The sequence below is a fragment of the Granulicella aggregans genome (genome assembly GCF_025685565.1).
GTDB classification, from domain to species: domain Bacteria; phylum Acidobacteriota; class Terriglobia; order Terriglobales; family Acidobacteriaceae; genus Edaphobacter; species Edaphobacter aggregans_B.
On the sequence record NZ_JAGSYE010000002.1, the window covers coordinates 1,153,432 to 1,211,102 of the forward strand.

At 56.5% G+C, this 57,671-nt stretch carries 52 protein-coding genes and 1 tRNA gene (2 of these 53 only partly in view); 17 read left to right on the forward strand and 36 right to left on the reverse strand.

The features are described from left to right. The 14 genes from OHL18_RS14270 to atpD form a co-directional block, all read right to left on the reverse strand. Positions 1 to 2,108: the 5' portion of an HAD-IC family P-type ATPase gene (locus OHL18_RS14270; protein WP_317890495.1), read on the reverse strand. The gene continues 265 nt to the left of window position 1, outside the view; 2,108 of the gene's 2,373 nt are visible here — the first part of the coding sequence; its start codon is at positions 2,106 to 2,108; its stop codon lies off the left edge, out of view. Positions 2,109 to 2,167: 59 nt separating this feature from the next. Beyond that, the gene (gene glgX, locus OHL18_RS14275; RefSeq protein ID WP_263375518.1) at positions 2,168 to 4,246 is read right to left on the reverse strand and encodes a glycogen debranching protein GlgX; all 2,079 of its coding nucleotides are present in this window, start codon (positions 4,244 to 4,246) and stop codon (positions 2,168 to 2,170) included. Continuing rightward, positions 4,243 to 6,783, reverse strand: a complete 2,541-nt coding sequence (gene glgP / locus OHL18_RS14280; RefSeq protein WP_263375519.1) for an alpha-glucan family phosphorylase — start codon at positions 6,781 to 6,783, stop codon at positions 4,243 to 4,245. Before glgP ends, glgX begins: the two co-directional genes overlap by 4 nt. Then, positions 6,780 to 8,465 (reverse strand): phosphoglucomutase (alpha-D-glucose-1,6-bisphosphate-dependent), encoded by a 1,686-nt coding sequence (gene pgm / locus OHL18_RS14285; RefSeq protein WP_263375520.1) that lies wholly within the window; start codon positions 8,463 to 8,465, stop codon positions 6,780 to 6,782. Before pgm ends, glgP begins: the two co-directional genes overlap by 4 nt. 43 nt (positions 8,466 to 8,508) lie before the next feature. Next, complete coding sequence (locus OHL18_RS14290) at positions 8,509 to 9,378, reverse strand: ADP-polyphosphate phosphotransferase (protein ID WP_263375521.1); 870 nt, start codon at positions 9,376 to 9,378, stop codon at positions 8,509 to 8,511. Positions 9,379 to 9,547: 169 nt separating this feature from the next. Then, positions 9,548 to 10,453 carry a F0F1 ATP synthase subunit gamma gene (locus OHL18_RS14295; protein ID WP_263375522.1) on the reverse strand — a complete coding sequence of 302 codons (906 nt, stop codon included), beginning with the start codon at positions 10,451 to 10,453 and terminating at the stop codon, positions 9,548 to 9,550. Further along, positions 10,450 to 12,015 carry an alternate F1F0 ATPase, F1 subunit alpha gene (locus OHL18_RS14300; RefSeq protein ID WP_317890496.1) on the reverse strand — a complete coding sequence of 522 codons (1,566 nt, stop codon included), beginning with the start codon at positions 12,013 to 12,015 and terminating at the stop codon, positions 10,450 to 10,452. Before OHL18_RS14300 ends, OHL18_RS14295 begins: the two co-directional genes overlap by 4 nt. After that, complete coding sequence (locus OHL18_RS14305) at positions 12,012 to 12,812, reverse strand: F0F1 ATP synthase subunit B family protein (RefSeq protein WP_263375523.1); 801 nt, start codon at positions 12,810 to 12,812, stop codon at positions 12,012 to 12,014. The genes OHL18_RS14300 and OHL18_RS14305 overlap by 4 nt, the downstream gene beginning before the upstream one ends. Before the next feature lie 3 nt (positions 12,813 to 12,815). Further along, positions 12,816 to 13,100, reverse strand: a complete 285-nt coding sequence (locus OHL18_RS14310; RefSeq protein WP_263375524.1) for a F0F1 ATP synthase subunit C — start codon at positions 13,098 to 13,100, stop codon at positions 12,816 to 12,818. Between the two features lie 22 nt (positions 13,101 to 13,122). Beyond that, the gene (locus OHL18_RS14315) at positions 13,123 to 13,830 is read right to left on the reverse strand and encodes a F0F1 ATP synthase subunit A (RefSeq protein WP_263375525.1); all 708 of its coding nucleotides are present in this window, start codon (positions 13,828 to 13,830) and stop codon (positions 13,123 to 13,125) included. Continuing rightward, a complete protein-coding gene (locus OHL18_RS14320; protein WP_263375526.1) occupies positions 13,827 to 14,135 on the reverse strand; it encodes an N-ATPase subunit AtpR in 309 nt (102 codons plus the stop codon). The genes OHL18_RS14315 and OHL18_RS14320 overlap by 4 nt, the downstream gene beginning before the upstream one ends. After that, a complete protein-coding gene (locus OHL18_RS14325) occupies positions 14,128 to 14,442 on the reverse strand; it encodes an AtpZ/AtpI family protein (RefSeq protein ID WP_263375527.1) in 315 nt (104 codons plus the stop codon). The genes OHL18_RS14320 and OHL18_RS14325 overlap by 8 nt, the downstream gene beginning before the upstream one ends. Continuing rightward, positions 14,432 to 14,824 (reverse strand): F0F1 ATP synthase subunit epsilon, encoded by a 393-nt coding sequence (locus OHL18_RS14330; protein ID WP_263375528.1) that lies wholly within the window; start codon positions 14,822 to 14,824, stop codon positions 14,432 to 14,434. Before OHL18_RS14330 ends, OHL18_RS14325 begins: the two co-directional genes overlap by 11 nt. Next, positions 14,814 to 16,283, reverse strand: a complete 1,470-nt coding sequence (gene atpD, locus OHL18_RS14335) for a F0F1 ATP synthase subunit beta (protein ID WP_263375529.1) — start codon at positions 16,281 to 16,283, stop codon at positions 14,814 to 14,816. Before atpD ends, OHL18_RS14330 begins: the two co-directional genes overlap by 11 nt. A gap of 460 nt (positions 16,284 to 16,743) precedes the next feature. Here atpD and OHL18_RS14340 point away from each other — a divergent pair, with 460 nt between their 5' ends. Next, positions 16,744 to 17,100, forward strand: coding sequence for a hypothetical protein (locus OHL18_RS14340; protein WP_263375530.1), 357 nt, complete (start codon positions 16,744 to 16,746; stop codon positions 17,098 to 17,100). Positions 17,101 to 17,147: 47 nt separating this feature from the next. Here OHL18_RS14340 and OHL18_RS14345 read toward each other — a convergent pair whose 3' ends face one another. From OHL18_RS14345 to OHL18_RS14365, 6 genes are all read right to left on the reverse strand, one after another. Next, on the reverse strand, positions 17,148 to 17,378 hold the full coding sequence (locus tag OHL18_RS14345) for a hypothetical protein (protein ID WP_263375531.1): 231 nt from the start codon (positions 17,376 to 17,378) through the stop codon (positions 17,148 to 17,150). 80 nt (positions 17,379 to 17,458) lie between these two features. Then, positions 17,459 to 18,511 carry an aldo/keto reductase gene (locus OHL18_RS14350; protein WP_263375532.1) on the reverse strand — a complete coding sequence of 351 codons (1,053 nt, stop codon included), beginning with the start codon at positions 18,509 to 18,511 and terminating at the stop codon, positions 17,459 to 17,461. A 35-nt stretch (positions 18,512 to 18,546) separates the two neighbouring features. Next, a complete protein-coding gene (locus tag OHL18_RS14355) occupies positions 18,547 to 19,356 on the reverse strand; it encodes a L,D-transpeptidase family protein (RefSeq protein ID WP_263375533.1) in 810 nt (269 codons plus the stop codon). Further along, positions 19,239 to 19,997, reverse strand: coding sequence for a L,D-transpeptidase scaffold domain-containing protein (locus OHL18_RS23335; protein ID WP_396274632.1), 759 nt, complete (start codon positions 19,995 to 19,997; stop codon positions 19,239 to 19,241). The genes OHL18_RS14355 and OHL18_RS23335 overlap by 118 nt, the downstream gene beginning before the upstream one ends. Positions 19,998 to 20,390: 393 nt before the next feature. Continuing rightward, positions 20,391 to 21,041 carry a BON domain-containing protein gene (locus OHL18_RS14360; protein WP_263375534.1) on the reverse strand — a complete coding sequence of 217 codons (651 nt, stop codon included), beginning with the start codon at positions 21,039 to 21,041 and terminating at the stop codon, positions 20,391 to 20,393. 173 nt (positions 21,042 to 21,214) lie between these two features. Continuing rightward, positions 21,215 to 21,778 (reverse strand): hypothetical protein, encoded by a 564-nt coding sequence (locus tag OHL18_RS14365; protein ID WP_263375535.1) that lies wholly within the window; start codon positions 21,776 to 21,778, stop codon positions 21,215 to 21,217. A 534-nt stretch (positions 21,779 to 22,312) separates the two neighbouring features. Here OHL18_RS14365 and OHL18_RS14370 point away from each other — a divergent pair. Genes OHL18_RS14370 through tcuB form a run of 3 tightly spaced genes read left to right on the forward strand, consistent with a single transcriptional unit; the run spans position 22,313 to position 26,264 of the window. Next, a complete protein-coding gene (locus OHL18_RS14370) occupies positions 22,313 to 23,668 on the forward strand; it encodes an MFS transporter (RefSeq protein ID WP_263375536.1) in 1,356 nt (451 codons plus the stop codon). Positions 23,669 to 23,719: 51 nt separating this feature from the next. Next, positions 23,720 to 25,165: an FAD-dependent tricarballylate dehydrogenase TcuA gene (gene tcuA / locus OHL18_RS14375; RefSeq protein WP_263375537.1), complete on the forward strand. Its 1,446-nt coding sequence runs from the start codon at positions 23,720 to 23,722 to the stop codon at positions 25,163 to 25,165. Beyond that, positions 25,152 to 26,264: a tricarballylate utilization 4Fe-4S protein TcuB gene (gene tcuB, locus OHL18_RS14380; protein WP_263375538.1), complete on the forward strand. Its 1,113-nt coding sequence runs from the start codon at positions 25,152 to 25,154 to the stop codon at positions 26,262 to 26,264. Before tcuA ends, tcuB begins: the two co-directional genes overlap by 14 nt. Positions 26,265 to 26,368: 104 nt before the next feature. On the opposite strand, the gene OHL18_RS14385 is transcribed toward tcuB, so the two are convergent. Continuing rightward, positions 26,369 to 27,781 (reverse strand): MmgE/PrpD family protein, encoded by a 1,413-nt coding sequence (locus OHL18_RS14385; protein ID WP_263375539.1) that lies wholly within the window; start codon positions 27,779 to 27,781, stop codon positions 26,369 to 26,371. 87 nt (positions 27,782 to 27,868) lie between these two features. Next, positions 27,869 to 29,113: a carbohydrate porin gene (locus OHL18_RS14390; RefSeq protein ID WP_263375540.1), complete on the reverse strand. Its 1,245-nt coding sequence runs from the start codon at positions 29,111 to 29,113 to the stop codon at positions 27,869 to 27,871. A 390-nt stretch (positions 29,114 to 29,503) separates the two neighbouring features. Between OHL18_RS14390 and OHL18_RS14395 the strand changes: the two genes are divergently transcribed. The 4 genes from OHL18_RS14395 to OHL18_RS14410 all read left to right on the forward strand — a co-directional run bounded on the left by OHL18_RS14395 (position 29,504) and on the right by OHL18_RS14410 (position 34,861). Beyond that, on the forward strand, positions 29,504 to 30,262 hold the full coding sequence (locus OHL18_RS14395) for a PRC-barrel domain-containing protein (RefSeq protein ID WP_263375541.1): 759 nt from the start codon (positions 29,504 to 29,506) through the stop codon (positions 30,260 to 30,262). 156 nt (positions 30,263 to 30,418) lie between these two features. Beyond that, positions 30,419 to 30,631, forward strand: coding sequence for an alcohol dehydrogenase catalytic domain-containing protein (locus OHL18_RS14400; protein WP_263375764.1), 213 nt, complete (start codon positions 30,419 to 30,421; stop codon positions 30,629 to 30,631). A 268-nt stretch (positions 30,632 to 30,899) separates the two neighbouring features. Further along, entirely contained in the window at positions 30,900 to 32,309 is a 1,410-nt protein-coding gene (locus OHL18_RS14405; protein ID WP_263375542.1) for a 3' terminal RNA ribose 2'-O-methyltransferase Hen1, read from the forward strand. Further along, entirely contained in the window at positions 32,306 to 34,861 is a 2,556-nt protein-coding gene (locus tag OHL18_RS14410; protein ID WP_263375543.1) for a polynucleotide kinase-phosphatase, read from the forward strand. The genes OHL18_RS14405 and OHL18_RS14410 overlap by 4 nt, the downstream gene beginning before the upstream one ends. A gap of 70 nt (positions 34,862 to 34,931) precedes the next feature. Here the strand turns inward: OHL18_RS14410 and OHL18_RS14415 are convergent, their stop codons facing one another. Next, positions 34,932 to 35,981, reverse strand: a complete 1,050-nt coding sequence (locus tag OHL18_RS14415; RefSeq protein ID WP_263375544.1) for a Fic family protein — start codon at positions 35,979 to 35,981, stop codon at positions 34,932 to 34,934. 459 nt (positions 35,982 to 36,440) lie between these two features. On the opposite strand from OHL18_RS14415, the gene OHL18_RS14420 reads away from it, so the two are divergent. Beyond that, positions 36,441 to 36,755, forward strand: coding sequence for a hypothetical protein (locus OHL18_RS14420; RefSeq protein WP_263375545.1), 315 nt, complete (start codon positions 36,441 to 36,443; stop codon positions 36,753 to 36,755). A 133-nt stretch (positions 36,756 to 36,888) separates the two neighbouring features. On the opposite strand, the gene OHL18_RS14425 is transcribed toward OHL18_RS14420, so the two are convergent. Continuing rightward, positions 36,889 to 37,320, reverse strand: a complete 432-nt coding sequence (locus OHL18_RS14425; protein ID WP_263375546.1) for a hypothetical protein — start codon at positions 37,318 to 37,320, stop codon at positions 36,889 to 36,891. A gap of 232 nt (positions 37,321 to 37,552) precedes the next feature. Between OHL18_RS14425 and OHL18_RS14430 the strand changes: the two genes are divergently transcribed. Then, positions 37,553 to 37,894: a hypothetical protein gene (locus tag OHL18_RS14430; RefSeq protein WP_263375547.1), complete on the forward strand. Its 342-nt coding sequence runs from the start codon at positions 37,553 to 37,555 to the stop codon at positions 37,892 to 37,894. A gap of 942 nt (positions 37,895 to 38,836) precedes the next feature. Here OHL18_RS14430 and OHL18_RS14435 read toward each other — a convergent pair. Together OHL18_RS14435 and OHL18_RS14440 are read right to left on the reverse strand one after the other, a co-directional pair. Then, positions 38,837 to 39,688, reverse strand: coding sequence for a hypothetical protein (locus OHL18_RS14435; protein WP_263375548.1), 852 nt, complete (start codon positions 39,686 to 39,688; stop codon positions 38,837 to 38,839). Positions 39,689 to 40,599: 911 nt separating this feature from the next. Then, positions 40,600 to 43,728 (reverse strand): metallophosphoesterase, encoded by a 3,129-nt coding sequence (locus tag OHL18_RS14440; protein WP_263375549.1) that lies wholly within the window; start codon positions 43,726 to 43,728, stop codon positions 40,600 to 40,602. 411 nt (positions 43,729 to 44,139) lie between these two features. On the opposite strand from OHL18_RS14440, the gene OHL18_RS14445 reads away from it, so the two are divergent. Then, entirely contained in the window at positions 44,140 to 44,265 is a 126-nt protein-coding gene (locus OHL18_RS14445) for a hypothetical protein (RefSeq protein WP_263375550.1), read from the forward strand. A 127-nt stretch (positions 44,266 to 44,392) separates the two neighbouring features. Here OHL18_RS14445 and OHL18_RS14450 read toward each other — a convergent pair whose 3' ends face one another. Next, positions 44,393 to 45,205 carry a hypothetical protein gene (locus OHL18_RS14450; protein WP_263375551.1) on the reverse strand — a complete coding sequence of 271 codons (813 nt, stop codon included), beginning with the start codon at positions 45,203 to 45,205 and terminating at the stop codon, positions 44,393 to 44,395. 403 nt (positions 45,206 to 45,608) lie between these two features. After that, on the reverse strand, positions 45,609 to 45,812 hold the full coding sequence (locus OHL18_RS14455; RefSeq protein ID WP_263375552.1) for a helix-turn-helix domain-containing protein: 204 nt from the start codon (positions 45,810 to 45,812) through the stop codon (positions 45,609 to 45,611). A gap of 270 nt (positions 45,813 to 46,082) precedes the next feature. On the opposite strand from OHL18_RS14455, the gene OHL18_RS14460 reads away from it, so the two are divergent. Both OHL18_RS14460 and OHL18_RS14465 read left to right on the forward strand, forming a co-directional pair. Next, entirely contained in the window at positions 46,083 to 46,829 is a 747-nt protein-coding gene (locus OHL18_RS14460) for a hypothetical protein (RefSeq protein ID WP_263375553.1), read from the forward strand. A gap of 2 nt (positions 46,830 to 46,831) precedes the next feature. Continuing rightward, positions 46,832 to 48,025, forward strand: a complete 1,194-nt coding sequence (locus OHL18_RS14465; RefSeq protein WP_263375554.1) for a tyrosine-type recombinase/integrase — start codon at positions 46,832 to 46,834, stop codon at positions 48,023 to 48,025. Positions 48,026 to 48,035: 10 nt separating this feature from the next. On the opposite strand, the gene OHL18_RS14470 is transcribed toward OHL18_RS14465, so the two are convergent. From OHL18_RS14470 to OHL18_RS14480, 3 genes are all read right to left on the reverse strand, one after another. Then, a tRNA-Asn gene (locus OHL18_RS14470) sits at positions 48,036 to 48,110 on the reverse strand. A gap of 92 nt (positions 48,111 to 48,202) precedes the next feature. Then, positions 48,203 to 49,015, reverse strand: a complete 813-nt coding sequence (locus OHL18_RS14475; protein WP_263375555.1) for a CAP domain-containing protein — start codon at positions 49,013 to 49,015, stop codon at positions 48,203 to 48,205. A 56-nt stretch (positions 49,016 to 49,071) separates the two neighbouring features. Further along, positions 49,072 to 50,355 carry a glycosyltransferase WbuB gene (locus OHL18_RS14480; protein ID WP_263375556.1) on the reverse strand — a complete coding sequence of 428 codons (1,284 nt, stop codon included), beginning with the start codon at positions 50,353 to 50,355 and terminating at the stop codon, positions 49,072 to 49,074. A 273-nt stretch (positions 50,356 to 50,628) separates the two neighbouring features. Between OHL18_RS14480 and OHL18_RS14485 the strand changes: the two genes are divergently transcribed. From OHL18_RS14485 to OHL18_RS14495, 3 genes are all read left to right on the forward strand, one after another. Next, a complete protein-coding gene (locus OHL18_RS14485; RefSeq protein ID WP_263375765.1) occupies positions 50,629 to 51,438 on the forward strand; it encodes an ABC transporter permease in 810 nt (269 codons plus the stop codon). 139 nt (positions 51,439 to 51,577) lie between these two features. Further along, positions 51,578 to 52,066 (forward strand): hypothetical protein, encoded by a 489-nt coding sequence (locus OHL18_RS14490; RefSeq protein ID WP_263375557.1) that lies wholly within the window; start codon positions 51,578 to 51,580, stop codon positions 52,064 to 52,066. Further along, complete coding sequence (locus OHL18_RS14495) at positions 52,059 to 52,550, forward strand: metallophosphoesterase family protein (protein ID WP_263375558.1); 492 nt, start codon at positions 52,059 to 52,061, stop codon at positions 52,548 to 52,550. Before OHL18_RS14490 ends, OHL18_RS14495 begins: the two co-directional genes overlap by 8 nt. A gap of 107 nt (positions 52,551 to 52,657) precedes the next feature. Here the strand turns inward: OHL18_RS14495 and OHL18_RS14500 are convergent, their stop codons facing one another. After that, complete coding sequence (locus OHL18_RS14500; RefSeq protein WP_263375559.1) at positions 52,658 to 53,602, reverse strand: ABC transporter permease; 945 nt, start codon at positions 53,600 to 53,602, stop codon at positions 52,658 to 52,660. Beyond that, positions 53,599 to 54,987, reverse strand: coding sequence for a hemolysin family protein (locus OHL18_RS14505; protein WP_263375560.1), 1,389 nt, complete (start codon positions 54,985 to 54,987; stop codon positions 53,599 to 53,601). Before OHL18_RS14505 ends, OHL18_RS14500 begins: the two co-directional genes overlap by 4 nt. 331 nt (positions 54,988 to 55,318) lie before the next feature. Between OHL18_RS14505 and arr the strand changes: the two genes are divergently transcribed. Continuing rightward, positions 55,319 to 55,732 (forward strand): NAD(+)--rifampin ADP-ribosyltransferase, encoded by a 414-nt coding sequence (gene arr / locus OHL18_RS14510; RefSeq protein WP_263375561.1) that lies wholly within the window; start codon positions 55,319 to 55,321, stop codon positions 55,730 to 55,732. Between the two features lie 83 nt (positions 55,733 to 55,815). On the opposite strand, the gene trxA is transcribed toward arr, so the two are convergent. The 3 genes from trxA to thrC form a co-directional block, all read right to left on the reverse strand. Next, a complete protein-coding gene (trxA, locus tag OHL18_RS14515) occupies positions 55,816 to 56,148 on the reverse strand; it encodes a thioredoxin (RefSeq protein ID WP_263375562.1) in 333 nt (110 codons plus the stop codon). A gap of 323 nt (positions 56,149 to 56,471) precedes the next feature. After that, complete coding sequence (gene thrB, locus OHL18_RS14520) at positions 56,472 to 57,413, reverse strand: homoserine kinase (RefSeq protein WP_263375563.1); 942 nt, start codon at positions 57,411 to 57,413, stop codon at positions 56,472 to 56,474. Next, on the reverse strand, positions 57,410 to 57,671 hold the 3' portion of the coding sequence (gene thrC, locus OHL18_RS14525) for a threonine synthase (RefSeq protein ID WP_317890498.1). Its footprint extends 1,037 nt past the window's final position; only the last 262 of its 1,299 coding nucleotides appear in the window; the start codon falls outside the window, past its right edge; the stop codon is at positions 57,410 to 57,412. Before thrC ends, thrB begins: the two co-directional genes overlap by 4 nt.

Consider the following 57,671-nt stretch of genomic DNA (forward strand, 5'->3'; position numbering starts at 1 on the left):
GCTAGCGTCCTAAGAGATTCAATTCCGAGTCGCAACTGAAACTTTCCGATCGCTACGACCCCAACGCAGAAGGCGAGAAGGCATAGTCCAAGCAGTACCGCCGCACCCGTGATCTTTCCCACATGCCAAGAGTTTGGCATGGCCGATGGACGCACTCTGTCGGTCGTCAGGGACATAGCGAGGAAGTCTCCCGTGATCATCACTATGACCATGAGCAGAGGCGTGAGTACGGCATGGCCTGTCATGATCAAGCCGATTGCCAGCAAAAGAACCTGAACGATCTTTTTGATGACGGAGTTGAGCGTATAGGTAAGGATGCGCTGGAAGGTGACTCTGCCCTCTTTGACGGCGGCGACAATTCCGCCAAGACCAGCCTCCGTCAGCACTACTCCTGCTGCCGATTTGGCGACATCGGTCGCGGTCGAGACAGCGATGCCGATCTGAGCCTGACGGAGTGCGGGTGCGTCATTCGCACCATCGCCGCACATTCCTATCGTGTGGCCGCCTTTCTGAAAGTCCTTGAGCAGGGTGAACTTCCCTTCGGGGAGTATGCCCGCAAATACCGCAAAATCAGTCGGCTTCACTGCGTCTGGAATCGCCCCCGGGGGACAGACTGGGCCTTCGAGACCAACTTCATGAGCAACGATCATTGCCGTCTGCGGGGCGTCGCCTGTCACCATGACCGTGCGGACACCGAGATCCTTCAGTTGCGCGATCAAATTACGTGAGTCGGACCTCGGGGGATCGCTGAGCGCGATGAAGCCGACGATCTTTATCGAGCCGTTCGTACCTACAGCGACTGCCAGAACTCTGAATCCTTCTTTCTCCAGATCGTCTGCGATTCCTACCGCAGCGGGAGTTGCGGAGGTGAGGCTCGATACGACGCTGAACGCACCTTTGATGATCCGCTGCTGGTTTCCTTTTACATCAACAGCCTCCGCCTCTGAGATCTTCGTGGCTGGATCAAATGGGATGAAGTTCGTCAGTTTGGGCGCATCGGTGATCGCTTTAGCACCGGCGGCCGACCTGATCGCTTTGTCGACCGAATCTTGACCGCCATCGGAACTGGCCAGGGCCGCCAGGCCAAGGACATGCGCCTCGTCGAATCCTTCCATCGGTCTTACGCTGCTTACAGAGAGCTGATTGGCGGTGAGCGTTCCTGTCTTATCGCAGCAGAGTGTATCGATGGTTGCGGCCTCGTCCACTGCCGACAGCCGAGTTGGAAGGACCCCTAGCTTCGCCAGCGAGCGGGCACCGATGGCTGCCGCAAGTGTGAAGGTTGCGGGTAAAGCTACGGGAATCGCGGCTAGCACGGAGGTCAGAAGTAGAGGAACAATCTCACTCCCAGGCATCGCATGGAAGTAAGCGTATGTGCCAATGAGGAGGATGACGGCAGCATTGAAGTAAGCGAGGTTCCGAACAATTTGGAGGACTGCCCTCTGCTGTGAGCTCACAACATGGGCAGTGCGCACGAGTTCGGCGGTGCGACCGAATTTTGTGCGGTCGCCTGTGGCCGTCACCTGTGCGGTCGCCTCCCCTCGACGCACGAGCGCACCTGCATACGTATCGAACCCTGCCCCGGCTTCAACCGGCAGTGATTCTCCCGTGACCATGGATTGGTCGAGCTGCAACGACCCGTCCAGCAAATGCACATCAGCCGCCACGACGCCGCCAAGAGACAGCTTGATCAGATCACCGCACACAACCTGGACGGCCGGGATTGTCTTCCACACTCCATCACGACGCACCGAAGCGTTCAATGCAAGTCGATGCTTGAGCGCGGCGAGCGTGGCCTGAGCGCGGCCCTCCTGGAAGTAAGCAAGCGCTGCATTAAATATCAGAAGCCCCGCAATGACTGCCGCTTCAAGGTACTTGTGGAGTACAGTCTGCAGAACGATGGCCAGTTCAAGCAGCCACGGAACGGGTGCCCAGAAATTGGCCAGCACATCCCGCAGCGGGTGCGCGGATATGTCTGGCATGGCGTTCGGACCATCTTTCTGTAGTCGATTAGAGGCTTCCTCCCCTCTCAAACCGGCAGGCATGGAGTTTGTCTGCGGATCGCCGGGGGGCGCAGATATTGAGCTTGGATTGGTCGTGTTTGCACGCATGAAACTCCTTGCCGTTCACTTATTAGGAGCCATCGCTCGGCGAATTCGAGCGATCCCAATTATTCCGACTCGCCGACGGCCGATGCGAAATGAAGCATGACGATCGAATGCGGATTGACTATATAGGTACGACCCTCAACCTCCGAGCCGTTCGCTGCTTCAGCGATATCATGCGGAGATGGAAGAGAGGTGTCAATCAGGCGAATCCATCGCGATGACGTTGCTGAGAGTGGCGGAAGCTCGAACTCCAAATTCTTCTCATAAGAACTCACGGCGATATAGCACTCGTTATTGAGCGCATGGTTATGAAACTCGACGGCGATGGAATGTGAGTCCGGACCCCAGTCCGGCTTGTCGAGCATAGTTCCGTGCCACCTAATGTGCGCGTTGCTAAGGTAGTCCTCGAGGGGGATGACGTTGCCAACAGTGGCTTGCTCGAATTGCAGACGAAGGCGAATCAACTGCTGGACGAACCGAAAGATCTCGGCATTGCTCTTGCACAAGTCCCAGTCGAACCAGCCAACTCTGTTGTCGAGACAATACCCATTATTGTTGCCCTGTTGCGTGCGTCTCACCTCATCCCCCATCAGTAGCATTGGAGTGCCGACTGAGAGCAGTGTCAGCGCAAAGAAGTTCTTGATCTGCCGGATACGGAGCTGTTCCACCATGGGATCTGTCGAGGGTCCTTCAACACCACAGTTCCAGCTAAGATTCGCGTTGGTTCCGTCGCTATTCTGGCTCTTGTTTCCGTCATTATGCTTTGAGTTGAAGGAGACCAGATCATTCAGCGTGAAGCCATCGTGGCAAGTGATGAAGTTGATACTTTGACCGGTAGGGCGATGGCCTCTCTTATAGATGTCTGGGCTGCCGATGATTCGTTGGTGAAGATTCCAGGCCGTATTTTGGTCGCTCTTCAAGAAGCTTCGGACGTCGTCGCGATAGACCCCGTTCCACTCTTTCCACTTGTCTTGTCCGAAGCTGCCAACCTGGTAGAGTCCACCGGAGTCCCAGGCTTCAGCAATGAGCTTCGTGCCGGCCAGCACGGGTTCGGAGTCAATCTCCCAGATAATCGGAGCATTGAGCATAGGGGCTCCAGAATCACTTCGAGAGAAAATAGAAGCAAGATCGAAACGGAACCCGTCCACATGCATCTCGGAGACCCAGTACCTGAGACTGTCGAGGATAAGCCTCTTGACTACGGAGTGGTTCGACTTGAGAGTATTCCCCGTTCCGGTGAAGTCTGCGTAGTGTGCGCGGTCGTCTTCAAGGATGTAGTAAAAATTATTCTCCAGACCCCGAAAACAGAGTGTTGGGCCATGCTCGTCTCCTTCAGCAGTGTGGTTGTACACAACATCAAGTAGGACCTCGATTCCAGCAACATGTAGCGCTTTCACCATCGTACGGAACTCATCGATACATGCGACTGGATCCTCGGTGTTCGTACTGTACGCGAGGTGTGGAGCGAAGAACGAGACAGGATCGTAGCCCCAATAGTTGGTCAACCCGGAAGGTGCATCTGAAACATCGAATTGGAAGACGGGCAGAAGCTCGACAGCCGTAATCCCAAGAGACTGGAGATAGGGAATCTTCTCCACTACGCCCAGATAGGTTCCGCGCACGGCGGCCGATACGCCGGACGATGGATCGCGTGTAAAGCCAGCAACGTGCATCTCATAGATAACTGTGCTCCGGAAGCGACGATTAATTGGCTTATCGTCTCCCCAATCAAATAAAGAAAGATCTGCGACTACACTCTTCATCGAAGTCGCGGCATTGTCACCGGGGATGCAGGCTGCAGCGCGGCTGTAATTGCGGCCGACTGAAACGCCTTTGCCGTAGGGGTCGATCAATACCTTCTGCGCATCGAAACGTTGTCCTGCCACTGGATCGAGGGGACCGTCTGCGCGATAGCCGTATAGTTGTCCCGGCTTGATCCCCGGCAGAAAGATGTGCCAGTAGTGAGAGGTGCGATTGAGCACCGGGTCGAGGGTGACGGTGCGCGCGGCAGCATCATCGTCAGCGTGGTCGAACAGGACTAATTGCATCCCGCATGCGCTTGCAGAGAAGATGCTGAAGTTTGTTCCATCGGGACATACGGTCGCGCCCAAGGGATAGGGCCTGCCAGTCGCAGCGCTCATCGCTGCCAAAGGATCTGCCCGGCTTCAAGGGGGACGGAAGCACCAGAGCGCATTGGAACAACTCGAGCCGTATAGTCGGTGGCCGGACGCTTGGCCGGGCAACACATGGAATAGAGCTCGTTACCGGACATGGCGGTCGAAGACTTGGATGGAAACAGAATCTCTGGTGTGGTGCCGGTTTCTGCGATGGGACCGGCATACACCTCGACGGTGAATTGGTCCGGATGGAGCAGGCCGGCAATGACTTCTATTTGGAAACGATGTTGGCCATCCTTGGTTTCAACTTCAACTTTGCCAAAACGAAGGGTGTCCCATCCTCGTGTAAGGCCCTGCTGCCATTGCATCACTTCGATGCCGAGCTTGCCGTCGTTAGCGGCACGATCCCTATAGCCGGCAGCGGCCGGCAGATAGCGATCATTCGTATATTGACGGATTGCCCGGCTTGCGGAAAACTCAGGCGTAAGGGTTGCCATACTCTCGCGAACGCGCTCAAGCCATTTTGACGGCATCACTTGGCCGTCCCGCGTATAGAACTCGGGCACGACCTGTTGCTCCAGCAGCACATAGAGGCTCTCAACTTCCTGCGCATCCCAGGCCGCATCCTCGCCGTGCTCCTTTCCATCCCCGATAGCCCACCCGACCTTCGGCGTATAAGCTTCCGCCCACCAGCCGTCCAGTTCGGAGATGTTGAGTCCACCATTCGCCAGCACCTTCATACCGCTGGTCCCGCATGCCTCCCACGGCCTGCGCGGCGTGTTGATCCAAAGGTCCATGCCTTGCACCAGCTCCTGTGCCATCTGCATGTCGTAGTCGCTGAGGAAGACCACATGCCCGCGAACCTCGGGGCGCTTGATGAAGTCGTTCCATTGCTTGATCAACGCCTGTCCCGGCTCATCCTCGGGATGCGCCTTGCCAGCGAGAACCAACTGCACCGGATGTCGCGCATCGGTGAGCAGACGGATGAGCCGCTCGGGATCATGCAGAAGAAGATCGGGACGCTTGTACGTAGCGAAGCGGCGAGCGAATCCAACTGTGAGCGTCTCCTCGCGGAAGATGTCGGCAACGTTCAAATGAGAGCCGCCCTCAGCAGAGAGTTGTCGCGCATAGCGATCGCGTACCTGCTTCAGCATCGCCCTGCGAGCTTCGGTGCGCATCTGCCACAACTCGTTGTCGGTCAAGCAACGGACATCGTCCGCAAGCGGACGGTCACCCCGCCAGCGTCCCGCGCCGCACACCTTTGTCCAAAGAGCATCAGCTTCGGCTGAATCCCACGTAGGCACGTGAATCCCGTTGGTCACGGAACCAATGGGCACCTCGATTTGTGGCCATCTTGGAAAGAGTGGCTGAAAGATCTGCCTGCTTACTTCTCCGTGAAGCTTGCTGACACCGTTCACCTGGCCGCTGCCACGGAGCGCGAGGTAAGCCATATTGAGCGGCTCAGAATCATCTTCGGGATTCTGCCTTCCAAGAGCAAGAAGACTCTCCATGGGGATTGCGAGTTCGTCCTTCGCGTAGTGCTCCAGGTGCTTCCGGCAGAGGTCCGGAGCAAAGCGATCAAAGCCAGCCGGCACGGCGGTATGGGTGGTAAACATGTTCCCAGCCCGGGTGATGGTCAACGCGAGCTCAAAGGAGACATGATGGTCGGCCATGTAGTAGCGAGCGCGCTCCAGCACTGCGAATGCCGCATGCCCCTCGTTCAGATGGCAGACTTCTGGATTTAGACCGATCTCTCGCAGCAATCGCCAACCTCCAATCCCCAAAACGATCTCCTGCTTCAGCCGCATCTCAGCATCGCCGCCATAGAGTTCGCTCGTGATGCCGCGATGTGCTGCCGTGTTCGCGAAATCGTTCGCGTCCAGAAGGTAAAGCCGGGTTCTGCCGACGAGCACCTCCCAGCAGCGCAGCCAGATTCTCGCACCTGTAAGATGAACTTGAATGCGCAGCCACTCGCCGTTCGGCCGACGCACCGGCTGGATGGGCAGTTGACCCGGATCATTGACCGGATAGAGAGCGCGTTGATTGCCTTCAGAATCGAAGTCCTGTCGAAAGTATCCCTGGCCCCATAACAGGCCGACCCCGACCACCGGAACGCCGAGGTCGCTCGCCGCCTTCATCTGGTCGCCCGCTACATTTCCCAGCCCGCCAGAATAGATTGGCAATGCTTCGGTCAGCATAAACTCCATGCTGAAATATGCAATCGTTGAGAGCGCTGCTCCGGGATGCGTCTTCTGGAACCACGCATCAGCGGAAAAGAACTTGCGCTTGTGCTGCAACAAAGCGGAGAGGAGGTCTTGAAAATCAACCGTCGCGAGCAGTGTCTTGACTCTGTCATGGGAGACGGTCTGGAGAATGACCCAGGGGTTCTGAGTCGCCTCCCACAGATAGCTGTCCAGCGCCTCCCAGAGCTTGTCCGCCATGTGATTCCATGACCAATGCAGGTTCAGTGCCAATTCTTTCAAGGCATCGATTCCCAATGCCGGCGCTGGCTTTACTTCTGGAACGTCCTTGTCCGGCCTGGTCGATTTGGGATCGCTCACTTTGTCTCCTGAAGTTGCGGCGTCTTGAGTGCAGGCATCGCCGCTGTAAACGCCTGGTTTGCGACGGTCTGAGCTTCAGCCTCGATCAGGGCCAGACGTTCCTCCCCGCTAAAGCTCTCGGCATAGATCTTGTAGATCGCTTCAGTGCCGGATGGCCTTGCGGCGAACCACCCGTTTGCGGCAGCCACCTTGATCCCGCCAATGGTAATACCGTCACCAGGAGCCTTGGTGATGATCGTGATTGGCTTTTCACCTGCAAGATCGGTCGTGTGAATATCGCTTGCAGTGATCCGCTCCAGCGCGATCTTCTGTTGGTCAGTAGCATTGGCCTGAGACCGCCGATAGAGCGATTCTCCTAGTTCGCGAGCCAGTTCCGCATAGAGCTCGCCAGGATCTCTTTTAGATACCGCCGTTATCTCCGCTGCCAGCAGAGCGGCGATGATTCCATCCTTGTCCGTGGTCCAGACAGAGCCATCCCTGCGTACAAAAGAAGAGCCAGCGCTCTCTTCCCCTGCAAATCCGAGACGGCCATGAAGCAACCCTTCGACGAAATACTTGAAGCCGACAGGTACTTCGTAGACCTTTCGACCTTGCCGCGCTGCGACACGATCGATGATACTGCTGCTGACCACCGTCTTGCCCACTGCCATTTCCTTTGTCCACCGCGGACGATGCGCGAAGAGGTAGTCGACACATACCGCCAGATAGTGATTGGGCGGTAACAATCCGATACTACGGGCTACGATTCCATGGCGGTCGTGATCTGTATCGCATGCAACGGTGAGATCGAATTTATCCTTCAACGCAATCAGAGGTCGCATTGCGTACTCGGACGACGGGTCCATGCGAATTCTGCCGTCCCAATCAAGCGTCATGAATCGGAAGGTTGGGTCGACTGTCTCATTCACAACCTGCAAATTCAGACCATACCGCTTCGCGACCGGCTCCCAGTAATGCACGCCGGCACCACCGAGAGGATCTACACCAATGCTGATCCCCGATGCCCGGATCGCATCCATATCGACGACGTTGTGCAGGTCTTCCACATACGGAGTCAGAAAATCATGGCGATGCGTCGTGGATGCAACCAGTGCTTTCTCGAGCGAAGTCCGATTGACACCTTTGAGCTGCTTGGCGAGAAATTCGTTCGCCTTCTTCTCAATCCACGTCGTAATCCTCTCTTCTGCCGGGCCGCCGTGAGGCGGGTTGTACTTGAAGCCGCCGGTCTCGGGAGGATTGTGCGAAGGCGTGATCACAATGCCATCCGCGAAGCCGGAACTCCGCCCGCGATTGTAAGTCAGGATGGTATGTGAGATCACCGGGGTAGGGGTATATTCCTCCCGCCCCGCCAGCATCACGTCGATCCCATTGGCAGCTAGGACCTCAAGCGCGCTATCGACGGCCGGGCGCGACAACGCGTGCGTGTCGATACCGAGGAAGAGTGGCCCATCAATCTTGTGCTGCTTGCGGTAGAGACAAATTGCCTGCGTAATCGCAAGGATGTGCCATTCATTGAAGGTCTTCGCGAATGACGAACCTCGGTGTCCGGACGTACCAAAGATGACGCACTGCGCGGGATTCTCTGCATCGGGTCGGTCCTCGTAATAAGCCGCGATCAACTTCGGCACATCGACAAGATCGCTGGCAATTGCCGGTTTCCCGGCTCTGGGATCGATCTTCATTGGATGATTCATTTCTAGACCGACGACTCGACTGGTCCTGCCGCTACTTCAATAGGAGCTTGCGGATTGCCTCTAGTTCGGCTTTCCGCTTTGCTGTGGTGTTCGGATAAGACATCTTCAAATCCTTAATGGCATCCATTACGATTCTGGAGACAATCAAGCGGGCATTCTCTTTGTCGTCAGCTGGCACGACAAACCAAGGCGAGATCTGGGTGCTCGTCGCATTCAGGCACTCCTCAAACGCATCGGCATATTGCTTCCAATACTTTCTCTCGTGAATATCCGCAAGACTTAACTTCCAATTCTTGTCAGGCTCGTCGATCCGCTCTAAGAAGCGCTTACGCTGCTCCTCCTCCGAAAGGTGGAGGAAAATCTTCACGACGTGCGTACCATTGCAGTGCAGGTGGGTCTCGAAGTGTTCGATCGAACGGTATCGCTCGTCCCAGACAGTCTTCTCGTCGAGCAGTTCCTCTGATAACCCTTCGTTCCTGAGAATCTCAGGATGCACACGGACGACCAAGACCTCTTCATAGTAAGAGCGGTTGAAGATACCGATTCGTCCACGCTCCGGAAGCCTGCACGTCGTGCGCCAAAGGAAATCGTGTTCCAGTTCCTCCGCACTTGGCTGCTTGAAACTATAGACTTCGCAACCTTCCGGATTGATCCCCGACATCACGTGCCGAATCGCACCATCCTTGCCCGCCGCATCGATGCCCTGAAAGATGAGCAGCAGCGCGTAGCGATGCGAAGCGTAGTGCAATTGCTGAAGTGAACTTAGTTCTTGGACGTGGCTTTCGAGCGTCCTCCGATACTGCTTCTTTGACTTGCAGTACGGTTTGATCGCGGTCGGCCTGTCCTTGAGCTTGAACTCTTTGCCGGGATGAACTCGGAAGTCGTTTGATTGAATCTTCACATCTCTCCTTTCCGGACGCGCATGCCTAAACTGCATGAGAGGATGCGCCTGACGCGAGTATCTCCCTCACCAGCGATCCATTCTGTCCTCATTTGCTCGTGGCAGATGGTAACCGGCAACACCTGCAGTCTGATTGATCAGATTCTCTTGGTGAACACTAGCTGCTGCTTCAGCCCGACCGCTTGGATTTCTTCTTGGTGAGCGCCTCAAACCCGGCGATCACGTCGAAGAGCTCCTCATCGATGCCTTCCTGCCGGAGTCGGTGAAACTTGCGATTGAGATCGTCAAGCATGCCATCGATGTTCTTTTCGGCACGTTGCATCGACGCCAAGCGACTTGCATTTTCGCTTGCCAGGGACTCCGCGCAGGCCTGAAATAACAGCACAAACAAGTAGTCCTGAATAAATGCCGTTAGCGCTGACGGTATGTCGTCAATTACCTGCGGAGGTATCTTTGTCGGCCATGGCGTTGCTCTTAACGTCTTTTGCCATGATTCATCTAGAGGAAGCAGACGTTTGCTGACAGGCTCATACGAGGAGCTCAGCTTCGGATGGTTGTGGAAGACCTGAATCTCCCATACCTCACCTCGCTCACGGGCCGATTGAATCTCGAGGAGAATCTGCCCGACGAGTGGTGTGATCGCATCGAGAGAACCTGGCACTTCCATTTCTTTGATCGGACTCTGAGTGCTATCTGCCAGCAATGCTTTCAGGCGCTCGCCGACCGCCCAGATCTGAGTCACTTTCCCTGGGAGGGCTCGCAACGACTGCAGACTGAACTCCACGATCACTTCATTGAAGCTTCCGACAAGACCCTGATCCGAACCGAAGATCACAGCACCGATCTGCTGTGCACGCCGCGGCTTGATTTCACCGGCGGATGGGTTCTGTGCCTCTCCGTGCAGGCACGCGATCATTCCAAGTTCGATTGTCTTCAGATAGTCGTCAAGAGCTTCGTCCGCCCTCTCGTATTGCCCGATGCTCGAAGCGGCGAGAGCCTTCATCGCCCGCACGACCCCGCCAAGGTTCCGCGCTCCATTGATCTTTCGGCCCAGTTGTTCGGTGGAACCGCTCATGCGCCACCCTTCGGCGGCGGCCCTGCGTCTTTCTTAGGCTGCAAGCTGAAAAGCGCCGCTGTCGCCAGGTCAATGATGGCCTTATGGTCACCATCGCTCAGCTTGTCCTCGGACAGAAGTCGCGTGGCAATATCTTTCGGTAAAGTTGAGAGTGCCTTCTGAAGAGCGACTTCTCCGTCCGGTACCTTGTCTAGAGGCACCTGATCGAACAGGCCAGCCTGCAGGGCAATCAGAACGACGATCTGCTCAGCAACAGGAACGGGCTTCGATTCCGGCTGCTTCAGGCAAGCTCGTATTCGCTGACCATGATCGATGGTCTTGCGTGTCGCTTCGTCGAGGTGGGTGCCAAATTTTGCGAAGGTCTCAAGCTCTTCGAACTGCGAGTAGGCAAGTTTCAGATCCTTCGCAACGGCCCGGTAAGCGGGCTTTTGCGCCTGGCTGCCCACTCGCGAGACAGACTGCGCGACGTCCACGGCAGGAAGCACGCCGAGTTCGAACAGCGTAGGAGACAGGTACACCTGTCCATCGGTAATCGAAATCAGGTTGGTTGGGATGTAAGCGGAGATGTCTTGCGCGTCGGTCTCGATGATCGGAAGAGCGGTCAACGAGCCGCCGCCGAGCTCCTTGATCAAATGGGTGGATCGCTCCAGCATGCGGGAATGGATATAGAAGATGTCGCCGGGGTAAGCCTCTCGACCGGGCGGCCTGCGAAGGAGCAGTGAGAGTTCGCGGTAAGCTTGTGCGTGCTGTGTGAGATCGTCATAGACGATCAATACGTCGCGACCTTGCTCCATGAAGTACTCAGCGATACTGGTCGCCGCGTAGGGAGTAACGTAAACCAACCCCGGAGCGTCGTTGCCTTCCGCCACTATGACGACCGTGTACTCCATCGCGCCTTTCTCCTGTAGATTGGCGACGACCTTGGCTACGGAGGACGCTCGCTGCCCAATGGCGCAATAGACGCAGATCACATTCTGCCCGCGCTGATTGAGAATGGTGTCAATCGCAATCGCGGTCTTGCCCGTCTGACGGTCCCCCAGAATGAGTTCTCGCTGGCCTCGACCGATTGGAATCATTGCATCCACGACCTTCAATCCCGTTTGAAGGGGAACGCTGACCGCTGCGCGGTCCATGATCGCCGGCGCTGGCCGTTCCACTGGTAAGCGGTGCTCGGTGATCACTGGGGGCTTCCCATCAATGGGCCTGCCCAACGCATCGATGACACGGCCCAGCAAGGTAGTGCCCACGCCAATGTCCATCACACGCCCGGTTCGCCGCACTTCGTCGCCGACATGAAGGTCCTGATATTCGCAGAGCAGGATGAGACCGACCTCATCTTCATCCACATTGAAGGCCATTCCCAGGCGATCGCCGGAGAATCTTACCAACTCCTCATTGCCAAGATTCGGCAGACCGGAGATCGTAGCCATCCCGGTAGAAAGACTGGTTATGATCCCAATCTCCTCTGTTTGCAGCTTTGGGGCGTAGCTGGCGCACGCATCCCGGAGTCCGTCGAACGCGCTATCGACCGCCGTCATCAAAGCTCCGGCTGGCTCGCTCATTTGGCCTCGGCGGCGGGTGCAGCTGCAGGCTCGGGCTTCGTCTCTTGCGTTACCATCGCGGCAACACTTTGATCGAACGAATCGAGGTAACTAGAGATGCTCCATGACAGTTTCTGCCCCGGCGCGGTGAGTTCGATTCCACTGACCGCGTTCGCATCCGTTTCATAACGAACTCGAATCACTGCGGAGAAGGTCTCATTCAGCGCGTTCTGGATCGCGGTCTTCTGCTCATCGGGAAGAGTGAACGCGCTGCGGAGAGGAGAAGCCTCGGGTGAAGATTTGAGCGCGGCACCCATCTCATATTTATCCTTGGCATTCATCTCCCCCAATCGGCGAGTGAAGACTTCTCCGATCCGCTCCTCCAACGTGACCGAGGCGAGATCGGTCAAAGTCTTTCTGGTGATCGCGAATACCTGGTCCTGCGCCATCCGTCTGATTGCGGCGGCTTGGTGTGCCTGGTCGTCTTTGAGCGCGGCGGCTTCAGAGGCGCGGAGGCCATCGGCCTGCTTTTGTGCTGCGTCGATAATACGATCGTGCTCTGTCTTGGCGTCCGCCTCGGCCTTGGCCTTCATCGCATCTCGTTGCTCATCGAAGCTCTTGTTCTTCGCTTCAAAATCTGCCTGCTGCTTCTGAGCACTCGCCACCTTCGCTTCGGCGTCAGCCAATTTTGACGCGATACCCTTTTCGCGAGTGTCGATCGCATTCAAGATCGGTTTATATAGGAAGTGCTTTAACAGCCAGACAAGGATCAGGAAGTTGACCATCTGGGCGATAACGGTGAACCAGTCGATGAGCATAGGTCATTTACCCGCGACAGCGTGAGCGATGATGTACTTCCAGAATGGGTTCGCGAAGATCAGGATCATAGAAACGACAAAGCAGTAGATTGCCAGGGATTCAATCATCGCCAACCCCACAAAGAGCGTTCTCGTGATGGTGGCCGAAGCGTCCGGCTGCTGCGCAAGAGAAGTCAGGGCCGTCGCGACTGACTTTCCTTCACCCAGCGCTGGGGCGAGACAGCCGATACCAATGGTCATACCGGCTGTAACAATCGATGCAATTGCAATTGCGGTTGTGCTGTCCATAAAACTCCTCGATAACTCTTTCTCAGGATGCTGCTTTCGGTGAAGGTACGGGGACGCTTTGCGGCTTTGGAACCAACGTGGCAGCCGCAATGTAAACGCCGGCGAGAATCGTGAAAATATAGGCCTGAACCATTCCCGTGAGCAGTCCCAACGCGGTCATGACGATGGGAAAAAGGAAAGGCGTGATCGTTAGCAGGATGCCGACGATCATGACGCCGCTCATCATGTTGCCGAATAGACGCACCGCTAAAGCCAGAGTGCGCGATAGCTCGCTGATGATATTGAACGGCAGCATGATGATGGTCGGCTGTGTATACGTCTTCAAATAGCCGCCGACTCCCTGTTCCCTTATGCCATAGAGCGGCACTGCGATGAAGACACAAAGCGCCAGCGCCGCAGTGGTTGAGAGAGACTCCGTCGGTGGTTTGTAACCGGGAATGATAATGCAGAGCGCGCACGTTGCTACGAAGAGGAACAGGGTTCCAAGGAAGGCCAGGTACCTTCGCGGCTCGGCCAGACCAACATCTTTGATCTGTGCTTCCAGCGTCGTGATGATGATCTCGAGCGCGCCCTGCCATCGAGAGATCTTTCCCTCCGTAACAAGTCGGCGCGTGAGGAGGGTCGCACCGAGCGCCATCACCAACATCATGGCCCATGTCGTCACGATGGTTTGGTTTAGTTTGAGAAATCCATGCTGCCAAAAGATCAACTGATCGGAGGTGAGATTCATTGCACCTCTCCAGAAGCTACGAGCGCTTGCGCTGGTGGCAAAAAAGTCACGCCTCTTGTAACGAGCAAGCGGGCAAGAATAAATCCGACGAGGCCGCCAGCCAGATTGCGCCAGTCACCGCCGCTCAGAAAGTAGAAACCGCCCAGGACCACCAGCGTTCGAAGAAGCATGCTGCCGAGAAAGATCACGGCCGGTTGCGCGGAAGCCACTCCTCTTCGCACCGTCCACCACAATCCGATGAAAAAGACTGCTCCTAGAGCAAGACCGCCCAGCGTGGCACCCCCAACCTTCAATACTTCACTCATGCTTATCCTCCTCGCTCATAACCGCGTCTTGTTGCGCAACCCAGTGCCAAGCGTTGAAGCAGCCAAGGATCAGGCCGACGAAGAGGAACGTAAGCGTCCAGGAGAACTTTTGCGGATGCCGCGCATCCAGCCAGACGCCGAGCACCGCCCCCAATACTGTCGGGACTGCGACGGACCAGCCGATGAGTCCGGTCATGCCCAGACCGAACCAGACACCCTGGTCTCCCGCGCGCAACGCGCGCTGCTTTCTCGCTGCATTCGCACCGATGCGGGCGGCAAAGGCATCTTCTTCGGGCTTATCGCTCATGCGAGAACCCCGCAAGCCTGCCAGCGAATGTGCTCTCCATCTTCATCAGAGCCTCGCGAACCTTCCTCTCTTGCTCATTGAGGGCCAGGAACTGCCGCTTGACCGCATCGTGTAGTTGACCCAGGTCGCTGCCTTGGACGGCGCGACGTACTGAGACCAATACCTTCGCGCCGGTCTTGACCAGTACACCTTTGTCGACCGCCAGATAGGCTGGCGCGCTATTGCTCTCCTGATAGGTCAGGATGCCCGGCGCAAGTGCTGCAACGCAGTCACGCCTGTGCGGAAGGATGCCGAAAGACCCCTTGCTCGTTTCGGCAACGATGCGTTCCACATCGTCCTTATCAAAGAAGACTCCAGAAGGCAGAAGAACCTTAAGCTGCATGAGCGGCCTCCGCAGATATACGTGGCGGCACGGAGGCAGGATTCGCCTTCGTCTCCTGTTTGGCCTTCGGCGCTGTCTTCTTCGCTTCGCCAATAGCCCCGATCATGTACAGCGCACTCTCTGGGACATCCTTGAACTCATCCCGCAAAATACGTTCACACCCGTCAAGTGCATCTTCAAGGCTCACCTGCTTCCCCTTCAGACCGCTAAACTGCTCGGTTGCGAAGAAGGGTTGAGTAAGGAATCGTTCGAGCCGGCGCGCTCTTCCGACCGTGAGCCGATCAGCCGGAGAGAGCTGATCCAGCCCCAGCATGGCCACAATGTCCTTCAGGGCCTCATACTCAGCAAGCGTCTTGCGAATCTGTTGGGCAACTCCGTAGTGCCGCTCGCCTGCGATGGCGGCGGTTGCCATCGCAGAGTTCGACTGAAGCAGATCGATCGCGGGATAGAGGCCTTCGCTCGCTCGTTTTCGTGAAAGCACAAGCGATGCCGATAGATGTCCGAAGACGTGCTCCGCCGCCGGATCGGTAAGGTCGTCCGCAGGCACATACACGGCTTGAATGGATGTGATCGCGCCTGCACGCGTGTTAGCGATGCGCTCTTCCAATCCAGACAACTCCGTACCCATGGTGGACTGATATCCCAGCCGCGATGGCATCTGTCCGAGCAAGCCCGAGACCTCCATGCCTGCTTGAATAAAACGGAAGATGTTGTCGACCAGAAAGAGCACGTCGCGGTGCTCGTCGTCTCTGAAGTATTCGGCCATGGTCAGGGCCGCCTGACCCACACGAAAACGGGCACCGGGCGGCTCATTCATCTGGCCGTAGACCATCACCGTGTCTTTTAGGACACCGGCATCCTTCATGCCGCTGTAGAGCTCTTCTCCTTCTCGACAGCGTTCCCCTATACCACAGAAGATACTCATGCCTTTCTGGTGTCCAATCATGTTGTGGATCATCTCTGTCAACAGCACCGTCTTACCGACGCCAGCGCCTCCGAAGAGACCCGCCTTGCCTCCGCGCTCAAGGGGCACCAACACATCGATCGCCTTGATTCCCGTCTGGAATATCTCAGACTTTGTTAGGCGGTCCGACATGGGCGGTGGTGCACGGTGCACAGTGCGCCAGTTCGTATCCACTGGCTCTGCCTGGCGGTCGATAGCGTGACCAAAGACATCGAACATGCGCGAGATGATTGTCTTGCCTACAGGTGCTCGCAAAGGTGTGCCCGTATCTCTGACTAGCATTCCACGAGCAAGCCCCTGGGTCACAGTGAGCGCAATCCCTCGCACGCGACGCTCATCAAGTTGCTCCATTACTTCAATCACTATGGATTCATTCGTGCCACAGCGCAGAATCGAGAACACAGAGGGCAATCGTCCAAGAAAAAGAACATCTACAACACTGCCCCTTATGGAAATAACGGAACCTGTGTGAGGAATTGCGTGTTCGTCTGACATCGCTCCTCCAAAGTGGCGCGTAAGGCAGCGCTCAGGCCAGCCACATGCCGCATCGAGACCGCTGATCCCAACCGTATCTCCAGTAACAGCAGAGAAGCTGTTCCCTTTTGCTCAACTGTAACTTTTGCGGCATTCTGACTCGCCAGAGTCTTGGCCTCCAGACACACCGTGACCGGATCTCATTGATGATCCCGACGGCGCGCCGTGTGCGGCTTTCAGTCCCTTAGTCTCTGAGCAACAGTGCTCAGCTCCGGCACAAACAACGGCAGATATTAAGTCTTAGCAACTAGGAGAACTATGGCTCACATAAAGATTTTGACCCTCTCGGCTCTCTGCGTCAGTTTGATCGCTCCTCTGACGGCAGCGCCCGCCCAGATTGCCATTGGCATTGGCGTGGAACCTGGATGCCCCTACGGATACTACGACTACTCTCCCTACGATTGCTCCCCATACGGCTACTATGGACCTGATTGGTTCAATGGCGGTTTATTCATTGGAGCAGGGCCGTGGTTCCATGGCCACCGGGGCTTCTACGGTCACGTCGATAATCGCTTCGATCCGCGGCACGGATATGCTGGCCCTATGCCTGGCCACGGGGATCGGCCTTTCAATCATTTCCAACCCAACGAAGCACGCGATGGACAAGGGCATGTCGGCGAGGCCGGCCATAGCGGCGCTGGCGAACATCGAGCTGGCTCTCAGGGACGCGGCGGTGGCAATCACGGCGGTGGCAATCATGGCGGCGGTCACGGCCATTAGCCATTTCGGCCCCCTTCCTCTACAGAAAGCAATGAGAAGAGAGGCTGGCATCGACTGAGTCGATGCCAGCCTCTCAATCCGGCTGCTCGTTAGCATACGGCCCAATCATTTCCCCGGTGGCGGGAGTAAATTCGCATCGGCCAAACGCTCTCGGTCTTTGTGGATGCGTTCAGCAAGGGCATCTTCCTCATAGACGAGTTTGATCCGCCGAGTTGCGTCGCCAAACCCCAGATGAGTTGGCTGTGCCTCGATTGCTTCTTGCTCAAATTGAGTTCTTGCGAGTTCGGAGCGATCTTTCTCAAGCTGAACTAGTAGTGGGTCTATCCTGCTTGCCATATCTATCCTCATTTCTCTCATGCATTGCCAACTTGCGAATCTGAACCACCTAACGGGCTGTCCGCGTAGAAACGTGTAGCTCAGCCCCAGCTCTGAACTTCTGTACCTCCGAAGATGCCACGCTTTACTTCCGGTCGTGCCATCAGGTACGGACTTACCAGCTCCGGCGCTGTTCCCTCGCTAAGTGTTTTGAGCTGCTCCTTAGTCAAAGTGAATTCAAGAGAGGCAATGTTGTCATGCAACTGCTCAAGCTTGCTGGCTCCAAGGATCAGTGACGTAACTCCTGGTTGAGCTGATGCCCAGGCAAGCGCCACCTTGGCCGTCGGAACGCCCGCGTCGTCACTCACCTTACGCAGTACATCGAGCACCCGCCAGTTCTTCTCCTTGAACTTCTGAAACGATGGCAGGTTCAGATCAAGTCTGCCTCCGTCCGAATGCACATTGCCGTCGCTGTCTCGACTATATTTTCCAGCCAAAAAACCGGCGGCAAGAGGACTCCAGGGGGTGATTCCCAGGCTAAATTCGCGTGCCATTGAGATGTACTCGTACTCGATGGCGCGCTCGGTAAGCGAGTACTCCATCTGCAAAGCGATGGGGCCAGGGACACCTTGAACGCGTGCCATGGCGGCCATCCCTGCGGCGTACCACGCGGGAACATCTGACAACCCGAAGTAGCGAATCTTGCCGGAGCGAACGAGGTCACCCATCGACTGCAGGACCTCCTCCATTGGAGTTACCTGGTCCCAGACGTGCATCCAGAAGAGATCAACGTAGTCCGTCTTGAGGCGACGCAGCGAGCCCTCAAGAGCGCGATGGAGATTCTTTCGGCCGTTGCCCCCCGCATTGGGATTGCCCGGCTCAGCATTGAAGGAGAATTTGGTGGCTAGAACCAGCTTGTCACGAAGGTTCCGGGCAGCGATGTACCCGCCCGTCAGTTCTTCGCTTCTGCCCTTGGCGTAGACATCGGCGGTGTCGATGAAGTTTCCACCAGCATCGACGTAAGCATTGAAGATTGCTTCGGAGACATCATCGGGCGATCCCCAACGCGGTGTACCAAACGTCATTGCGCCAAGGGCAAGAGGACTGACTACAAGACCGGAGCGTCCGAGAGTGCGAAAGTTTGTCAATGTCATAGTCATTCAGATGCGCTACGCCCCTGTGAAGGCTTCTACAAAGACCCTTTAGAGTTCCTGCCTTCCACTTGATTGTTGATCCCTACAGAGAGGGCGGCGGCATCGTCCACAGTCTCTGCATGACTCTTCTTGCTGGCCGCCTGCAGAAGTGCCGATAGGCTCTTGTCTTCGCTGTAAATGTCGGGGAGGAAGTACACAATGTTGTCTTCGCCCGCGAATGCCGTTGCATACACAATCAAGACTGGAATGGGGTTCACGAGGGATACCGTGGTTGTTTGCTCCCCATGCATTGCAGCTTCGACCTTCTCTTTGGACCAACCACCATTCCGCTGTAGAGCCCAAACAGCCAAGGCAGCAGGATCTTCCAGTCGAATGCATCCGTGACTGAAGTCACGACGGGTCTTTTCGAAGAGTTTCGGCAGCGGCGTGCCGTGAAGGTAGATGTCGTATCGATTCGGAAGGGAGAACTTGATCAGGCCAAGCGCATTGCGGTCGCCAGGCCGCTGCCGAATACGGAAGCCCTTTCCGGGGATACTCACTTTCTCGTAGTCATGCTTGGCCAGATAATTCGAATCGCGACGCATGGCTGGCTCCACCTCGCGGTGCTGGATGTCCTGAGGAATGTTCCAATAGAGCCGGAAGATGATGGAGGAGATCTGATTCTGAAAGACTGGCGTCTGGCGATGGTACGCTCCACCAACGATCACCTCCATCGCGAGCACAACCTTCAGGTTAGAGTCATAAGCGCGAAGTTTGAATTCGGGGATGTTGACAACGACTGGGGGTTCAGCGAACGCCTGCGAAATCCATCGCCAACGTTCCAACGTGAGCTGCAACTGAGCCACTCGGTCCCCGATCGACACAGACAATTGCCGGTAGGTTCGGCAGTGAGAACGCCATCAGGGTTCAGTCCATGCCGATGTTGGAACGATTTGACTGCGGTGGCAGTACTCTCGTCATAGATCAAAGATGATCCGATGATCTCGCTCTGCCTCAGGTCCCCATCCGGCACTAAGACAGCGCGTAGAGCAACTAATGCGGCATAGGAATCGCCGACGTTCACCGCCTTGCCGACCGGCTGCAGAATGATCTCAGGTTTGGATAGCATAGGTATGTAGTGCTGTAGCGCTAGCCTGGTCCGCTGATAGCCGGGCGACGGTGGCTCGAGCCAATCGAACTCTGACATAGGTGATTGGGACTGGGATACGTGCCATACAAACTTCTCAGGGTCGAATCCTTCGCAGTTTGCCAACAGATCGGCGTGCGCTTCGTGCGGATTGATCCGACCGCAATGCAAGTCCATCGTCAACCTTATGGTAGCCACGCTGACCGCAAGCTCGAAAGCAGCGGCTCGACGCAACGCCGTCGGCGAGTCGACATCTCCAGCTTCGATGGGAGCCACAAGCACGGTGTAGTCTCTAGCGTCAAGACCTCTCAGGGACACTGTCTTCAAGATCTCGAGCATTCCGCTTCCAGCAGGAGTGATCTTGCCCTAATGAACCCAGGCTGGCATGAAGCCACACGCTTCATAGAACTGCTCGGCGAGCACAGCACTTGGATGCGTAAGCAGAGGTGCCATTTCAGAGATCGACTGGCCGAGACGGCGATCAAGCGAAGCTGGCGACGAAATCGAGTCAGGTGAGTGCGGGCAGTAATCCTTCACGCTCTCTGCGCGCGAAGCTATGCAGCAAATGCAGCTGAACACTAATGCGAAAACAATGGATCTGATCGCCATTCGTTCCTTAGGGTCGGTGTAGACGCAACTTAGGCGCGCTGTAGGTTTCCTTCTGAGAGAACGACAGCACATAGGAGGTCTTAGCATTCAAGAAGTCTATCGCTGCGGGAACGAGGCTTGGCACCACGTCCCCGCAGCAACTATTCAACTGCCAATCTCTATGAGATTTGATACGCTGGAGACTCCAGGAGCGTCGTAGGCTGCATGCTCCGCGTCCTGAAGCTCGCTCCATGAGTGCACACGACCGCGTAGCGTGACTTTAGTCCCGTTTGTCTCAACCTTGATGCTGTTTGCGCTCAACTGAGCGTCGCGCTTGATAGCATCCTCGATCTTCACCTTTACGCCGACTGCGCTGACCTTCGGAGTAAGCTGGATCTCGTTGATGACAGCTTTGACTCCCCGAAGCGAACGGACAACACGCTCAGACTCAGCCTTCTGGAACTGCCACTCGACTGTTCCCGACAGTGTGAGCCAACCGTCTGCAACCTTCACCTTCACAGACTCGGGTACTTGAAGGTTCCACTCAAGATGGTCGCTCGCTGCGGCGGCGATTTGCTCGTCCGCACGTTCGTTTTCGAATGGGAGGTCGACCTTGATCTCGCTTGCGATTGCAGTGACGTTGCAGGCGCGAAGTGCCGCCTGCTCGGCAGCCCACTTCTGATAGAAGCTATCGACGTGGCCATCCAGCTCTACCACTCCGTTGTTGATCGACACGCCGATCTTGTCTGCATTCACACTTGGTTCCCAGCTCAGTTCCTGTTCGACATCATGCTTCAACGCTGCTGCTGTTTTCATGGTGGGTCTCCTGACCTTACAGAGAGGAGCATGACAGCGCCGAGACACTCTTGGTTGAGTCGTACTGCACAGAGAAAGGGACTCGACGATGAACAACTCGAATATAACTCTGTCAGCTAGAACTCTTCGGGCGAAGGGACACTACCGAGTCAAGCCGCTAGCGCGCCAAATGTCTAGAATTCGCGTCGATCGGGTGATTCGTCACCCGGACGTTCTCGATCAAACGGGACTTTCGAAGGCAGATGGCTCGGATCGCTTTCAGGGGGGATCCTTCTCGGTTGTTGTCCCTCGATCTCTCTAGGTGATCCCACATCTCCCTCCAGAAGCCATTTAGCGCTTCCATATCTTGCTCTGACATGGTCAGAAAGTTGAACCAACGCGTCCAGGAGCGCCTCGGGACGGCAGTGTTCATCGACCGCGACATCGTAAAGCTCGTCTTCGATATCCAGACCTGCATTATCAAAGATCATGATCCGCGCCACTGGCCAACGAGTTCTCACGCCTCGCGCCAGTGAGGCGAGAGTAGCTTTGCCAAAGCTCTGACTTAAGATTGCGACATTTACTTCGAGGTCCGGTGTCTGGGGAACCGGCTGATCTTCGTTCGAGACTGCCAGATAGCAATCGGCGGCAGCGAGAAATAGTGTTCTAGCGGCTAGTATGCCCGGATGTGGTTCGACGATTAACACCCCCGATGGAAGAGGCGCATAAGGTTTCGTTGACACCTGCTGAAGCTGCATAAGTTCTCCTTGCCCTAAGCGAACTATGAGGCGCTCCATCCCTGTTATTGCTCGTGTCTAATTCTTTCGATTCCGATCTTGCTCACCTCGAAGTCGAAATTGAGCAAACATCTTTACCTGAGGAGTCTGCTCGCCCATCCTTTCGTGCGCTGTGCTCAATTGCACACCCGGCAATCTCCCTATGACGCCCAGTGGGCACCGAATCGGACCTAGACAAGAGGCTCACGCACAATAAGCCAGGAACGTTCTATCCCCAGCAACCCCGACCAAGGATGTCACTCGCACCTATTCATCCGGATTCTTGCGATCGCTTAGGGCTTCAACGCCACTAGAAGTCTTGTCTCCCAGGACACCGTGCAATTCGTGAGCAATTGAACACAGAAGGCAACATCTCTAACTGCTAGCTTTGGGCATAGTGAAGTCCTGTTCCCGTCTCTCGGCGAATATCTACATAAACAGGACTTGTCGACATTCAAAATAACCGTTTTTGGCGATTTCGAATCCACGCCCAATCAGCGCTAATGGAGGTGTATCTTGGCAACGACCGCGGTAGAGCAACATCAGGCGACCAGACATTCGGCTGCTGCTCGCCTCGACCGCCTTCCGATCGGGTCGTTCCAGAAGCGCATCATGTGGCTCGTCGCGTATGTCTACTTCTTCGAATTAGGCGACCTCAACAACTTCGGCTTTGTCGCTCCTGAACTTCGCGTGCAATGGAAGCTTTCCATCGCAACCATCGGCCTCGTCACCTCCTCGGGATTCATTGGGATGTTCGTCGGCGCAATCAGCGGCGGCTGGATCTCCGACAAGATTGGGCGAAAGAAGGCGCTGCTTCTCACTACTGTCTGGTTCTCTATCTTTTCGCTGCTCAACGCCGGCGCCTGGAACCTCACCGGCCTGCTGGCAACCCGCTTCCTGACCGGCATTGGATTGTCGTCGATGACAGTCGTCGCGATCACCTACATTACCGAGATGTTTCCGTCGAAGAAACGTGGAGCCTACCAAGCGTGGGTCATGGTCATCGGACTTTTCGGCATTCCTTTGTCCGCGCTCGTTGCAGGGGAGTTGATCCCTCGCGCAAGTTACGGATGGAGATTCGTCTTCGCCTTTGGCGGCCTCGCCCTACTCATGCCTCTGTTCTCCGGACTCCTTGAAGAGTCGCCTCGTTGGTACGAGGCCCAGGGGCACAACGATAAAGCCGACGCAGTCCTCGACCGAATCGAAGCGCGCTCTAAGAAGGACTCTAGGGCGGAGCTCCCATCGCTCGGATCCGACCCTGCAGCTGCGGCAAAACCTGAGAAGTTCAGCGATCTCTTCTCTAAGACCTATCGCGCGCGTAGCCTCATGTTCATCGGTCTCTTCGTCTTCCAGACTCTGGGCTTGTTCGGCTTCATGGCCTGGGTTCCCACGCTGCTCGCAACACGGGGATTTCCTGTCTCCAAGTCGCTGCTGTTTACCTGCCTCATGTACTTCGGAGCTCCCGTCGGAGCTCTGATCGCCGTGGCCGTCTCCGATCGCTGGGAACGTAAGTATCTCATCGCGATCTTCGCGGTCGTCATCGGCACCTTCGGCGTGGGATATGGCCTGAGCACAGGGATAGTCCCCATCGTCGTCCTTGGCTTCTGCGTCGCCATGTTCATCCAGACGTTTGCCCCAATCCTCTATGCCTACTTGCCGGAGTGCTACCCCACTGCGATTCGCAACTCAGGCTCTGGCATCGCCTATGGTGCCGGGCGTCTCGCCAACGGATTCGGCCCCATGCTGATTGCCCTCCTCTTTACCCACTACGGATACAAGAGCGTCTTCGTCTACATCGCCGCAATGTGGGTGCTCGTCGCCATCATTGTCACCATCTTCGGACCCAAGACCAAGGATCTATCCCTCGCGTAGATGCAACACCCCAGCCACCGCTTCATCAACCTATCTTTGGAGAAAACGTTCATGGACGATCTATCGGGCTTCGACGTCTTAGTTGTCGGCGGCGGCAACGCCGGACTCGCCGCCGCGTTGAGCGCACGAGAAGGCGGCGCAAAGGTCCTTCTGCTCGAAAGCGCTCCGCAATGGTTCCGTGCTGGAAACAGCCGCCACACCAGAGACCTCCGGTGTATGCACGACGCGCCCACCAAAGTCATGTCCGGCGCTTACACGGAAGATGAGTTCTACAAAGATGTTCTGAGTGTCACGCAGGGCAAGACGAACGAGCATCTCGCTCGCATGACGATCCGTGCTTCCACCGAATGCACCGAATGGATGGGTTCCTACGGGGTCCGTTTCCAGAAGGCCCTTGGCGGAACCCTCCAGCTCGGCCGCACAAACGCCTTCTTTCTCGGCGGCGGCAAGGCAATGATGAACGCCTACTACGACGCCGCCTACCGCGTCGGCGTTCGCGTCGTCTACAACGCCGAAGTCGTCGCCCTGAGAGTAGTCGATGGAGAGTTCCAAAGCTTGACCGCCCTTATCGACGGCAAGTCAACTACCGTCGTCGCCACGGCCGTAGTCGTATCTTCCGGCGGCTTCGAATCGAATCTCGAATGGCTCAAAGAAGCCTGGGGACCGATGGCGGACAACTTCCTCATTCGCGGCACTCCCTATAACAAAGGTAAAGTCCTCAAGTGTCTTCTCGACCTCGGCATGGAATCGATCAGCGATGCCAGGGAAGGCCATATGGTCGCAATCGACGGCCGCTCGCCCAAGTTCGATGGCGGGATCGTGACCCGTCTCGACTGCGTCTCGCTCGGCATCGTCGTCAACAATAAGGGCGAGCGCTTCTACGACGAAGGTGAAGACTTTTGGCCGAAGCGCTATGCCATCTGGGGGCGTCTCGTCGCCGAGCAACCCGACCAGGTCGGCTACTGCTTCATCGACTCGAAGGCAATGGGGAAATTCATGCCTACTCTCTTCCCACCCTTCAAAGCAGAGACCATCGGCGAACTGGCTCAGGCCCTCAAGCTCCCGGCCGAACAGGTGGTGGAAACCATCAAAGCCTACAACGACGCAGTTCAGCCCGGCACTTTCGACCACGAAACCCTTGACGACTGTAAGACGACGGGTCTGAAACCAGCAAAGACTCACTGGGCTCTCAAGATCGATCAACCTCCCTTCTACGCATACCCATTACGTCCTGGCATCACGTTCACCTATCTAGGGCTGATGGTCAACGACCGCGCCACGGTCTTGATGAAGGGTGGCACGCGCTCAAAGAACATCTTCGCCGCCGGTGAAATCATGGCGGGAAACGTTCTCGGCATGGGCTATGCGGCGGGCATCGGCGTCACCATCGGAACCGTATTTGGACGGATCGCCGGCCGCGAGGCAGCCATGCAAGCTCTGAATCCCCAAGCCGCTTCACTCGCAACTCCCGAGGTAGCCATCCATGCTGTCCGCTGAGCTTCTCGAAGAGGGCCAACACCTGATGGCGGTATGCAACTCCTGCCGCTATTGCGAAGGCTTCTGTGCCGTCTGGCAGTCCATGGAGACGCGCACCGTCTTCGAGGAAAAGGATCTCAACTATCTCTCCAACCTCTGCCATAACTGCAGTGAGTGCTACTACTCATGCCAGTATTCGCCACCGCACGAGTTCGCCATCAACCCTCCCAAGACCTTCGCGAAGCTGCGTGTCTACACCTACGAGCTTTATGCCTGGCCTGGACCGATGGCAAAGGCATTCCATAGGAATGGCCTCAAGGTAACGCTCCTCACCGTGCTGATCCTCGTTGCCGTGATGACCTCCGCCAGCTTCCTCCTTGGCGGCCAGCTATTCATGACCGTCCACGACGGCAACTTCTACAAGATCGTTCCTCACTCGGTCATGTCGATCGCCTTTGCCGTCGTGGGCTCTTTCTCCGCGCTAGCTCTGCTCATCGGCTTCCTCAGGTTCTGGCGCAACGTCGGCGAGTCCTACTCAACCCTCGCCAGTCCCGGTGCGCTCGCCACAACGGCGAAGGACATCTTCACTCTCGTTAACCTTGACAACGGCGGCGATGGCTGTAGCTACCCGCAGGAGAACAGCTCAGAGTCCTTGAAATGGTTTCATCACGCAACCTTCTATGGCTTCCTGTCCTGCTTGATCGCAACCACCCTCGGGGCCTTCGACTACTTCGCCCTCGGTCAGCATGGGCCACCAGCTTTCACCAGCCTGCCGGTGATCTTCGGCACAGTTGGGGGAGTCGGACTCATCGTTGGCCCAATTGGGCTTTGGATCATGATGCAACGCCGTAACGAAGAGATCGTCGACAAGAGTCAGAACGGCATGGACCTCTCCTTCATCGTTCTTCTCGTAGCCATCAGCATCACCGGCCTACTCTTGCTGGTCCTGCGTCAAAGTGCCGCTATGGGCAGCCTGGTGCTGATCCACCTATCTTTCGTCATGACACTCTTCCTCACCATGCCGTATGGTCGCTTTGTCCATGGGATCTATCGCTCTGGAGCCCTGCTGAAGTGGTCGCTCGAGCGGTCGCGCCAAGCGAAGTCAAAAGCATCTGCTTAATAGATTCACCCGCACACGTTACACCCATGACAAAGAGCGAAATCCAGTCCACTGGATTTCGCTCTTCGCTTTGCACCTACCATCGTTCCGCGCACAGTTCTTGACTAGGCGTGTGCCAGGCGCCCCACGAAGGACTCGTTCAGGACTGCTACAAGATGCTTGATGCCGTTCAATTCCAGATGCGCGACAGCGTCCACAATCGCCGCACACTGCAGTTCGCTTGCATGTTGCGATGCGATGCCGTTGAACTTCGCAACCACCGTCTCCCATGACATGCGCCGGGTGTAGAACCCTTCGTAGTCATGCTTCTCCATGGCGAGCTTCTTACCACTATTGAGCTCAATCTCCAGTCGGCACGGCATCTCCGCTGGGAACCTTGCGCTCATGCCCCTGTCTGAAACCACCGTCACCTTCTGCATCAGCTCCTGAACGTCCTGCTTCAGAATTCGCTGCGCGTCGTACTGTGCCGGCGTGACGGCACCATCAAGAAGAGCGACTGCAATCATATAGGGCAGGCTGTGATCGGCCTCTTCCTTCGTCTTCACATGCTGCTTGTTCCCATCGTTACCGCCGCCAATAATGTTGAAAGCTACATCGAAGATCGCAAGTCTAATGCTCTTGATATCCGTTGGCTTCAACTTCTCACGCGTCCGAAGATCCAGCGTTGCCTCCATCGCTGTCTGCGCATGAAACTCCGCGTTGTACTTCTTGATGTTAGTCTTCAACACCATCTCCAGATCTTCTTTAGACCAATCGATCTCGAACTTTCCCGTGATTGCATCCATCAACCCGCCCTTGCCCTCAAACACCTCCATCGGCCCAGTGATCCCGCGCATTGCGAGAAACGCCGCATCCGTCGCTCCGTACGCCATATTCGGATAGGCAAGCCCCTTCCAGTTCGACAGGTTTCCGGAACGAGTGACCCGCAATCCTTCATACGAAGCTCCGCTGATCGCCACCGCGTTCGCCACGCCAGCCGCATCAAGCCCAAGCGCCTTCGCCACTCCCGACGCAACCGCGTAAGCGCCTTGTACCGTATGGTCGAAGCCCTTCGGACGCGCCGGAGCTACCTCGGAGAGACGACACTGTACCTGGTACGCCACAGCAAGCGCGCTAATAAAATCCTTGCCAGTTTTTTCCGAATACTCGGTTGCCGCAAGGACGGACATTACGTTATCAGCCGGATGGCAGGTTTCATGCTTCGCAATGAACGAGTCCATAAAGTCCAGGTACCGCTCAAGTGTCGAGTTATAGAACGCAGCTAGTACAGGCGACGTTTTACCCCCGCCAATGAGACTTGTAAGCGGATTGCCGCCGAAGTCTTCAAGATGCGCATGAAGGGCCTTCAGCGGAGTCGCCTCCATGGCTCCAATCGCACAACCAATCGCATCGAGCGTGTGGATCTTCAGCTGTTGAACCGCTTCTGCAGAGATGTCTTCGTAGCGTGCTTTGACGACAAAGGCGGCAAGCTGTTGCGCCATCGTCTCTGGTACTTGCTGAGTGTTTGCTGCTAGCATGGAAAACTCCCCGGTAGCTCTGGTTGTGAAGCATCGATAGGCACTGGCTCGAAAAGCCAGCGTGAAGATCTCCTGCACAGCGGCATCTTAGAACTCAACGCGCGCTCTGAAACCCGCGACAAAAGCCCGCTGCGGGCCCCCGCCTACGTTGGCGAAGTATTGAAAGGTAGGCTGCAGCAGAATCATCGGCCGCAGATTGAACAGCATGTTGCCTTCAATACCCTGCTCCGCCTTGTACGGCGTTGCTCCATACGGCAGAAAAAGCGGGTTCAACTTGTTCCGTACATAGCCCACGGCAAGAGTGTTGTGAATTGGCAGCGTGAGCGGTTCGTTAAAGCGCAGGCCAGTCGTCAACTCACGGTTGTCGCTGTTCACATTGGTCGGACTCCAATCGTAGGCAGCCGTGACATCCAGTCCCTTCCCTTCCGTCGGATCACGTCGCCAAACCGCCTGGTTAGCCATCCAGTACATCAGGTAGTTGCCGGACCGAAGCGTTCCGGTCGACGTCGTGAACCTTCCCGGATTGAAGGAGGCTCCAAACTTGTACATCCCGGAGTACCCCCTCCGAGTCGACACATCATCCGCGGGCCGCATGGCCAGCGTCTTCTTTCCGGGCGTGTATCCAATCTCTGACACACTGATCGGTGCACCCCGAAACTGAGGGACGAAACCCGTCGTGTTGTGGAAGAACGCAAGCCGGTCACCGTCGAGCACCATCGACGCTACATAGACGTTATGCATCGGCGCAGCTGTAAGTTCCAATGCCGATGTCGAACCTGGACTGCCCGTCTCGAAGGTCGTGCTCAAATTGCTCAACGCATATCCCATCGGTTCGAAGATGAACGATGTTCCATAATGTTGATCGCCATAAAAGTCCTGCCCGGCAAACTGGCCAATGCGCATCGCGACGCGATCATGCCGCCACTGCTTCTCCATCCACCACGAGTCCAGCCGGAAGAGGTTGAAGCTCGACATACCGCTTGGGCTCGTTTCTGTTCCAAGGTAAGTTCCAAGGTTGCCGCCGCCCTGCCACAGAGCCGTAGCATGGAAGGAGAATCCAGGCTGATGAATCAGCGCTCCAAGGTCGATGTCAACCGTCCCGCGCCCCCTATTCCAGCTTGCGAGACGATCGCTCTTGTCGCTCTTCACGTTCCAGAGCGAGTCGCTGATGTATTCAAAATCGAAGTCGACTCCTCGCTCCTTCAGGGTCCTCCGTGCTCCACCCCAATCACCCGTCAGACGACCGCTGAGGCCCAGCGGCGAATCGTGTGCGTCCGGGCCGCTAAGCGTTCTGCCGTCCGGTGCCTGCGCTGAGAGGAAAGGTGAAAACACGATACAGCCACATCCCAGCAGGACGAAGCATCGGAACATTCGACTGTACATAGACAACCCCTCATCGGCCTGGCAAGGCTGACGCCATGAACAGAATTGCACCGACAGGTAGCAAGGTCTGCGCCCTTGTGCTCACGGAAATACTGTCTATCTTCGAAGACGAGCAATCTGTAAGGCCGCAATGCTTCCATCCTCGCGAACCGAGATCCCCTTTCGCGGTCGCTTGCCTTTAGAGCTCCTTGTTCTCCCTGCCCCTCGGTATGTATCGAAGAGCACAGCAGAAATGACTCGCTTGAGAATAAGGTGGTTTTCTAAGGAAGCCCAGTTAGGAGCGTTCGAGGCTGTTAGCGCAGGAAGATCAATCATAAATAGCGCCACAAAGGAGACTGCATGTTGATTAAAGCGAAACATCTGAAGGGTTATCGACTCAATAGCACCGACGGGACTATAGGGTCTGCGCGCGAATTTTACTTTGACGACCAGTATTGGTCGATTCGCTACCTTGTAGCGAGAACCGCTGGCTGGCTCAGCGGTAGGCAGGTTCTGCTTTCGCCATATTCTGTGATTGGAATCGACCCTATCGATGAAACAGTCTCGCTCAGTCTCACGAAACAGCAGATAGAGAATAGTCCTTCCATTGATGACGATGAACCGGTTTCGCGTCAGTTTGAAGAGTCCTACTACAACTATTATGGTTATCCGCCTTATTGGGGTGGGCCTTATATATGGGGATCCTACCCGTATCTTGAGCGCGATAGTGCCAAGTGGAGCGGCTGGGATATGAGTCAGGCCCCGTGGAACCGGCATCTTCGCAGCACGCAAGAAGTCACGGGCTATCATATCCTCGCATCGGACGGCGAAATCGGTCATGTCGAAGATTTCGTCATCGATGAAGAGACATGGGCAATCCGTTATCTGGTTGTCGCGACGACAGACTTCTGGCCTGGTAAGAAAATCCTGGTTTCGCCGCAATGGGTTGAGAGCATAAATTGGGAGACGCGTGAAGTGGTCATCGACCTATCACGCGAAAGGATCAAGAACGCACCCGCGTATGTCGACGACGCTGTCATCACACGCGACTACGAGAGCGGTCTCTACGGTTACTACGATCGCGACGGCTACTGGGTTCCCGATCTCGTACGCGCCTAGCCCCCGCAACGGACCGAGCCCGCTGATGCGGCAGAATAAGATCTGATCCGATCGAAGCGGCGGGTTCGGTAAACGAAGTCCAAGGGAGACAAGGGTTCCATGAAAGCCGCCGTATTGGAAACGCGAACGACAGCCGCGGGGGCTCATCTTCGGGTCATGGAAGTAGCGCGACCCGAACTGAGTCCGGGCCACCTATTGTTACGCGTGCTCGCATGTGGAGTATGCCGAACGGATCTGCACATGGCCGAGGGAGACCTGCCAGCGCTTCGCCAGGATCTCATCCCGGGTCATCAGATTGTAGGCGAGATCGTTGAGGGTGCGAGTGAAACGTTACCGGAGGCCATTCGATTTGCCACCTGGAACAGGTAGTCCCTTGATGCGTTTGGATGCTTCCACGGCGTTACCGGTTTCTGCAAACCGTCGCCGCTTGTACGAATGTTGTCCACCGTCGCATACGTTTACAGCCGGAAACGCAAAAACTCAAGTAATTGAAAGCAAAAACGTTATCAATCGTGAACTTTGGGTGCTTTGCAGTTCCCTATTGGGGATGACGTGTCAGCTCATACCCGCTGCAAAGCAGCGCAGGCCTTTTACCCAACGTGGAGCCCAGCCACTGTCTATCCACTAAACTAAATTTGTGCTCCTTACAATTTCCACGACTCATCAGCCGGCAACAGATCTCGGCTATCTGCTCCACAAGAACCCAGCACGTCTCCAGACGGAAGAACTTTCGTTTGGAAAAGCCTACGTGTTCTACCCCGACGCTTCTTCTGACATCTGCACGGCGGCGCTGCTTATCGAGATCGATCCGGTAGCGCTCGTACGGGGGCGGGGACCAGCCGGTGAAGGTGGCCAGCTGGAACAGTACGTTAATGATCGCCCTTACGCTGCGAACTCATTCCTCAGCGTCGCACTGGGGCGTATTTTCAGCACAGCAATGAGCGGACGGAGTAAGGATCGACAGGAGCTTGCAGAGACAGCGATTCCATTGATTGCCCACCTTCCCGTCATCGCTGCTCGTGGCGGTGAGGATTTGGTCAAGCGTCTGTTCGAGCCGCTCGGATACTCCGTCGAAATGCAGGGATCGCAGCTCGACGACGAGTTTCCTGAATGGGGCGCATCCCCCTACGTCACCCTCACTCTTGCAGGTACCGTTCGGCTGCAAGATCTGCTCACACACCTCTATGTTCTGATCCCGGTCCTGGACAACGAAAAGCACTACTGGGTAGCCAATGACGAGATCGAAAAGTTACTGAAGCGCGGCGAAGGATGGCTTGGTACCCATCCAGAGAAGGACCTCATTGTCTCTCGATACCTTAAGCGTCAGCGGAGTCTTACGCGAGAAGCGCTGAGCCGTTTGCTGGCGGAGGAAGCGCCGAGTGACGAGGCAGATCAGACGCCTTCCGTCGAGCCAGCGGTTACGGAACGCGCACCTTCGCTGCATGACCAACGCCTGCAAACCGTGTTGTCGGTCATACGAGATACAGGTGCAAAGCGTGTGGTCGATCTCGGTTGTGGTGAGGGCAAGCTACTCAAGTTGTTCCTGTCTGAGAAGCAGTTTGAGACCATCCTCGGAATGGATGTGTCATGGCGTTCATTGGAGATAGCGAAGGAACGCTTGCGATTGGACGAGCTGCCGGAACGGCAGCGTAACCGAATAGAACTGGTCCAAGGATCGCTGACCTACCGCGACCAGCGGCTGAACGGGTTTGAAGCAGCCGCCATTGTGGAAGTCATAGAGCATTTGGATGCGTCGCGCCTGGCGACTTTAGAGCGCATCGTCTTCGAATTTGCTCGACCGACGTACGTCGTTTTGACCACTCCGAACGCAGAGTACAACACGATCTTTGAGACGCTTCCGGCAGGCGAATTCCGTCATGGCGACCATCGTTTCGAGTGGAAACGAACTGAGTTTGAAGGCTGGGCAAGTGGAGTAGCAGAGCGGTTCGGCTATGGAATTCGATTCGAGCCGGTAGGGCCGGTCGATGTAGAAAAAGGTGCCCCAACACAGATGGCAGTCTTTACTCAGAAGGAGGTGGCGGTATGAAGATCAGCATTCCAGAATTGTCGCTTGTCCTCCTGGTTGGGCCTTCGGGCTCTGGCAAGTCTTCGTTCGCGCGTAAGCACTTCCTGCCCACCGAAGTTGTCTCCTCCGACTTCTGCCGCGCGCTCGTTTCCGATAATGAAAACGACCAGTCTGCGACCGGAGATGCTTTCGACCTGCTGCACGAGATCGTCCGCAAGCGCCTCGCTCGTGGCCGGCTGACCGTAGTCGATGCGACCAACGTCCAGCCAGAGGCACGGAAGTCTCTGATCGCTCTGGCGAAAGAGTTTCATCTCTTTGCCGAGGCGATTCTCTTCGATCTCTCGGAGCGCGTGTGCCAGGACCGCAACGTGCTTCGCCCGGATCGCCAGTTCGGGCCGCACGTCATTCGCAACCAGTCACAGCAACTCCGCCGCTCCCTGCGAGGGCTGGCGCACGAAGGCATCCGGCACGTATTCAAGCTCTCAAGTCCCGAGGAAGTGGATGCCGTAACCATCGAACGGCACCCACTCTGGAATAACAAAAAGACCGAGCACGGCCCGTTCGACATCATCGGGGACGTTCATGGGTGCTTCGATGAGCTTGTCGAACTGATGGCGCAGCTCGGCTACACGGTGAATCAATCCGATGGCATGTATTCGATTTCGTCCTCAGGCGAACGCAAGCTGGTCTTTGTGGGCGACCTTGTTGATCGCGGCCCAGGGACTGTTCAGGTACTTCGTCTCGTTTCAAGCATGGTGCAATCTGGACAAGCATTCTGCGTTCCAGGCAATCACGACATGAAGCTCGTCAGAGCATTGCGAGGCCGAGATGTGAAGCGTACGCATGGTCTCGCGGAGACGATGGAACAACTCGGAAACGAGTCGAATGAGTTCCGTGTCGAAGTCGCCAAGTTTCTCGATGGCCTTGTCAGCCACTATGTCTTCGATGATGGAAAGCTGGTCGTTGCCCACGCTGGCCTCAAGGAGTCCATGCACGGTCGCGGATCAGGAGCGGTGCGAGAGTTCGCCCTCTTTGGCGAGACAACGGGAGAGACGGACGAATTTGGTCTGCCGGTTCGCTACAACTGGGCGGCAGACTATCGCGGTAAGGCACTGGTGGTCTACGGACACACTCCCGTACCCGAACCGCTCTTCCTCAACAACACGGTCAACATTGATACCGGCTGTGTCTTCGGTGGCGAACTCACAGCGCTGCGCTATCCCGAGCGCGAGATCGTATCGGTCAAAGCGCATCAGACATACTACGAGCCTGCCCGTCCCTTCCTGCCCGAAACGACCGAGAGTCAGCGGCCCTTGCAGCACGCACAGGATGATGTGCTCGATCTTGCCGATGTAGTCGGTAAACGTCTTATCGACACACGGCTGAAGCCGAAGATCACGATTCGGGAAGAGAATGCGATTGCGGCGCTTGAAGTCATGAGCCGGTTCGCAAGTGACCCCAAGTGGCTCATCTATCTTCCGCCGACGATGTCACCCACCGAGACAAGTAAGCACGAGAACCTGCTGGAACATCCGGACGAGGCATTCGCCTTCTACCGCAAGGAAGGGATCGCCACCGTTGTTTGCGAACAGAAACACATGGGATCTCGCGCTGTCGTTGTCCTCTGCAAAGACGAGACCGTATCTCAGAACCGCTTCGGCGTTGTCCAAGCGTCACTCGGAACGGTGTACACCCGCACCGGTCGCCGCTTCTTCACCGATGAAGCCTTGGAGCATCAGTTTCTCGCCCGCTTGCAATCAGCAGTCGAGAGGTCCGGGCTATGGGAAGAACTCGCGACGGATTGGCTCTGTCTGGACTGCGAGCTGATGCCCTGGTCTGCGAAGGCGCAGGAGTTGCTCCAGAAGCAGTATGCGCCTGTCGGCAATGCCGGCGTCCATGCGTTGCGAGCTGAGAGTGAACTCATCACGAAGGCACTACTGTGTGTTCCGGGCCTGGAATCGCTATCTGAACAAACCTCTAAACGACTCAGCGCTGTCGAGCATTACACCACGGCCTATCGGCAATACTGCTGGCCGGTCGGTTCACTGGCCGATCTAAAACTTGCACCATTCCACATCCTGGCAAGTGAAGGAACAGTTCATACAGACAAGCCGCACACTTGGCACATGGAGACGATTGCCAAGCTCTGCGGAGCAGATACGGAGATCTTGTTCCCTACTCCATTCAAGATCGTTGATCTTCAAGATGAAGCGAGCACTGCGGATGCAGTCGCTTGGTGGACGCAGATGACGGCTCAAGGCCGAGAAGGCATGGTCGTTAAACCGCTCAACTTCATCGCTGAAGGCCGACGCGGGATCACCCAGCCAGCCATAAAATGCCGGGGTGCCGAATACCTTCGCATCATCTACGGCCCAGAGTATCTCCTGCCGGAGAACCTTGAACGCCTTCGTTCAAGGAACGTGGGAGCCAAGCGATCCCTCGCCAGCCGGGAGTTTGCACTTGGCATCGAGGCGCTTGAGCGGTTCGTTCGCAAAGAGCCCCTGCGCCTCACTCATGAGTGCGTCTTCGGAGTTCTAGCACTGGAAAGTGAACCAATTGACCCGAGACTCTAAGATTTGCACTCTTTGAAAGAGATGCTTTTACCTTCCGCCTTAATGAACGTTGAGGCCAACCGCGCGGCAGTTACTTGATCGTGTAGCGTGCCCCGCGCCCCTGCCCGACCTGACGCAGGTATTGTTGCTCTGCCAGCTTCTTGACATGCACCTTAATGGTGTTGCGGTTCGCGCCGGTCGAGTCCTCAATTTCCTTGACGGTGACTTCGCCGCGCGTTTTCGCCAGCTCCAAAATCTGACGGGAAAGGGCGGCCAAAGATGAGCGAAGCGCCTGCTCCTCCTTCACCTTCGCGGCGAGATTATCTTTCTGCTTAGCCATCGTCTTCAGGAAGAAGACCAACCAAGCCTCCCAGTTCTGTTCTTCCTTGCGGATCGTTTGCTGAGTCCTGCGGAGGGCCAGATAGTAGCTGTCCTTATTCTGCTCAACCACGCCTTCCATAGAGCTGTAGGGAACGTAGCTGTACCCGGCCCGTAGCAATAGCAAGGTCGTAAGCGCACGCGATAGCCCGCCATTGCCGTCTTTGAACGGATGGATAGCGAGGAACACCACAATGAAGATCCCAATGAGGATCAGAGGGTGATGGCTCTCCTCTTCCACGGCGCGGTTGAACCAATCAACAAGGTCCTTCATCCATCCCGGCGTTTCAAATGGGGTCGCCGTTTCGAAGACAACTCCCAGACTCTTACCGTCAGGTCCGAACGCCTCGACATGGTTCGTGACGGTCTTATACTGGCCACGATGGTCCTGATCCTTGGAACTGTATTTGAGGAGAACACCGTGGAGCTGTTTGATGTGATTCTCGGTCGAAGCAATCGCATCGTACCCTTCGAAAATCATATCCGTCGCATCGGCGTAGCCCGCGACTTCCTCCTCGTCGCGGCTGGCAAATGACTTGGTATGGAGCCCGGAGAGCAACTTCTCCACCTCTGCATCGCTGAGCTTCGACCCCTCAATACGGGTGGACGACCCCACGCTCTCGATTGTGGCAATTCGTCGAAGAGTGGTGAGTTTTTCAGGGGCGAGGGTCTCAATGACGGTCCAGCGCCCTTTGAACTCGTCGATTTCTGCGATGAGTTTAAGGATTTCCGGGGTGATCGTGATGTTGGTGATGCGGTGCATGGCTGATATCCATTTTCACCCATTTATAGCCATTTTGCACCCGATCAGGCAAATATCCGTTTTTGCCCATTTTTACCCATTCAGCGCGGGGCGTGAGGGTTCGCCCGTCGGCCTTTGCTGACTTCATTAGCTCACTGTAGCTCTCCGCTGTTGCCTGTTCCATGTGTCTTTGGACACATGAGAAGAAGACATTCTTCTCATGACAGCGCCTCACCCGGAGCGGAAGCGTCGGTCAAGGCCGCGCGATTCTGCGCGCCGCGTAGCGGGCGAAGCACCTTGACGGACGCTGGAGTGGAGGGTACGTCCCCACGGGTGCCGAGGGTTAGGGCTCCAGTCGACTGCTGAGTTAGTGAACCACTGACCACTCTTATATGGCCGCGCTCGCTTGACACTAAAGGCTCCGTTGGGAGCCAACAAAGACTTGTCGGTGTCTATCCAGAACCCGGACAGGCGTCAGTATTGTTGCTCTTCGGAGAGGGGACTAAACTGCAAGCGGAATTCTGGCGCCTCATTGAGCATGTAAGGGCAAGTTTCAGCAGCTTTGATCATCAGCAAAAGTATGGCTTGCCAGTGGTTATTGACGCCATCCAGGAGCTACGAGAGCGGTTGGCTGACAAGATGGTCGAAGAAGCTGTTCTTGATGAGGAAACAGGAGATCTTCTCTTTCGGTTTACACATGACACCAAGCTACAGATTCTGAATGTCACTGGGTATGAAATCTGGGACATCAGATTTCCGGACGGAACGGGTGAATACTCCAACTATGCGAAGTGAGGATGCCGAGACGAGGGCATGGGAGGATCTTTTCATGCATACCTCACGCTTTACCATCCTCAAAAGCGATCAGCCGTGAGTCGGAAGTTTCCGGCGAGGCAACTTTCAGAAAATTTGGACGCCTCTCCTTCAATCACTGCGGACGTAGGACAATGTCTATTCCGAACAACTTCGCATAAGCATCCACGACTTCTGCCGATTTTGGATATGTGATGGTTATTCGATTTGGTCCTTCCCACACTGCGCTCGCCGCCCCTGGACCTACGTTCTTTAGTTCGAGGATAGGTTCATACTCATAGCCTTTGTTGGGATTGCCTGTGCTTAGGTAAGCAAAAAAGAAGTTGTACTGGCCGCAAGTCCTATGGAAACTCTTGAAGTTGTGTGCTCCTCCATCCGGAGCGTTCACAATCCTCTGCTCGGTATCGGGGCTACAGTTCCCATCAGAGAAATGGCTCATCGGAACGATAAACAAAAAATAGAATGCCAACCACCCCAGGCCAGCGACCAACGCGACGCCACCGATGACTTCAAGCACGATATGAACCCAACGGACTGACTTGGACACGTTGCGATCTTAGCAAGGATGCTAAATGCCGACCTCCGCTTACTTTCGGACTCAGGACATGCGTGGGCGTGAAGGATTGATCGGCCTAAGCCTCATGTGCCACACTCGGGCTATGAGGGAACTCCGGTACATCGAACTCAAAAGCGGTCATTCCGATGACGGTCCCGCTTGGATCGGCTACGTGAGTATGTCGAAAACTGGTCGGACTGTGTATTTCAACGGACGAGGTTTGATGAAGCTGAAAGGCCAGCGACGCGGAGAATCAGGCGGGAACTACGTCGATATGGAGACTGGCGAATCGTTCTGGGTTTCAGGCGTTAAGAAGAATGGAGAAGATCGCCATTGGGCGGGGGCAGGCATCGTTCTGGTTGAGGCCGCCGCTGTGTCTGAATACTTGCAGACAATCGAGGCCAAGGCCCTAGACAAGGCGAAATGTGAAGTGACCGACTCGATCCGCCAGACGGACATCGAGAGGCTCTCGAAGCTGGCAAATGCAGTTGGCAAGGGGTGGGGCGACCACCCAGACTCATACTCATTCATCCGCAACGTCACTTTGACTGCAGCCAAAGAGTAGGGATTACGATCGGGCTGCGCGGACATGCGCAGCCTGGCATGGAGCGGCGGGCGGGAGAACAGCCACAAGATCTCCTCAACAGCCACCAAAACAGCCACCTGACCAAAAGGAAGAAAGCCACCTCTCGGATGGGTTCTCTAACCTGCTGGTTTATATAGCGTTTATTGGCTCCTGAGGTAGGACTCGAACCTACAACCCTTCGGTTAACAGTTGCCGGGGAGCCGATTGCCCTTAACTGCTACGATCGCATTCTGACTGTTCACGAAGAGGCTTTTAGCAGTCATCAAGGCATGATCGATTACTGCCCTTATCCCTCAATTGCTGCCCAGCGTCCCCGGTATTTCCCCCGGTATCAATTACGGCATCTAGCGGTAATTCCAACTTGTATGCAGTTTTTCAGCGGGCCACTCCGAAGGAAGATCCCGGTCTCGGAAGGACTCCGGACAGGAACGTCGCCTCGACAAGGCGAAAGGGTGGTTGATTCTCCTAGCCCTGCAGCGCCTGATGCCCCAATCGCAACGCGAGCCAACCGAGTTCCAACATAACAACTCACCGCACAGGGCAACTCGTAGACAGGGCTATCTCGCCCTTACCTGAAGCGTTCATTGTCCGAGGGAGCCGTATACCAAAGAACACGGGTGCATTTTCGAATTTCGGAAGGAACAAAGGCGGCTCGGTATAACAAGGCGCAAACTGAGCGCAACATGCTAAGACGTTACTGGCGGGTTCCCGACGGACTGATTGGCTGGTGACATGTTCATCGCGTACGACTCAAATGGTCGCAAGAGATCCACCAGCGGCTCGATGACTTGGCCGGATAGCCAGTGGTCATGGTCCCGACTATGCAAGATGACTGGCATTCAGGTGTGTATCAAAGATAAGCTGTCGAAAACTCGGCAGCGATCACCGGCACGGAGAGATGTCGGCTGAGAAACGATTCAGTTACTGTACCGTAGCTTGGAAGAAGTCTTCGTATGACTTATTGGGCACAGCGATCTTCTGGAAATGCGACGTCCTCACTGACTGTCCGTTCTTGTTTACAAGTTGGAATACCAGTGGTGATGCTTCCGTCATGATTTCATTGTCAAGACCCACGACTATCACGGCTCCGTGCAGGTCCAGGATACTAATAAGCTGACCGCTGGTGTGTTCGAGTCGACCGCTGGCACTATAAATATTTATTTGGTCGATGCCACTATCCCAAAACCAAAACTGCCACCGGCTATTGTCCCTTTCACGGCTCGATGCCCTTATTTCAAACTCAAGATCGCCGCGTGACGTTGAGTAATCGCCACCAGACAAGAGCGCAGCCAAGGCCGGCGAACTAGGCGATTGATATATCGATACATCAACGCTAGCAGAAGAATCTTGAGGCAATCCATTTAGGCTCACGCCCTTGATTCCAAAAATGGAACCAGGAAGACGACCTCGTTTTTCACAACCTTCGTAGAAAGCCTTACTGGCACATGAGATCCTGAGCGACATGGTAAATCGAGGATTATCAATTGGTGCCAAAGATCGCTGAATGTCATTCAAGGTTTCGTCGGCCTTCTGCGCTAGCCTGTAGGTCTTCTCGGTCTCGGTAGCTGCGTCTCTCTGCTGGGAGATGACCCCTCCCGTCACTGTAAGAATAATTCCAGTAAGCGACACATATCCCCAGATATTGATGCGGCTGGCCTCTTCCCCCGTAACCGGATGTCTTTTCTTCGTTTTGAAATCAGTTAGAAGAGCCAAAATACCAAACGCACCAGTTATCACGATCGACCATTGCTTCCAACTGGTAAGGATGTGCATAGGATCTTCCCTTCCCTCATAAATATCGGATGGTCGGAACTATACCACGGCTGAAGCAGCACGTTGGACTGGTGCCGCCTCCTCAGTCCAGCCAGCGTCTTCTGAAACTTGCCTGGGCGAATTCGAGAAGGAGTCCAAGCCCCTGCTCGCATGCCGGAGGCTCTCATAACATGATCCAGACTCGCATCGTTTCTTGCTCTTGTTCGGTCATACTCACCTAGAAATCCGAGACTATCAAATTCAAACTGCTACAAACAGGAGCGCGCACCTCGTGTATGTTTCCGCCGCGCTTACATGCAAATGCGCATCTCGGGCCCGGTGTTCCGGACATTCCCACCAGCGCAAGGTGCAAGTTCGATGCCACATCAGGAGATCCTCATGCCCAGCTTTCCGAACGACTGAGGGCGCGGTGCCGCCCCCGAATATATGCTTGCTGAGCGAACTCCCATGCCTTTCGAGCTTGCCAGCCTTAACAATCTAGTAGAAGACATATGGGCCAACCCTTCCGACCTTCGACTTCGGGTGGGCCATGATCTCACGGCGCGTCTTACGGCCCGTTGGCAGCGAGCACTCGCTCCGAGCGGCGTCTTTGAAGCAAAGCCCCGAGGCCCGGTACACGGCGCTGCCGACGGTCACCCTTGGAAGGTGCCGGCTGATGAGGATGGCGTAACGCGTCCTTCTGCAAGCGGATCAATCCATCGAGGACTGGGCGTGTCTGCTTCTGGCGCTGCCCCTCAATCTTGCCGCCAACAAATGATCGGAGGGGGTCGATGACGAAATCGATTTAAGTTTGGCTGATCGTTTATCCGAGGAGTTCGATGTCAGCTATGCTTTTGGTGCCCACCGTTCCATGGACACCTAGCCTCCCTTACACAAATAAAGAAACGGCTATCCGCCTTTGGGGTGCCGACTTAGGCCGATCCTGCCTTCAAGAGTTTCTTTGAAGTACCTCTAATTAGTGCCGTGTTCACCGCGAAACTCAGGAGGTTCCCCGCCCACTGTTGGATCGTATAGTCCTCCGGAAAGAGATAGAAGTGATCCAAGACAAGGTCTCTCAAGGTTTGATAAGTAAACGTGTTCGCTCCAAGTTCCGTTGCTAGATATTCAACGTCTTGCTTAGGGAACTTCACGAAATGATCAAGGCGAATCGCCAGTTGAATGAGGCGCGAAGACAAGCTATTGTCGCGAAGCTCCGCAACCTCTTCATACGTGGCCTCCAGCTCTCTCAAACCAATTGCGTGCGACATGCGTTTCAAAAGAGCAAACGTAACCTCCCGTAACATCTCAGCGATGATCAGCTCTGCACGGGATCTGAGCTCTCGGTCGGTGCCCGTAAACGCCATCCTGGTTCTCAAAACTTTGGATATGTCCTCAGTAAGTTTTTCGGCATCAGCGTGTGTCAGCGAAAAGACAGCGCCTAAAATCCGCAGTCCGAGCGAATAGCTTTCGAACGCGAGCTCCAGCTTTATCTCAGCCTTAAGGCTCCCAGGAAAGTTGCGTAAGACCTGCCCCATTAGGCTTAGATACCGAATTCCTATGATCAGTTTTTGCTCAATCGGCAACTTCTCGCCGTAGACGATGTCGCTTACTGACGGGTCGCTGCTGGGTTCTATAGATTCGCCAGACTCGTCTCGCCGCTGAGCCAGCCTTTCCCTATTTTCCTGAACTGAGCAATCAGGCAAGTGCATCACAGGATCAGGCGTGATGATCTGATTGACAAAATCAAGATGAGAATCAAAATCAAACTCCGGCACGTCCTTAAAGATTCTTTGCGCATTCGCGATGATGTGATTGATGAGCGACCGATCTTTCGTCAAAAAAACGTAGAAGATTATAATGTTCGAGTTATCCTGCTTATAAACTCTCTCCGATAAGCTCTTCAATTGCCTGAACAGATCCGCGCGGCCACTTCCTTCATCAAGATCCGCGAGATTCTCTTGAAAATACTTGGCGACAAAATAGCAGTATCCATAACCATAGCTAAAGCGAAACCCGTCAACATCCTCGGCGATAATACCCGCGTCAAGTAGTGAGAGTAACAACTGATCGCTATCTAGCGGAATCTTATATTCTTTATAGTATTGCTCTCCCTGTTGTCGCCATTCACTCTGGCTAAGGTGGCGCTTTTGAGAGGTGAAGAGCCTCCAAGCCACCCTGGAGAGAAATGTAATTTTGGTCCCAATGTCGATCGACTTCATGCTTACGCGTCCGAGCCTAGCGGTTATCAAGGCTTCATACACCTGACCGTAGCTGCCCAACCCCCCGTTTTGTGAACCGGCATCGGCATCGTATGTTTGCAGCAATGTAAGTATATTCACCGGATAGGATGGGAGAAGATTCCGCCCCAGAACGGTATCGACGACCCGCGTGCTATCCGCGATCCTCCTCGCCAGCACGCGCTCCTCCTCTAAAAACGTAGTGCCTAAACTATGCCATTTAGCAATTAATTGGCCTCTCAATCTGAAGCCAAATTCGCGGATATCCGCAATCTGAAAGCCGGACAGGGGCGAGCTCTCGCTTCCTCGCGAGAGCTCCTGAATCAAGAATATATCGTCAACAAATAGGATTGTGCATCCGAAGTGAGCGGTCGCGTGTTTAAGAATCGCGGAGCGTCCAGGTCGACTAAATTTCGCCTCATCCCAATCATCAATTATCAAGACGCGATCATTCCTATTTAGTCCTGCATAACACCCTCTATTGCCAGGCCCATATTGCTCGTCGATCGCGCTGTCAACGGCGCTATTGAATGCTCCGCCGGGATCGGCACCAACGATTTCTTGCCCTTTGATCATCAAGGAAAACCGTGAGTGCTTGGTATTTGCTTCTATGAACAAAGACTTGCCGAGAGCACTCTTTCCGCAGTCTGGAGGACCCGCGATGACCAGGGCACTGGTGTTCAGGACGCGGGTCGGCACCTCTGCGCTTGAAATATTTCTCGGAAGATCTCCTGACGCCTGCAGCTTTCGGGAAATCGATCTAGTTTTCAAGTCTGGATAAACAAAAATGTCACTTAGCCTCAGATCCTGCTGTCTCGGGTGTAGAAAGCCAGTGCCGGGGTCCGTCATTTTCAATATAAAGTTGTTTACAACTTGGAGGCTATTAACTCTGGCGTGCTTTTCTCCGAGTGGGACGACTTTATCAGAACCGGGCTTGACATATGACCCGGTTGACCATCGGAACTCCTCGTGGCGCGACGTGCGAGAATCCAGGTCTAAATGAATGATGCCAAAAGCGCTTTCGCCACTGTCATGGGGCTGGTAAGCGCCGCTTTCAAAATGCACTAAATGGGAGCCTGAAAAGGGTGCAACTACCTGTCCCCCCTGAAGATGTTCATGCCCCGTGATGAGAATGTCAGAGCTCTCTTGCACTGCTCTCCGAAAGCTTTGATGACTTATCGGGTTCAACCAATTCGAGGGATGATGTACAAGCGAAATAACTACGTCTGCATCAGTCTTCTCGGAAGCCCTAGTGAACACGGAGGTGGGAAAGCCTAAGGAGCCGGGCTCTTCATTTCTGCGTGACAACCATGAGGAGTTGAAGCAACGGAATTCAAGCATGAAATTGCCGAACGCTAATTTGCGCACTTGTAGAAGACGATCTTCCAAGGGAATCTGCTCGCCCGTGAGTGTCATTACAAATTGATAGAAAGGAGATTGAACCTGCAGTAGCGTCTCGACTGTTTCGCCGCAGGCGTCTATGGATTCAAGTTGCGAGGGGATCTCATCTAGCAATCGCGGGCGAAGATCGCCTATACCTCGGAAATTGCAGTCGTGATTGCCGGGAATGAAGGTCATAGCAGCGGGATTTGCTTTGATATCTATGCCGAGGTCGGCAAGCAGGGATGTGAAGAATTGGATTGCGATTTGATATTCCGCTGGGTCCCCGGTGTTTGCGATATCTCCGGTGATAACGAAGATAAGCTCTTCTTCAGGCGAACGCGAGAATGCAATGGTGTTTGAAAGTTTTGCTCTTCGTCTCAATCCGACATCAGAGGCAGACTTAAAGTGAATGTCGCTAAGGTGGACGATTGCAAGCTTCATATGACGTGTGGCGCTCCTTGTGCTCTAGGTTAATTCGAGAATGCTGTGCCACGATTAGATTCGTTCACTGCCATGGACAATACCAGGGTTGGACGGGTTCGGTCGAGGGCCTGCCGCGTCGTATTCGGCGCCCACGGGTTCTGTGCCACAGAAGCACGCGATAGACGAGATGGAGGTCGATATTTCGGCATCAAGACTTCGCTTTGACGCGCGGTGTGTTCGGGAATCGCCATTTCGAAGCCGTCAGATCTATGTGTCGTGCCAATCGTAGCCGACGAAGGCCGATGAACTGGACTGTTGCCCCAAGAGAGCCCTTCCTTATCTCCGGATGGAAAAGAGCCTGTGCCGATATTCGGAGCTGCCGAAGGATTGGGGAGCAAGGCGCAAGAATCGGTGAGGTTGGTGACACTAATGCAAAATGTCGACGTTGTATCTCTTACGCAGTGCAGCGGCGTGTCGGTCGAGATGTCGCACTCCCACGACGTCTACTCGGGGTGCGGGTCGGTCTGGTTTCTCCCAAAGCGGGTGTACAACTAAGCCGGTTTAACCAGGCCACTAATCGGCCTCCGGGGGGGGACATCACAAGTAGAACGGCGTTTGGGGTTTGACGCTTCTGCTATAGCGTACCGTGAGATTGACCGGAATGATTGAATGATCTCGCGCTTCATCCTGTCTGTGGTGGAGTTCGCGGGCGCACTTCAGTCAGTGAAGAGAGAATTACCTGTACAGGTGCGCTGCTCTTGTATCGTGCTCTTCGAGCTTCTAGCTGCAGTTCGCGCTGTAGGGCGATCTCGTCTCGCTGCCGCCGGAGCGCTTCCCCGACCATTGACTGAAAATCGGGATCGTCGAAGGTGAAGTGGTACCGCCCTACGCGACGGACTGGCCCAAGCCCTCGCGTCCGAATCACTTTGAGGAACTTCATCTGCTCAAAGTGCCGCAGGGCTCCTGAGATAGTCGCTGGGCTGCCTACCCCAGAGAAGCGCATCAGCCCACGGTACGAAATTTCAGCAAGCCCAGAATCGCGGTCAGAAAAAGTGAACAGGGCAGGCAAGATCGATCGCTCTGCGTTCGAGAGGCTTGCCCATATTCCGCACCGCACCAACGCATCGACGACACTGTCGGTGTCACTGGCCCGGAAGTGCGGGTGCCACGCTTGGCGCTTGATGACGTGATCGCCCTTTTGAAGGGTGGGGACAGTGAATCGAGCTTTGATCCATTCAGCAGCGGCCCGCAGGTCACAACTGAGGTAGAGCATCACGAGATCAAGATTCGACCACGTGTGATCGTCACAGACAAAGCAGCGGCCAGTGTTTTGCTTCTTGCGAAATGCAATTGAGGGACTCGCGTCGCCATTGCGATGGCTCTCCTTGCGCCAGCAGTGCGCGCGGTAGCCGTTGACGACAAGTCCGAGTTGGCTCGCCACTTCAACGATAGAAATCTTCTTGCGGATGTATTCAAAGTCCAGTAGTCGCGACATCGGTTACTTCGCCTCCCTCAGAAGGCAAACGGCTTCAATGAAGGCAAGATATCGCCGATCGTGGATGCAGACGCGGCACCGCCTATTCCCGAGGCAGAGGGCGCAAGGGTAAAGCCGAAAGTAAGGGGTGAACGCCAGCAAAGTGAGCGATTGACTTGCCTCCCCGACCATCACCGAACTCTTTCTTGCAGACGTGCCTTAACAGCGGCGGTCGAAACGCGCCAGCGACCTGCGACCTTCCGTGCCTCCAGCCTGTTCATCTGGATCAGAGCCCGCACGGTGTTATCCCTCATCCCCAGCGCGCGCCCTGCTTCGAGGACGCTCATCTCTTCAGTCCGCTTCATGCCGACTCCCTTGGTCATTTTGTGGTCTACCCTGTCTACAAGCCGGATGTGTGCCGCAGTCAGTCGCGGCTCTCAAGTGCGGGAATGGTGCCCCGGTCGATGATGCGCTGAATGGTTTCTTCGGACACGCGGACTGAGCGACCAACTTTCACGTATGCGATTTTGCGGCGATAGACCCAGGCGCGAAGCGTGTTCACGGTGATGCCCAATTCCTCGGCGGCCTGCGGCAGAGACTTCAAATGAGTGAGTCTGAGTGGGGACATGGATGTTTTTCTCCTCCTGATACTGTTTGTGCTTGCTCTTCAAACAGACTAGGTGCAAGATGTTTTCATGTCTGCAACGCAGCTTGCGGCATAATTTCTGTCTTGCAAGGAGTGATCGTGAGAGACAAGCGGATTAGGGCACTCACTCCAATGTGGGCAAGGAAGATCACGGTGGAAGTGAGGGGGGAGTTGCTTCGCGTAAGTGGAGAGGGTCGAATCGAAGAAAATGCGATTGACGCACTAAAACTCGCGCCCAAGGAGAGAGCGGCGTTGGATATTTTCCGACACTTTCGCGGATATGCTGTAGCGCACCTGGGTAAGGATGACCCGTATTTTGACGGTGGGGTGTATGAATTTGCAGCAGCAGACAACGACCAGAAGCTCGTTGCATTTTGCGAGAAATTTGGCCCCGTCTGTGGAGATCTGCTTTCGTTGGAATATCAAGGGAGGGGAGCGTTCAAGTTAGTCGTCGACCAGTCTCTGGTGCAGCTTCGCCGCGAACGGGACCGATTCTTCGCAGCCGTGCGCTTGCTCAATCAGATTAGGAAGGGCGCCGATGCCGATCTGAATCTCACGAAGGAAGCGATCGGCAATATCCGCATTGACGACGATGGGACGTTCGGCATGGTGAGGTTCTGGGACAAACTTTCTGCCCAAGTTCGTCCCGAAAACGATAAGTTTGCCTCGCTGATGCTACTCGCGGAACACGCTCTTTGCGATCTGTTGAATGAGTGTCCCCTCAAGTCGGTTCCTCTAGGCGGCAGACTCTTTGATCTGCCATACACGGAGGACAGCGGCATCCGAAGCGCGCTGTACCACACCTTACGATGCGACTACTACGCGCGCCGACAGATTGGCACCTGCCTGAACTGTGGCACGCATTTCGCCGTCACGCGCCGGGGGACGCGTGGCTGCAGCCAAGGCTGTCGGACGGCAATTCGAAATCGGGAGTATTGGGAGAGACACAAAGCCGAGATCAACGCTGGTAGAAGCAGGCAAACGAGAGAGAGGAAGTAAGCATGTCGTTATTCAAGTACAAGGGCAGCAAGGTCTGGACGATGGATTTCGTGTTCCATGCACAGCGCATCCGGGAGAGCACAGGCACGACCTCGAAGACGCTCGCACAGAAGATCGAAGCCAAGCGACGACGGGACCTGGAAGAGGGCACAGCGGGAATCAGGAAGCATCAGCAGCCCCGTTTGTTCTCCGTCGCGTCCGAAGCATGGTTGGACTTGAAGAAAGCCACGCTAGCGCCGAGATCCGTCATGATCGAGAAAGCGAACCTCGCACACCTCCTCCCGGAGTTTGGCCGGAAGCTGGTATGCGACATAGAGCCGCGTGACGTGGCGAAGTATCAGCGGAAGCGGGTAGATGCCGGAGCATCACCGAAGACGGTCAATCTGGAGATAGGCACGCTCCGAGCGATCCTGAAGCGCTCTGGCCAATGGGCGCGGCTGCAACCGGATGTGAAGATGCTCCCAACGCGGGAAGACGTAGGACGGGCGATTACCCCAGAAGAGGAAGCGGCCCTGCTACAGGCTTGCGGGAAGTCCCGCTCGCGCTCCCTCGTGCCGTTTGTGACGGTAGCAATCGAAACGGGCGCAAGGTTCGGCGTGATTCGGACGCTGCAATGGGGAAGCGTCGATTTCGAGAACCGCTGCCTGCGCTGGGGCAAAGACAAGACGCCATCCGGCACGGGCCGGATCATTCCGCTAAACCAACGCGCAATGGCCGCCTTGAGCTTCTGGGCGACGCACTTCCCAACGAGGGAGCCTGAGCACTACGTCTTCCCCACGGAGCGCTACGGGGCCGCTGGTGACGTATTCTCCGCTAAGGCATACGACTGTGACCCTACCAAGCCCATCGGGAGCATTAAGGAAGCATGGGAAGCGGCGAAGCTGAGGGCCGCGCGGATACTGAAAGGGGAGCCCGACTCCGCCGCGAAGATTGCGCCTCTGCCCTGCCGGTTCCATGACCTGCGGCACACGGCTGTATCGCGGATGCTGAATGCGGGAGTCCCTATCGCCAAGGTTGCGAAGATCGCCGGGTGGAGCACTGCGACGATGGTCCGCATGGCAGCGCGTTATGGACACTTCACATTGAATGAACTGAGGGGAGCAGTGGAAAGCATCAGCAGCGCCCCGTTTGAAACGGAGCCCCCGGTATTTTCCCCGGTATCCGACAATACTTCAGAGAGCGTTCGCCCTAACTGATTGATTTGATTGGCTCCTGAGGTAGGACTCGAACCTACAACCCTTCGGTTAACAGCCGAATGCTCTGCCATTGAGCTACTCAGGAATATATGAATGGCACGCGTCTTCCAACTTCGCCGCCTCCTTAGTTATAACAAAGCTGGGGGACAGGGTCAAAGTTGACTGCCCGTCAGCGCCTCATTCTCCAGAGCGGCCGCCCCGATACAGCAGGACCGCGACCCGATACATGGAGAACTCCGGCTTACCCTCCATTGCACACGCCGCCACAACTGCCCGGCTATACCGGCCGGAGTGCAGCCGAGTTGTGAGTTCCGCCGGAAGAGTCTCCAGGTCATCCGTTGTGTACCGCATCACAAACTCTGGAAGGGGTGACATCTCCGTGGTGGAGCTGCCCGCGCATGCTTGCCGAGCGTCTTCGCCTGAATTGTCTACAGACATCCCGGAAGCACGTACAGCTCCGGCCACCGCGCTTTCCTGCTGCTGCAACGAAAGCGCCGCAACGGTGCGCGCGAAGTCCTCCACGGCGAACATCTGCCCATTGCGCGAGATCACCGAGATTCCCACCGAATCGACCTTTGGATCGAGCAGATTGTGCTTGTGCCCCTCAGAGTGCATCCAGGCAGTGTGCACCAGGATGGCGCTCGGGGCTTGTGCAACATTCTCCGTAATCAGACTAAAGCGGGCTCCGGCCTCCGAGGCCCGATTCGCCAGATCAGGCTCTCCTCCGTACTGATGCGAGATGCTGTTGTGCTGAACCATCAGCGTCGCGTGCCTGCGAGCCGCGGCCGAAAGCGCCGCGTCGAATCGCAATGGCGGCAGACCAAGAACAGCCCGCTCCTGGTCCGCAGCAGACTTCAAATACTCTTCAGAGACATTCGCCGAAGGGCCAAGGCGCTGCGCATAGGGGAGGCCCCATGATGAAACCAGCAGGCACGCAAACAAACCCAACCCATACCCTGCACAGACTCCCTGTAGATTGATCGTCTTCATCAATCCTCTCCCTCGCATTGGGCATCGCCTCACAACGTATCACCGCAGCTTCAAGCCTAGCCGCGATAGCTCTGCGCCAGCTGGATGTCCTCGGTCTTCTCGGGCGGAAACACCAGCGTGATCATGTCCTTCTCAAAACGCCGCAGGACGTGTTCCTTACTCAGATTCTTGACCGCATACTCCCGCGCCGCCATTCCCAACCGCATGCGCAACTCCGGACTCTCGATCAGTTGGCGGGCAGCCGCATAAAGGGCGGCAGCGTCTGAGGCTGGAACCAGCAATCCGCGACCCTCGACCACCCTGGCGAGTTGCGTTCCCTCATCCGCGGTAGCGATCACCGGCCTTCCGCTCGAAAGGATTCCGTTCAGCTTCGACGGCATGACGAGATCGGCAGCTCCCTTGCTCTGTGGCAGCAGGTGGATGTCGGCGGCGTTCAGCAGATCATTCAGGCGGTCCGTACTCTGGAGCGGCAGCATGGTCACATTCTTGCGCCGCGCCACCAGTTTTTCCAGATGCGGCCGAAACGCCCCATCGCCGCAGAAGACAAAGTGTACTCGCGAGTCATGCGCGAACGACTCCGCAAGCGGTGCCAAGACTTCAAGGCCCTGCTTCGCTCCCATGTTGCCGGAGTACAGCAGAACGATCTTCCCTTCCAGCGATAGAACTTTCCTGAAGTGGTTTGCCGCCCCAGGCTGCGCTGGCCGCACAGTCTCGACATCGCCCCAGTTGGGAAACAGAATGGCCTTGCCGGGACCGACTCCGCGACTGGCCATGCGGTCGACCATCTTGTCCGAGATCGTCGAAACCCGCGAGAAGCCGCTGGTAAAGAAACTCTCCAGCCCCTTGGCAATCTTGTGAAGCGCCCCTCCGCGAGGCAGCATGCCCAGGCTGAACGCTGCGTCTACTTCGAAGTCCTGCACATGCAGCCAGGACTCCGCTCCAGTCACCGCCGCGGACATCAAAGCTACCGGCGCCGCGAAGAACGTCGGCTCCACGGCGAAGACAACCTCCGGTTTCCACAACGTCTGCAAGGCCATCACCGGAATACTGCTTAAGGCGAACGAGCATAGGTGGATCAGCCGCGTCACTCCGCTAGGCCGCGCCGGCACCCACAGCGGGCAGCGGTAGACCCGAGGCTCCCCGGGGCGTTCGGCGCGCTCTACCCGATAGAAGAGCCGCCGGTACTCGGCTGAGACCCGCCAGGCAGGGTAGTACGGCGGTGCCGTAACGACGCGCACTTCATGCCCCTGAGACGCCAGCCACGACGCCATCTCACCGGTGTATTTCCCCACGCCAGTCAGCTCAGGTGCGTAGTTCAAACCATAGATCAGGATTCTCAAAAACAGCTCCAGTACACACTGGTAAGAACGAAAAGGAGTTGCTGGACTAGTGTCTAGAACCCTGCAGCGAAACACTTGTTGCGGCTGCCCATTCTCTGGGACAGGCACATTTCTATTGTTACTATGATGCTATTTTACTCGCATCTCACCCGCTAACCCACGGGTATACATTCTTTTGATATGGCATTGAGCAGTCCCTCCATAGGAAACGCAAGGCCGGACGGTATCCCTTTCCAGCCACCGTCCGCATCGCGATCGCGCCTGCCTCGCGCGTTGCGGACGCCCCAGATTGTCTTCGCCGTCTTCCTCGTCGGCCTATTTTCAGCTTGCGCCTTACTCTCGCCCATCATCGCCCGGATCGATCCCGCTCACATCGACCTCACCCATCGCCTGCTGTCTCCCGGATTACCCCATTGGTTTGGCACCGACGAGCTCGGTCGAGACATCTTCGCCCGCACCGTCTATGGGGCCCGCATCTCCATGGTCGTCGCGCTGGCCGTCGTCTCTCTTTCCGCCGCCGTCGGTCTGATTCTCGGCGCCGTCTCCGGCTTCTACGGCGGCTGGATTGACACCGTCCTCAACATCTACCTCACCAACGCCTTCCTCGCGCTCCCCGGCATCCTGCTCGCAATCGCCTTCGTCGCCTTCCTCGGACCCGGCCTTCTCAACCTCGTCCTTGCCCTCGCTCTCTCCGGATGGGTCGCCTACGCCCGCCTCGTCCGCGCCCAGGTCATGGCCGCCAGCCGTCTTGAGTTCGTCGAAGCCGCCCGCGCCCTGGGAGCCTCCGACCTCCGCTTGCTCTGCCGCCACATCCTCCCCAACATCCTTCAGCCGCTCATCGTCCAGGCCGCCGTAGGAATGGCCTCCGCCGTCCTCGCCGAAGCAACTCTCAGCTTCCTCGGCCTCGGACTTCCGCCACCGGCAGCAAGCTGGGGGGCGATGCTGAACGATGCCCGCTCCCACCTCTTCGACGCTCCTTACATCCTCTTCTTCCCGGCCATGGCCGTTATGCTCTGCGTGCTCTCCTTCAACTTCATCGGCGACGCCCTAGGTACCATGGCCGACCCGAGATCAACCAACTAATTCCATCTGCGACCAACGGGAGCGCGACGCGAAGCGGGATACAAGTCACGAAGTGACCGCCCCGCGCGTAGCGGGCCCGTCTGGCAGGACCGACTTTCGGGTATGCTTACCGCGAGGTATTGCACGCATGAGAAAGTCCTTGATTGACAGCGAAGCCCTAGCCAAGTGCCCACCCGTACCGCAGGATAGCTGGCTCGACCTCGACGCGCTCGCCACCGTACACATTACCTCGGAAGACTCGCTTTTTCCCATCGAAGCCGCTCTCGTGGATAAGCCCAATGCCCCGACCTGGAGCGGATGGCGCGCCGCCCGCAACGGCCCTCAAGTAGTCCTCATCAAGTTCGACCATCCCGTCTCTATCCGCCGCATCCATCTCCGTATCGTCGAAGCCGCCTCCCCCCGCTCGCAGGAGTTCGCCATCTACGCCTCTTCAAGCGCAGGCGATCACCGCGAAGTCGTCCGCCAACAGTTCAACTTCGACCCCAATGGGGCCTCGGAAGAGATCGAGGACTTCACCGTCGACCTCCACGACGTCACCGTGCTCGAACTCCGCATCGACCCCGACCGCGCCCACGATCCCGCGCAGAGCCAGCACTGCGCCAGCCTGAAGAGCCTGCGCCTTGCCTGAGTCTCCTCGCTCCGCTGCCGAACAGCCCTTCCTGCTCGGCGTCATCAGCGACACCCACGGCCTCCTCCGTCCGGAGGCCCTGACCGCGCTCGCCCCCGCACAACACATCCTCCACGCCGGTGACGTCGGCAACATCGAGATCCTCGAGGCTCTTAGCGCTATCGCCCCGGTGACCGCCATCCGCGGCAACGTCGACATCCACGGCCCCTGCGCCGAACTCCCCGAGACCGAGATCGTAGAAGTAGACGGCCGGCTCTTCTACCTTGTCCACTCTATTCGCGATCTCGACGTCAGCCCTACCGCCATGGGCATCGCCGCCGTCATCTCCGGCCACTCCCACAATCCGTCCATCGAAACCCGCAACAATGTCCTCTATCTCAACCCCGGCAGCGCCGGCCCCCGCCGCTTCCAACTCCCCGTGACCGTAGCCCTCATCACGATTACCCCCACCACGCTCGACCCAAGAATCATCCCCATCCTTTGACTTCGAGAACCGTCATCTCGACCGAACCGAAGCGAAGTGGAGAGCCCCCGCATTGGCCGATGCGTTCCGTCGACTACACCCTATTCCCTTCTCCCTATACCCTGCCTTTACCGCATCCTCGGATTCACCACCGCATAAGCCACATCCGTCAGCAGATTCACTCCCACATAAGTCAGCCCCACCGCCAGGATGCATCCCTGCACCAGCGCATAGTCCCTGTTCGAGATCGCCGACAGCGTCAGCCTCCCAATCCCCGGCCAACTGAAGATCGTCTCGGTCACAATCGCCCCCGCCAGCAGGCTCCCGAACTGCAGCCCGATCACCGTCAACACTGGGATCAACGCATTCCGCAGCGCATGCCCATAGACCACCTGCCGCTCGGTCAGGCCCTTCGCCCGCGCCGTCCGGATGTAGTCCTGCCCCAGCTCTTCGAGCATCGCCGCCCGCACCATCCGCGTCAGAATCGCCGCCAGCCCCAGCGCCAGCGTCAGCGCTGGCAGCAGCAGGTGCAGCAGAAACTCTCCCACCTCGCCGGTCCCGGCACCCGAGACCGGCAGCCACCCCAGCCAGATCGAAAAGACCAGAACCAGAATCGGCCCCAGCGCAAAGTTCGGAAACGAGAGCCCCCCAAGGCTCACCACGCCAAGCACCTTGTCCTGCCACAGCCCGCGATGCACCGCCGACCACACTCCCGCGGGCACCGCAACCAGCACCCCCATAAGTAGCGCCGCCAGCGTCAGCGCCAGCGTGTACGGATACCGCTGCAGCACCAGATGCAGCACAGAATCATGCAACCGCAGAGACTGCCCCAGATCGCCATGCAGCAGACCGCCCCAGTAGTTCAGATACTGCACATGCAGAGGATCATCGAAGTGATACGCATGCCGCAGCGCCGACACATCGGTCGCCGTAGCTCCCTCGCCCAGCATCTGGACGATAGGGTCCCCGGGAACGATGTGGATAAGAAGGAACACCACCGACACCACCACCCAGATAACAGGAAGAGTCACCACCACCCGCCGCAGCGGCACCCAAAGTTGCCGAGCCCTCACCGCGCCGCCAACTCCGCGGCTGGTGTCGCCCCGTTCAGCGTCAAGTCCTCAACCCGAACCCGGCTGATCCGGTGCCCAGCCATCTCCGCCACGATGTACCGGCGGCATTCGAACTCCAGGCTCTCGCCGTTCTTCGGAATGTGCCCCAAATGCGCCAGCATGAACCCTGCCAGCGTCTCCACTCCCGCCTCACGTGGAAACTCCCAACGAAGCTGAGTTCTCAGGTCTCTGAGGCTCGTCGACCCATCGAGCGACATCACCCCAGTGCTGCTGAACAGCGCCGTCCGGCTGGCGATGTCGAACTCATCTTCAAGCTCGCCGACAATCTGTTCCAGCGCGTCCTCAGCCGTCACCAAGCCCACCGTCGATCCAAACTCATCCACCACGATGGCGATCTGCCGCCGCCGCTCTTGAAACTCTTGTAGTAGCTCCACCGCCAGCTTGGTCTCCGGCACCACCACCACCTCGCGCATCACCTGCCGCACCGTCAGCCCGGAGTTCCCCGTCCCTCCCAGCCCCAGCGAGACGCTCCGGAAGTGCATCAGCCGCGAGATGTCCTTCGAATACAGCACCCCGATGATCTGCTCCGGTCCTCCCGCCGGGTCATACACCGGCACCCGCGAGTGCTGCTCATCGACGATCCGCGCGCTCGCCTGCTCCACCGGCATGTCTGCCGGCAGCGAGAAGATCTTCCCCCTCGGAGTCATAATCTCGCGCACCGTCACATGATTCAGTTCGATCGCACGATGAATGATCTCTTCCTGAAACTCCGGCAGCAGGCCCATCCGCCGCGTCGCCGTCGCAATCAGCTTCAGCTCCTCCGGCGAGTGCACCGCTCCCTCGCCATGCAGCGGAGCCCGGAACAGCTTGAGCACCAATGCCGCCGACCCGTTCATCACCTTCACCGCCGGCCGCGTCATGCGGATAAAGACATCCATCGGCCCCGCGACCGCCAGCGCAATCCGCTCCGCCCGCTGCAGCGCCAGCGACTTCGGCACCAGCTCACCCAGCAGCACCTCGAAGTACGTGATAATCGCAAACGCAATCGCCGTCGCAGCAATATGGACGTAGATCATGGTGTGCCCGTCCGTCATCCACCTCATCCCCGTCCACACGCGCAGGATCACCTCGGCGATCGCCGGCTCTCCCATCCACCCCAGCGCCAGACTCGCCAGCGTCACCCCAAACTGCACCGCCGGCAGAAACTCGTCGATCGACTTCTTCAGATGCAGCGCCGTCCGCGCTCCCGGCCTTCCCTGCGCCAGCAATGCCTGAATGCGCGTCTCCCGCACGCTTACCAGCGCAAACTCTGCAGCCACAAAGAAGCTGTTAGCCAGAATGAAGAAGGCCACCAGCATCGCGCGAAAAAGAGTCCACTCAAGCATTATCAGAAGTGTACCGGCAGAGAGGCAGTTGTCCGGTGTGAGTTATTCGTTGTCAATGATTCGTAAGTCCCGCTCATCCTGAGCGTGCGAAGCATCGTAGTCGAAGGACATCGAGAGAGTTGGTATTACCCATACGGTTCGAACCTATCCGCCACGAGCAGGTGACCCCATCTCGCTGTCGAGGTCGCGATCAAAACCTGGTCGAACTCGAATTTGAAGGTGGATGGAGATTCTTCGCTCTCTCCACTCCCAGTTTACTAAATGCGCCTGGGCTTGCCGCAACACCCGCCTCCAGCCCCATCATGATCTTCATTCAGAGGGAGGTGGCCTTATGTCGGCAACGGATAGCAGGTTTCGTCAACAGTTCTTTCACGGTACCCACGCAGATCTCCATCACGGCGATCTGATCGCAGTCGGCTACACGTCCAACTTCGCCGAAGACACGGTTCTCTCCTGGGTGTATTGCACAAGCACGCTCGACGCAGCCATCTGGGGCGCTGAACTCTCCGCAGGCGACGGCCCGGGAAGAATCTATGTGGTCGAGCCGACCGGTCCAGTCGTCGACGACCCCAACCTCACCGACAAGAAGTATCCTGGCAACCCGACTCTCTCCTACCGCTCCCGCGATCCGTTGCGCGTCGTTGGAGAGGTCACAAAGTGGCAGGGACACCCACCCGAGCAGGTTCAAAAGATGAGGTCCGGCCTTCACTCATTGAAAACCCAGCGCGCCGCGATCATCGATTAGTTAAGGCACCCAAGAGACAAAACGAAAAGGCCCGGCGATCCCCTCGCCGGGCCTTCCCTATCCGCAAACAACCTCGCAATAACTTACGCGAGAACCTTGGTGATCGACTTGTCGATCGTATCCTTGGGCACGAATCCAACGATCTGATCCGCAACCTTGCCGTCCTTGAAGATCAGCAACGCGGGAATACCGCGAATCCCATAACGCATCGGAGTTGACGTGTTGCTGTCGACATCCATCTTCATGACCTTGATCTGGCCGTTGTACTGAGTTGCAACCTCATCCACAACCGGCGCAAGCGCGCGACAAGGACCGCACCACGCTGCCCAGAAATCAACCATGACAGGCTGAGAAGACTGAAGAACCTCTTTTTCAAACGATGAATCGTTTACTTCGGTTACAAACTGACCTGCCATTCCAACTCCTCCCGCTGCGCTGGCCTGTTGCATCTGATCGGCGCAGCGTAAGCATCTTCAATACTAGATGTACAAACTGACAAAACGGTTCGAACGCCGCAAAAATCCCGGTCCCACAAAGGAGTGATCGTCTGGACGCCTTGGGTACCGCAACCTGCCAGCTCTGCTACCTGACAACCTTGCGATACTTGTGCCGTCGTTAAATGGAGAACGCCCGGACCTCTGAGGTGAATCGTCAGAGGTCAACGGGCGGCGCAGGAGCCCTCCCCAGAACTTCCTACGTGAATGACATTACGATAAGCGACCCTCGATGTACACATCACTTACGTAACCGAAAAAGTAGTACCTTGCGAGGTATTTGCCTCAATCAACTCGACTTGCCCCGCCGCTTCGGCGATCGCCGACCGAACCTCAGCCCTCGCCGCCCGCTCGTGGATCACCAGAACCGACGGCCCTGCCCCACTAAGCGAAACCCCGAGTACTCCCGGCGTTCCAGCCAGCGGAAGCAGCAGTGGGAGCAACGGGCAGGCCTCCATCCGGTAGGGTTGATGCATCCGGTCCGTCATCGCCGTCCGCAGCAGATCGCCTCTTCCGAGCGCGAACGCCGCCACAATCAGCGCCGCATGTTGCACATTCAAAACCGCATCCGCCTTCGCGTACGCTTCAGGGAGAAGAGCCCGTGCCTTGGTTGTTGCCAGTCCCGCGCTCGGAATCGCCAGCATCAGCCCCCACTCCCGAGGCGCGGCAAAGCTCGCCGCGACGAATTCTCGCCCGTTTCCGGGAAGCTTCGGGGCAGAAGTTGTCATACCTCCCAACCAACACGCGGCTACGTTGTCTGGATGACCTTCGCGACGGCACGCCTCCTCCATCGCCTCGTAACCTGTCATACCAAGATCGCCAAAATGGTTAGCCAGAAGCACGCCAGCAAGCAAGGCAGCCGCGCTGGACCCGCAACCCATGCCCAGGGGAATCTCGTTGTGCAACCGTAAATGAAGCGCAATCGGAACTCGCCCGGCAGCTCTGACCACACTCGCGTACGTATCGAGGATCAGATTGCCTTCGACCGCGCCGCAAAGCGCCGCATCCCGCCCCGTCGCCTCGATCGCAGACCGCCCCTCGGGGGCAAGAGCAGCGTCGATCGTCAAATAAAACGACATCGCCAGCCCCAGCGCGTCAAATCCCGGCCCAAGGTTCGCCGAAGTCGCTGGCAGCTTCAAAAAGATCGATCCCGGTCGTCCCGAAGCCGTCAAAACCGCCTCGGTCATACCGTCTCTGCCACGCGCGAACCCGCCATCTGTGCCTCAAGCTCCCGCAGCACCACATCCAGATCCGCATCGAGCACCACCGGCGGCTTCCGCAGCCCGGCATGTTCCTCACGCTCCGCCGCTGTTGCTCCGGACGTCTCTTCCGCCGTCAGCAACTCGCCGCGATGATATTTGATCGTGTACTCGGAGTCCTTTAGCGTGTGCCCCGTCAGCACAATCACCACCCGCTCCTCACGCGTGATCTTGCCCTGCGCCACC

Bases quoted from the DNA above. Each gene is read 5' to 3' on its own strand.
- glgX (WP_263375518.1), bottom strand. From the start codon at position 4,246: ATGAGCGCTGCGACTGGCAGGCCCTATCCCTTGGGCGCGACCGTATGT.
- pgm (WP_263375520.1), bottom strand. From the start codon at position 8,465: ATGAAGATCGATCCCAGAGCCGGGAAACCGGCAATTGCCAGCGATCTT.
- OHL18_RS14295 (WP_263375522.1), bottom strand. From the start codon at position 10,453: ATGAGCGGTTCCACCGAACAACTGGGCCGAAAGATCAATGGAGCGCGG.
- OHL18_RS14300 (WP_317890496.1), bottom strand. From the start codon at position 12,015: ATGAGCGAGCCAGCCGGAGCTTTGATGACGGCGGTCGATAGCGCGTTC.
- OHL18_RS14305 (WP_263375523.1), bottom strand. From the start codon at position 12,812: ATGCTCATCGACTGGTTCACCGTTATCGCCCAGATGGTCAACTTCCTG.
- OHL18_RS14310 (WP_263375524.1), bottom strand. From the start codon at position 13,100: ATGGACAGCACAACCGCAATTGCAATTGCATCGATTGTTACAGCCGGT.
- OHL18_RS14315 (WP_263375525.1), bottom strand. From the start codon at position 13,830: ATGAATCTCACCTCCGATCAGTTGATCTTTTGGCAGCATGGATTTCTC.
- OHL18_RS14320 (WP_263375526.1), bottom strand. From the start codon at position 14,135: ATGAGTGAAGTATTGAAGGTTGGGGGTGCCACGCTGGGCGGTCTTGCT.
- OHL18_RS14325 (WP_263375527.1), bottom strand. From the start codon at position 14,442: ATGAGCGATAAGCCCGAAGAAGATGCCTTTGCCGCCCGCATCGGTGCG.
- OHL18_RS14330 (WP_263375528.1), bottom strand. From the start codon at position 14,824: ATGCAGCTTAAGGTTCTTCTGCCTTCTGGAGTCTTCTTTGATAAGGAC.
- atpD (WP_263375529.1), bottom strand. From the start codon at position 16,283: ATGTCAGACGAACACGCAATTCCTCACACAGGTTCCGTTATTTCCATA.
- OHL18_RS14340 (WP_263375530.1), top strand. From the start codon at position 16,744: ATGGACCTGATTGGTTCAATGGCGGTTTATTCATTGGAGCAGGGCCGT.
- OHL18_RS14345 (WP_263375531.1), bottom strand. From the start codon at position 17,378: ATGGCAAGCAGGATAGACCCACTACTAGTTCAGCTTGAGAAAGATCGC.
- OHL18_RS14350 (WP_263375532.1), bottom strand. From the start codon at position 18,511: ATGACATTGACAAACTTTCGCACTCTCGGACGCTCCGGTCTTGTAGTC.
- OHL18_RS14360 (WP_263375534.1), bottom strand. From the start codon at position 21,041: ATGAAAACAGCAGCAGCGTTGAAGCATGATGTCGAACAGGAACTGAGC.
- OHL18_RS14365 (WP_263375535.1), bottom strand. From the start codon at position 21,778: ATGCAGCTTCAGCAGGTGTCAACGAAACCTTATGCGCCTCTTCCATCG.
- tcuA (WP_263375537.1), top strand. From the start codon at position 23,720: ATGGACGATCTATCGGGCTTCGACGTCTTAGTTGTCGGCGGCGGCAAC.
- tcuB (WP_263375538.1), top strand. From the start codon at position 25,152: ATGCTGTCCGCTGAGCTTCTCGAAGAGGGCCAACACCTGATGGCGGTA.
- OHL18_RS14385 (WP_263375539.1), bottom strand. From the start codon at position 27,781: ATGCTAGCAGCAAACACTCAGCAAGTACCAGAGACGATGGCGCAACAG.
- OHL18_RS14395 (WP_263375541.1), top strand. From the start codon at position 29,504: ATGTTGATTAAAGCGAAACATCTGAAGGGTTATCGACTCAATAGCACC.
- OHL18_RS14400 (WP_263375764.1), top strand. From the start codon at position 30,419: ATGGAAGTAGCGCGACCCGAACTGAGTCCGGGCCACCTATTGTTACGC.
- OHL18_RS14410 (WP_263375543.1), top strand. From the start codon at position 32,306: ATGAAGATCAGCATTCCAGAATTGTCGCTTGTCCTCCTGGTTGGGCCT.
- OHL18_RS14415 (WP_263375544.1), bottom strand. From the start codon at position 35,981: ATGCACCGCATCACCAACATCACGATCACCCCGGAAATCCTTAAACTC.
- OHL18_RS14430 (WP_263375547.1), top strand. From the start codon at position 37,553: ATGAAGCTGAAAGGCCAGCGACGCGGAGAATCAGGCGGGAACTACGTC.
- OHL18_RS14435 (WP_263375548.1), bottom strand. From the start codon at position 39,688: ATGCACATCCTTACCAGTTGGAAGCAATGGTCGATCGTGATAACTGGT.
- OHL18_RS14440 (WP_263375549.1), bottom strand. From the start codon at position 43,728: ATGAAGCTTGCAATCGTCCACCTTAGCGACATTCACTTTAAGTCTGCC.
- OHL18_RS14445 (WP_263375550.1), top strand. From the start codon at position 44,140: ATGCAAAATGTCGACGTTGTATCTCTTACGCAGTGCAGCGGCGTGTCG.
- OHL18_RS14450 (WP_263375551.1), bottom strand. From the start codon at position 45,205: ATGTCGCGACTACTGGACTTTGAATACATCCGCAAGAAGATTTCTATC.
- OHL18_RS14455 (WP_263375552.1), bottom strand. From the start codon at position 45,812: ATGTCCCCACTCAGACTCACTCATTTGAAGTCTCTGCCGCAGGCCGCC.
- OHL18_RS14465 (WP_263375554.1), top strand. From the start codon at position 46,832: ATGTCGTTATTCAAGTACAAGGGCAGCAAGGTCTGGACGATGGATTTC.
- OHL18_RS14475 (WP_263375555.1), bottom strand. From the start codon at position 49,015: ATGAAGACGATCAATCTACAGGGAGTCTGTGCAGGGTATGGGTTGGGT.
- OHL18_RS14505 (WP_263375560.1), bottom strand. From the start codon at position 54,987: ATGCTTGAGTGGACTCTTTTTCGCGCGATGCTGGTGGCCTTCTTCATT.
- arr (WP_263375561.1), top strand. From the start codon at position 55,319: ATGTCGGCAACGGATAGCAGGTTTCGTCAACAGTTCTTTCACGGTACC.
- trxA (WP_263375562.1), bottom strand. From the start codon at position 56,148: ATGGCAGGTCAGTTTGTAACCGAAGTAAACGATTCATCGTTTGAAAAA.
- thrB (WP_263375563.1), bottom strand. From the start codon at position 57,413: ATGACCGAGGCGGTTTTGACGGCTTCGGGACGACCGGGATCGATCTTT.